The 53,959-nt window shown below is 64.7% G+C and carries 58 protein-coding genes, 1 pseudogene and 1 riboswitch (1 of these 60 cut by a window edge); of the genes and pseudogenes, 55 read left to right on the top strand and 4 right to left on the bottom strand.

What is annotated here, in order from left to right; translation table 11 throughout:
* The 43 genes from citC to flhB form a co-directional block, all read left to right on the top strand.
* Window positions 1-97, top strand: the final stretch of a protein-coding gene (gene citC / locus KOM00_RS17755) for a [citrate (pro-3S)-lyase] ligase (RefSeq protein WP_216500280.1). It extends 905 nt beyond the left edge of the window; 97 of the gene's 1,002 nt are visible here — the last part of the coding sequence; its start codon lies off the left edge, out of view; it ends in the stop codon at window positions 95-97.
* Window positions 94-357, top strand: coding sequence for a citrate lyase acyl carrier protein (gene citD / locus KOM00_RS17760; protein WP_216500281.1), 264 nt, complete (start codon window positions 94-96; stop codon window positions 355-357). The genes citC and citD overlap by 4 nt, the downstream gene beginning before the upstream one ends.
* Window positions 358-834: a PPC domain-containing DNA-binding protein gene (locus KOM00_RS17765; protein WP_216500282.1), complete on the top strand. Its 477-nt coding sequence runs from the start codon at window positions 358-360 to the stop codon at window positions 832-834.
* Entirely contained in the window at window positions 834-1,754 is a 921-nt protein-coding gene (locus KOM00_RS17770) for an HpcH/HpaI aldolase/citrate lyase family protein (RefSeq protein WP_216500283.1), read from the top strand. The genes KOM00_RS17765 and KOM00_RS17770 overlap by 1 nt, the downstream gene beginning before the upstream one ends.
* Window positions 1,741-3,279: a citrate lyase subunit alpha gene (gene citF, locus KOM00_RS17775; RefSeq protein ID WP_216500284.1), complete on the top strand. Its 1,539-nt coding sequence runs from the start codon at window positions 1,741-1,743 to the stop codon at window positions 3,277-3,279. The genes KOM00_RS17770 and citF overlap by 14 nt, the downstream gene beginning before the upstream one ends.
* Window positions 3,254-3,748 carry a citrate lyase holo-[acyl-carrier protein] synthase gene (locus KOM00_RS17780; RefSeq protein WP_216500286.1) on the top strand — a complete coding sequence of 165 codons (495 nt, stop codon included), beginning with the start codon at window positions 3,254-3,256 and terminating at the stop codon, window positions 3,746-3,748. Before citF ends, KOM00_RS17780 begins: the two co-directional genes overlap by 26 nt.
* Complete coding sequence (locus KOM00_RS17785) at window positions 3,738-4,553, top strand: triphosphoribosyl-dephospho-CoA synthase (RefSeq protein ID WP_216500287.1); 816 nt, start codon at window positions 3,738-3,740, stop codon at window positions 4,551-4,553. Before KOM00_RS17780 ends, KOM00_RS17785 begins: the two co-directional genes overlap by 11 nt.
* A 48-nt stretch (window positions 4,554-4,601) precedes the next feature.
* Entirely contained in the window at window positions 4,602-4,850 is a 249-nt protein-coding gene (locus tag KOM00_RS17790) for a hypothetical protein (protein WP_216500289.1), read from the top strand.
* A gap of 2 nt (window positions 4,851-4,852) precedes the next feature.
* On the top strand, window positions 4,853-5,590 hold the full coding sequence (locus tag KOM00_RS17795; RefSeq protein WP_216500291.1) for a class I SAM-dependent methyltransferase: 738 nt from the start codon (window positions 4,853-4,855) through the stop codon (window positions 5,588-5,590).
* Window positions 5,591-5,729: 139 nt separating this feature from the next.
* Complete coding sequence (locus tag KOM00_RS17800; RefSeq protein ID WP_216500292.1) at window positions 5,730-6,623, top strand: ATP-binding protein; 894 nt, start codon at window positions 5,730-5,732, stop codon at window positions 6,621-6,623.
* A 239-nt stretch (window positions 6,624-6,862) separates the two neighbouring features.
* Window positions 6,863-8,206 carry a TolC family protein gene (locus KOM00_RS17805; protein WP_216500294.1) on the top strand — a complete coding sequence of 448 codons (1,344 nt, stop codon included), beginning with the start codon at window positions 6,863-6,865 and terminating at the stop codon, window positions 8,204-8,206.
* Complete coding sequence (locus tag KOM00_RS17810) at window positions 8,203-9,300, top strand: efflux RND transporter periplasmic adaptor subunit (RefSeq protein ID WP_216500296.1); 1,098 nt, start codon at window positions 8,203-8,205, stop codon at window positions 9,298-9,300. Before KOM00_RS17805 ends, KOM00_RS17810 begins: the two co-directional genes overlap by 4 nt.
* 145 nt (window positions 9,301-9,445) lie before the next feature.
* A complete protein-coding gene (locus KOM00_RS17815) occupies window positions 9,446-12,661 on the top strand; it encodes an efflux RND transporter permease subunit (protein ID WP_216500298.1) in 3,216 nt (1,071 codons plus the stop codon).
* Between the two features lie 93 nt (window positions 12,662-12,754).
* Window positions 12,755-13,183: a C-GCAxxG-C-C family protein gene (locus tag KOM00_RS17820; RefSeq protein ID WP_216500300.1), complete on the top strand. Its 429-nt coding sequence runs from the start codon at window positions 12,755-12,757 to the stop codon at window positions 13,181-13,183.
* Between the two features lie 14 nt (window positions 13,184-13,197).
* Window positions 13,198-13,410 carry a YgaP family membrane protein gene (locus KOM00_RS17825; RefSeq protein ID WP_216500301.1) on the top strand — a complete coding sequence of 71 codons (213 nt, stop codon included), beginning with the start codon at window positions 13,198-13,200 and terminating at the stop codon, window positions 13,408-13,410.
* Entirely contained in the window at window positions 13,407-14,237 is an 831-nt protein-coding gene (locus KOM00_RS17830) for an MBL fold metallo-hydrolase (protein WP_216500302.1), read from the top strand. Before KOM00_RS17825 ends, KOM00_RS17830 begins: the two co-directional genes overlap by 4 nt.
* A gap of 28 nt (window positions 14,238-14,265) precedes the next feature.
* Window positions 14,266-14,649: a rhodanese-like domain-containing protein gene (locus tag KOM00_RS17835; RefSeq protein ID WP_216500303.1), complete on the top strand. Its 384-nt coding sequence runs from the start codon at window positions 14,266-14,268 to the stop codon at window positions 14,647-14,649.
* Window positions 14,650-14,928: 279 nt separating this feature from the next.
* The gene (locus tag KOM00_RS17840; protein WP_216500304.1) at window positions 14,929-15,960 is read left to right on the top strand and encodes a sensor histidine kinase; all 1,032 of its coding nucleotides are present in this window, start codon (window positions 14,929-14,931) and stop codon (window positions 15,958-15,960) included.
* 129 nt (window positions 15,961-16,089) lie between these two features.
* Window positions 16,090-16,452 (top strand): response regulator, encoded by a 363-nt coding sequence (locus tag KOM00_RS17845; protein WP_199395781.1) that lies wholly within the window; start codon window positions 16,090-16,092, stop codon window positions 16,450-16,452.
* Window positions 16,449-16,958 (top strand): chemotaxis protein CheX, encoded by a 510-nt coding sequence (locus KOM00_RS17850; protein ID WP_407931696.1) that lies wholly within the window; start codon window positions 16,449-16,451, stop codon window positions 16,956-16,958. The genes KOM00_RS17845 and KOM00_RS17850 overlap by 4 nt, the downstream gene beginning before the upstream one ends.
* An 11-nt stretch (window positions 16,959-16,969) precedes the next feature.
* A complete protein-coding gene (locus KOM00_RS17855; RefSeq protein ID WP_216500305.1) occupies window positions 16,970-17,974 on the top strand; it encodes a response regulator in 1,005 nt (334 codons plus the stop codon).
* A 175-nt stretch (window positions 17,975-18,149) separates the two neighbouring features.
* Complete coding sequence (locus KOM00_RS17860; protein ID WP_216500307.1) at window positions 18,150-20,237, top strand: tetratricopeptide repeat protein; 2,088 nt, start codon at window positions 18,150-18,152, stop codon at window positions 20,235-20,237.
* Window positions 20,238-20,349: 112 nt separating this feature from the next.
* A complete protein-coding gene (gene flgB, locus KOM00_RS17865) occupies window positions 20,350-20,772 on the top strand; it encodes a flagellar basal body rod protein FlgB (protein ID WP_216500309.1) in 423 nt (140 codons plus the stop codon).
* Window positions 20,772-21,209, top strand: a complete 438-nt coding sequence (gene flgC / locus KOM00_RS17870) for a flagellar basal body rod protein FlgC (RefSeq protein ID WP_216500310.1) — start codon at window positions 20,772-20,774, stop codon at window positions 21,207-21,209. Before flgB ends, flgC begins: the two co-directional genes overlap by 1 nt.
* 16 nt (window positions 21,210-21,225) lie before the next feature.
* Window positions 21,226-21,531 carry a flagellar hook-basal body complex protein FliE gene (fliE, locus tag KOM00_RS17875; RefSeq protein ID WP_216500311.1) on the top strand — a complete coding sequence of 102 codons (306 nt, stop codon included), beginning with the start codon at window positions 21,226-21,228 and terminating at the stop codon, window positions 21,529-21,531.
* 154 nt (window positions 21,532-21,685) lie between these two features.
* The gene (gene fliF, locus KOM00_RS17880) at window positions 21,686-23,257 is read left to right on the top strand and encodes a flagellar basal-body MS-ring/collar protein FliF (protein WP_216500313.1); all 1,572 of its coding nucleotides are present in this window, start codon (window positions 21,686-21,688) and stop codon (window positions 23,255-23,257) included.
* 29 nt (window positions 23,258-23,286) lie between these two features.
* Entirely contained in the window at window positions 23,287-24,279 is a 993-nt protein-coding gene (gene fliG, locus KOM00_RS17885; protein ID WP_199395774.1) for a flagellar motor switch protein FliG, read from the top strand.
* Window positions 24,266-24,979, top strand: a complete 714-nt coding sequence (locus tag KOM00_RS17890) for a FliH/SctL family protein (RefSeq protein WP_216500315.1) — start codon at window positions 24,266-24,268, stop codon at window positions 24,977-24,979. Before fliG ends, KOM00_RS17890 begins: the two co-directional genes overlap by 14 nt.
* Window positions 24,969-26,294 carry a flagellar protein export ATPase FliI gene (gene fliI / locus KOM00_RS17895; RefSeq protein ID WP_216500317.1) on the top strand — a complete coding sequence of 442 codons (1,326 nt, stop codon included), beginning with the start codon at window positions 24,969-24,971 and terminating at the stop codon, window positions 26,292-26,294. The genes KOM00_RS17890 and fliI overlap by 11 nt, the downstream gene beginning before the upstream one ends.
* Before the next feature lie 84 nt (window positions 26,295-26,378).
* Window positions 26,379-26,819, top strand: a complete 441-nt coding sequence (gene fliJ, locus KOM00_RS17900) for a flagellar export protein FliJ (protein ID WP_216500318.1) — start codon at window positions 26,379-26,381, stop codon at window positions 26,817-26,819.
* Window positions 26,816-27,313 (top strand): MotE family protein, encoded by a 498-nt coding sequence (locus KOM00_RS17905; RefSeq protein WP_216500319.1) that lies wholly within the window; start codon window positions 26,816-26,818, stop codon window positions 27,311-27,313. Before fliJ ends, KOM00_RS17905 begins: the two co-directional genes overlap by 4 nt.
* Before the next feature lie 96 nt (window positions 27,314-27,409).
* Window positions 27,410-29,473, top strand: a complete 2,064-nt coding sequence (locus KOM00_RS17910) for a flagellar hook-length control protein FliK (RefSeq protein ID WP_216500320.1) — start codon at window positions 27,410-27,412, stop codon at window positions 29,471-29,473.
* A 13-nt stretch (window positions 29,474-29,486) separates the two neighbouring features.
* Window positions 29,487-30,152: a flagellar hook assembly protein FlgD gene (locus KOM00_RS17915; protein WP_216500321.1), complete on the top strand. Its 666-nt coding sequence runs from the start codon at window positions 29,487-29,489 to the stop codon at window positions 30,150-30,152.
* Window position 30,153: 1 nt separating this feature from the next.
* The gene (locus KOM00_RS17920) at window positions 30,154-30,546 is read left to right on the top strand and encodes a TIGR02530 family flagellar biosynthesis protein (protein WP_216500322.1); all 393 of its coding nucleotides are present in this window, start codon (window positions 30,154-30,156) and stop codon (window positions 30,544-30,546) included.
* 103 nt (window positions 30,547-30,649) lie between these two features.
* On the top strand, window positions 30,650-31,534 hold the full coding sequence (locus tag KOM00_RS17925) for a flagellar hook-basal body protein (RefSeq protein WP_216500323.1): 885 nt from the start codon (window positions 30,650-30,652) through the stop codon (window positions 31,532-31,534).
* Between the two features lie 480 nt (window positions 31,535-32,014).
* Window positions 32,015-32,542, top strand: coding sequence for a flagellar basal body-associated FliL family protein (locus tag KOM00_RS17930; protein ID WP_216500324.1), 528 nt, complete (start codon window positions 32,015-32,017; stop codon window positions 32,540-32,542).
* Window positions 32,543-32,554: 12 nt separating this feature from the next.
* Window positions 32,555-33,532, top strand: coding sequence for a flagellar motor switch protein FliM (gene fliM / locus KOM00_RS17935; RefSeq protein ID WP_216500326.1), 978 nt, complete (start codon window positions 32,555-32,557; stop codon window positions 33,530-33,532).
* Entirely contained in the window at window positions 33,529-33,834 is a 306-nt protein-coding gene (gene fliN / locus KOM00_RS17940; RefSeq protein WP_183350141.1) for a flagellar motor switch protein FliN, read from the top strand. The genes fliM and fliN overlap by 4 nt, the downstream gene beginning before the upstream one ends.
* The gene (fliO, locus tag KOM00_RS17945; protein WP_216500329.1) at window positions 33,831-34,301 is read left to right on the top strand and encodes a flagellar biosynthetic protein FliO; all 471 of its coding nucleotides are present in this window, start codon (window positions 33,831-33,833) and stop codon (window positions 34,299-34,301) included. Before fliN ends, fliO begins: the two co-directional genes overlap by 4 nt.
* Window positions 34,302-34,312: 11 nt before the next feature.
* A complete protein-coding gene (gene fliP, locus KOM00_RS17950) occupies window positions 34,313-35,056 on the top strand; it encodes a flagellar type III secretion system pore protein FliP (RefSeq protein WP_216500352.1) in 744 nt (247 codons plus the stop codon).
* 108 nt (window positions 35,057-35,164) lie between these two features.
* On the top strand, window positions 35,165-35,434 hold the full coding sequence (fliQ, locus tag KOM00_RS17955; RefSeq protein WP_216500330.1) for a flagellar biosynthesis protein FliQ: 270 nt from the start codon (window positions 35,165-35,167) through the stop codon (window positions 35,432-35,434).
* Window positions 35,435-36,220 (top strand): flagellar biosynthetic protein FliR, encoded by a 786-nt coding sequence (gene fliR / locus KOM00_RS17960; RefSeq protein WP_216500332.1) that lies wholly within the window; start codon window positions 35,435-35,437, stop codon window positions 36,218-36,220.
* Window positions 36,221-36,229: 9 nt separating this feature from the next.
* Window positions 36,230-37,288 carry a flagellar biosynthesis protein FlhB gene (gene flhB / locus KOM00_RS17965; protein ID WP_216500334.1) on the top strand — a complete coding sequence of 353 codons (1,059 nt, stop codon included), beginning with the start codon at window positions 36,230-36,232 and terminating at the stop codon, window positions 37,286-37,288.
* A 25-nt stretch (window positions 37,289-37,313) separates the two neighbouring features.
* Here flhB and glgP read toward each other — a convergent pair whose 3' ends face one another.
* Genes glgP through KOM00_RS17980 form a run of 3 tightly spaced genes read right to left on the bottom strand, consistent with a single transcriptional unit; the run spans window position 37,314 to window position 42,754 of the window.
* On the bottom strand, window positions 37,314-39,866 hold the full coding sequence (glgP, locus tag KOM00_RS17970) for an alpha-glucan family phosphorylase (RefSeq protein ID WP_216500336.1): 2,553 nt from the start codon (window positions 39,864-39,866) through the stop codon (window positions 37,314-37,316).
* A 16-nt stretch (window positions 39,867-39,882) separates the two neighbouring features.
* Window positions 39,883-41,250: a sigma-54-dependent transcriptional regulator gene (locus KOM00_RS17975; protein WP_216500338.1), complete on the bottom strand. Its 1,368-nt coding sequence runs from the start codon at window positions 41,248-41,250 to the stop codon at window positions 39,883-39,885.
* A 16-nt stretch (window positions 41,251-41,266) separates the two neighbouring features.
* Entirely contained in the window at window positions 41,267-42,754 is a 1,488-nt protein-coding gene (locus KOM00_RS17980) for a sensor histidine kinase (protein ID WP_236027053.1), read from the bottom strand.
* 182 nt (window positions 42,755-42,936) lie between these two features.
* Between KOM00_RS17980 and KOM00_RS17985 the strand changes: the two genes are divergently transcribed.
* Window positions 42,937-43,119, top strand: a complete 183-nt coding sequence (locus KOM00_RS17985; RefSeq protein WP_216500339.1) for a hypothetical protein — start codon at window positions 42,937-42,939, stop codon at window positions 43,117-43,119.
* 3 nt (window positions 43,120-43,122) lie between these two features.
* Here KOM00_RS17985 and KOM00_RS17990 read toward each other — a convergent pair whose 3' ends face one another.
* Complete coding sequence (locus KOM00_RS17990) at window positions 43,123-43,974, bottom strand: HDOD domain-containing protein (protein ID WP_216500340.1); 852 nt, start codon at window positions 43,972-43,974, stop codon at window positions 43,123-43,125.
* A 148-nt stretch (window positions 43,975-44,122) separates the two neighbouring features.
* Between KOM00_RS17990 and yihA the strand changes: the two genes are divergently transcribed.
* The 11 genes and pseudogenes from yihA (at window position 44,123) to KOM00_RS18045 (ending at window position 53,732) form a co-directional block, all read left to right on the top strand.
* Window positions 44,123-44,758, top strand: a complete 636-nt coding sequence (gene yihA, locus KOM00_RS17995) for a ribosome biogenesis GTP-binding protein YihA/YsxC (RefSeq protein WP_216500341.1) — start codon at window positions 44,123-44,125, stop codon at window positions 44,756-44,758.
* A gap of 43 nt (window positions 44,759-44,801) precedes the next feature.
* Window positions 44,802-44,982, top strand: a riboswitch (cobalamin riboswitch).
* Window positions 44,983-45,071: 89 nt separating this feature from the next.
* Complete coding sequence (gene cobU / locus KOM00_RS18000) at window positions 45,072-45,593, top strand: bifunctional adenosylcobinamide kinase/adenosylcobinamide-phosphate guanylyltransferase (RefSeq protein ID WP_216500342.1); 522 nt, start codon at window positions 45,072-45,074, stop codon at window positions 45,591-45,593.
* A 45-nt stretch (window positions 45,594-45,638) separates the two neighbouring features.
* A complete protein-coding gene (gene cobT / locus KOM00_RS18005) occupies window positions 45,639-46,691 on the top strand; it encodes a nicotinate-nucleotide--dimethylbenzimidazole phosphoribosyltransferase (protein WP_216500343.1) in 1,053 nt (350 codons plus the stop codon).
* A 22-nt stretch (window positions 46,692-46,713) separates the two neighbouring features.
* The gene (gene cobS, locus KOM00_RS18010; protein WP_216500345.1) at window positions 46,714-47,460 is read left to right on the top strand and encodes an adenosylcobinamide-GDP ribazoletransferase; all 747 of its coding nucleotides are present in this window, start codon (window positions 46,714-46,716) and stop codon (window positions 47,458-47,460) included.
* A gap of 55 nt (window positions 47,461-47,515) precedes the next feature.
* The gene (locus KOM00_RS18015; protein WP_216500346.1) at window positions 47,516-48,112 is read left to right on the top strand and encodes a histidine phosphatase family protein; all 597 of its coding nucleotides are present in this window, start codon (window positions 47,516-47,518) and stop codon (window positions 48,110-48,112) included.
* 17 nt (window positions 48,113-48,129) lie between these two features.
* Window positions 48,130-49,518, top strand: a complete 1,389-nt coding sequence (locus KOM00_RS18020; RefSeq protein ID WP_216500353.1) for a cobyrinate a,c-diamide synthase — start codon at window positions 48,130-48,132, stop codon at window positions 49,516-49,518.
* The gene (gene thiC / locus KOM00_RS18025; RefSeq protein WP_216500348.1) at window positions 49,515-50,822 is read left to right on the top strand and encodes a phosphomethylpyrimidine synthase ThiC; all 1,308 of its coding nucleotides are present in this window, start codon (window positions 49,515-49,517) and stop codon (window positions 50,820-50,822) included. The genes KOM00_RS18020 and thiC overlap by 4 nt, the downstream gene beginning before the upstream one ends.
* Before the next feature lie 320 nt (window positions 50,823-51,142).
* The gene (locus tag KOM00_RS18030) at window positions 51,143-51,826 is read left to right on the top strand and encodes an energy-coupling factor ABC transporter permease (protein WP_217300721.1); all 684 of its coding nucleotides are present in this window, start codon (window positions 51,143-51,145) and stop codon (window positions 51,824-51,826) included.
* Between the two features lie 97 nt (window positions 51,827-51,923).
* A pseudogene (locus KOM00_RS21080) lies at window positions 51,924-52,112 on the top strand (cobalt ABC transporter permease); the annotation flags it as partial.
* A complete protein-coding gene (gene cbiQ, locus KOM00_RS18040) occupies window positions 52,112-52,870 on the top strand; it encodes a cobalt ECF transporter T component CbiQ (protein WP_216500350.1) in 759 nt (252 codons plus the stop codon). The pseudogene KOM00_RS21080 and the gene cbiQ, both read left to right, overlap by 1 nt.
* 25 nt (window positions 52,871-52,895) lie before the next feature.
* Entirely contained in the window at window positions 52,896-53,732 is an 837-nt protein-coding gene (locus tag KOM00_RS18045) for an energy-coupling factor ABC transporter ATP-binding protein (protein WP_216500356.1), read from the top strand.
* Window positions 53,733-53,959: the final 227 nt, after the last annotated feature.

Below are 53,959 nucleotides of genomic sequence, written 5' to 3' on the forward strand. Positions count from 1 at the left end.
GCTGGACGGGATCGCGGAGCTGGTGCCGGTCAGCACCCTGGACTTCCTCCTCTCCAGCGAGGGGATCAAGATCTGGGACAAGGGAGGAGCTAGATGAAGATCGTGAAGAAGGCGCAGGCCGGGACCATGCAGTCCAGCGACCTGATGGTGTTCCTGGAACCGGCCGAGACGCTGAACGTGACCATAGAGTCGACGGTTTTGAAGCAGTTCGGGGCGCTGATCCGGGGCAAGGTGGACGAGGTGCTGGCAAAGCACGGCATCGACGCGGGAGAGGTGCGCATCACCGACCGCGGCGCCCTGGACTACGCCATCGAGGCGCGCCTGGAGACGGCGATCATGCGGGCGACGGAGGGGTAAATGGAAGGTCTCTGGTACAAGGAGTGCAGTAACGGCAGGCGCTTCATCATCAAGATCACGCCCGGGGAGAGCCTCACCACCCGGCTTTTGCAGTTCGCGCACCTGACCGACGTGCGCTACGCCATGATCGTCTCGGCGCTCGGGAGCGTGAAGAACGTGCGCCTGAGGGGGATCAAGACCGGCGCGAAACTCCCCATCACCGCGCCGCGGGTCACCATCCACGACATCGAGGGGCCCTGCGAGCTTCTGGGGCTGCAGGGGAACATCGTTCCCGGCGAGCAGGACCTCCTCGACTGCCACTTCCACATCATGATGTCCAAGTCCTCCGGCGAGGTGGTCGGCGGTCACCTCTACGACGCGGAGGTCTTCGCCACCTGCGAGATCGTCCTCACCGAGCTCGACGTCTCCGGCGTCGAGCGCCACGTTTCCAAGGTCGGGGGGATCCCCACCATCTACATCGACGAGGAGGCGCCCTGATGGCCGGCTTCAAGCTGAGACGCTCCCTTTTGTACGTCCCGGGCAACATGCCCTCCATGCTCCAGAACATCCCGATCTTCAACTGCGATAGCGTCATCATCGACCTCGAGGATGCCGTCCCCCTCTCAGAGAAGGACGCGGCGCGCCACCTGGTCAAGCGGTTCCTGTTGAACTACACCGACCGCAACAAGGAGCTCCTGGTCCGCATCAACCCGCTAGACACCAGGTGGGGCTACGAGGACCTGAAGGTGGTGCTCCCGGCCATGCCGGACGGGATCCGGCTCCCCAAGGCGGACACACCCGAGATCGTGGAGCGGCTGGACACGCTTTTGACCGAGTTCGAGGAGGAGCTCGAGGTGGAGATCGGCCGCTTCGGCATCCTCCCCTCCCTGGAGAGCGCCCTGGGCGTCATCAACGCGGTGGGGATCGCCAACAGCTCCGAGCGCATCTTCGCACTCGCCTTCGGCGCCGAGGACTACACCGCCAGCATGGAGATCGAGAGAAGCCGCGGCGGCGAGGAGCTCTTCAACGCCCGCACCCGCGTGCTCTGGGCGGCCAAGGCGAAGGGGATCCAGGCGGTCGACACCATCTTCGCCGACGTCTCGGACATGGAGGGGCTCCGGGCCGAGACCGAGCTCGCCAAGAGGCTCGGCTACACCGGCAAGTGCCTGGTCAACCCGCGCCAGATCGAGGTGGTGCACGACGTCTTCGCCCCCAAGCAGCACGAGGTCGAGTACGCCCTGCAGGTCATCGAGGCGATCCAGAGGGCGCGCCAACTCGGTACCGGCGTCATCGCCCTCGGCGGCAAGATGGTGGACGCCCCGGTGGTTAAGCGCGCCGCCCGCGTGCTGCGCACCGCCTACGCCCACGGCATGGTGGATACCCTGATCGACGAGGAGGCGATACATGGCGCTCAATAGCCTGGGACGGGAGATCCCGGAAAGCTACGCGGGGAGACCGCTCATCCCTTACGGCGACCCGTACGCCATCCGGCCGCAGGGGAGCGTCGCGGCCCGCCCCCTGAAGCGGGTGAACCCGGGGGAGAAGAAGCTCCTTTCCTCGCTTAGGGAGGCGATCGAGGCGAGCGGGCTCAAAGACGGCATGACCATCGCCACCCACCACAGCCTCAGAAACGGCGACTTCCTTTTGAACCGGATCGTGGCGGAGATCGCGCAGCTGGGGCTCAGGGGGATCTGGATCGCCTCCTCCTCGGTGCACCCGGTGCACGCCGAGATCATCCCGCACATAAAGAGCGGCGTCATCGCCGGCTTCCAGTGCGGCGTGAACGGCCTGATCGGGGAGATGGCCACCCGCGGCGAGATCTCCTGCCCCATCGTGGTGAGGACCCACGGCGGCCGGGCCCGCTCGGTCCTCGAGGGGAGCGTGCACATAGACGTCGCCTTCATCGCGGCTCCCTGCTGCGACGAGTACGGCAACATGAACGGCTATTACGGCCCCTCGGCCTGCGGCAGCCTGGGCTACGCCCAGATCGACGCCACCTACGCCTCCTGCGTGGTCGCGGTGACCGACAACCTGGTCCCCTTCCCGGTGGTCCCGGTCAGCATCCCGCAGACCCTGGTGGATTTCGTGGTGGTCGTGGACCGGCTCGGGGACCCGGCGAAGATCGTCTCCACCACCACCCGCGTCACCACCGATCCGGTCGGGCTGCAGATCGCAAGCTACGCCTCGCAGGTGATCGAGGCCTCGGGGCTTTTGCGGGACGGCTTCTCCTTTCAGACCGGCTCGGGCGGCATCTCGCTCGCCGTGGCCGAAAAGGTGCGCAACGCCATGCGCAAGGGCTCCATAAAGGGGAGCTTCGGCTGCGGCGGCATCACCGGCTACTTCGTGGAGATGCTGGAGGAGGGGCTCTTCTCCGCGCTCATGGACGTGCAGTGCTTCGACCAGGAGGCGGTGCAGTCGATCGGCAGAAACCGCGCCCACCAGGAGATCAGCGCCGACATGTACGCGAACCCCTTCAACGCCGGGGCGGTGGTGAACCGGCTCGACTGCGTCATCCTCGGGGCCACCGAGGTCGACACGGCCTTCAACGTCAACGTGAACACCGAGTCCAACGGCTACCTCCTGCACAACACCGGCGGGCATTCGGACACCGCTGCCGGCGCAAAGCTCTCCATCATCGTGGCACCCTCGATCCGCGGGCGCCTCCCCATCGTCAGGGACCGGGTCACCACCGTCACCACCCCGGGGGAGACCATAGGCGTCGTGGTGACCGAGCGCGGCATCGCGGTGAACGACCGGCACGCCGAGCTCAAGGAAGAGCTGATCAGAAGGAAGCTGCCGGTGAAGGAGATCGCCGACCTGCAGCGCGAGATCTGCCGGGTCACCGGCACCCCGCGCCCTCTGGAGTTCGAGGACGAGGTGGTCGCGGTGGTCGAGTACCGGGACGGGAGCATCATCGATGTCGTCAGACGCGTTAAGGAATAGCCTGCTCGCGGCCCGGGACCGCCGCCAGGCGCTTTTGGACGGCCTGTTCCCGACCCCTTTCCCGGCGACGGTCATGCTGTCGCTGAACCTGCCGGGGCCTGAGAAGAGCGGGGCGCGTGCGGAGCGGCTCTTCGCCTGGGGGGAAGAGGCGCTCTTCGCTACCCTGAAGGTGACCCCGGTGCTGCGCGGTTCCGATGCCCTGGGGCCCTTCGCCCTCTACCACACCCGGCTCGCTGCGACCCAGGTGAAGCGTCTGGGGATCGCGCTGGAGACCAGGCACCCGGCCGGGCGGCTCCTGGATCTGGACATCTACGACCACTCCGGCAAGCAGGTCGGGCGCGCCGAGCTCGACATCGCCCCCCGGAGCTGCCTGATCTGCTGCGAGCCCGCGCTCGCCTGCATCCACGCCAAGCGCCACAGTACCGAGGAGCTGGTGCTGAAGACGAGGGCGGTGATCGATGCGCTCTGAGCTCGCGCGGCTGGCGCGGAACCTGGTGCGCGGAGCCTTCCTGGAGCTCTACCTGACCCCCAAGCCGGGGCTCGTCGACATGAACGATCCCGGCTCCCACCACGATCTGTCCCTGGAGCGCATGGAAGCATCCCTGGAGGTGGTCTCCGGCTACCTCTGCCGGCTGGCCGAGTCACTGTCGTGCGGCGAGGAACTGGCGAAGCAGGTGCGCCTGGGGATCGAGGCCGAGCAGGCCATGCGGGAGCGTGCCGGCACCAACTGCCACAAGGGGTACATCTTCCTGAGCGGCCTCCTGTTGGCGGCGGCGGCCCAGGCGCCCGGGGGAGGGGAGCAGGCGCTCAGCGAGGCGGTGGCCGGCATCGCCAGCCGCCTATTTGCGCAGCCGCCGCAGGGGCAGAGTAACGGCAGCCGCGTCTGCGACAGCTACGGCGCCCGGGGGATCCGGGGGGAGGCGCTCGAGGGGCTCCCGGCGCTCTTCCGGGAGGCGCTCCCCGCCTATCGTCGCGAGCTGGCCGCCGGCAACAGGGGGAGCGCGGTGTACGCCATGCTCGGACGCCTGATGGCGACGGTCGAGGATACCACCGCGCTGCACCGCTGCGGCAGGGAAGGGCTGGGGACGGTGCAGGAGGACGGCCGGGCGCTGGAGCTTATGGTGGCCCGGCGCCACGACTTCCTGGAGTTTCTGTCCCGGCGCAACGAGCACTACGTGAGCCGCAACCTGACCATGGGGGGGGTGGCCGACCTGCTGGCACTTTCCTTCGCCTGGCTGTGTCACACCGGCGAGCTGGAGCCTCTCCCGCAATAGTGGCGGCCCGGTTTGACAAGGCTTGGTTAATGATATTTAATTTCGCCTATGGCTCATTACACCGCGACCCATAGCGCGATCGCCCTCCTGCTTCTTCTCTGCAGCGCCGCACCTGCGGCGGCCGGTGCCGCCATCGGCCTTGTTTCAGGATTCCTGCTCCCCCGCCTGCTGCACTACGACCATCTCGACACGCCCGAAACCCGACAGCGGAGCGGCGGTGCCGTCATCAAGGGATTCTCCTTGCGCCCGCTCCTTTCAGCCGGCAGCGCAGGCGTCGCCTGCGACATGAGGTACTAGCCATGGACGCTACCAAGAGGGACGACCGCCCCACCAGGCACCCCTGGGAGAGGGCGCGGGCCGGGGCGCTGGCGGCCCTGTTGGGTAACACGCTGCACGAGGGGGTGAAGGTGCTCGGGGTCGGCTGCGGCGACTATCTCTGCCGCACCGTCTTCGGCGGGCTGGAGCACAAGGAGGTGGCGGCCGTCGAGATCGAGCCTCCCGAGGCGCGCCTGGAGGAACGGGAGCCCGAGCCGGGCATCAGCTACCGCCGCGAGCTTCCCCCGGGGAGAAACCGCTACGACCTCGCCTTGATCCTCGACGTGTTGGAACGGGTCGAGGATGACCGGGGGTACCTGAAGCGGGTGGTGCGGCAGCACGTTGCCGCAAGGGGGAGGGTCCTGGTCGCCGTCCCCGCCTTTCAGGCGCTCTACAGCGGGCATGACTGGTTTCGCGGTCACTACCGGCGCTACCGGCTGAGGCAGGTGGAGCAGCTCGCCTGGAGCGCCGGGCTGGTCGTGGTGAGTTCCGGCTACCTGTTCGGCTCGCTGCTCATCCCGAGGTTCCTGTCATCCCGGCTCTATCATTGGGGGAGGGTGCGAGACCCAGGCCCCTGGCGGGGTGGGCGGCTGTCGGCCTCGCTGCTCGGCAGGCTGCTGGAGTGGGACAACATGGTGATGATCGCGCTGGCGCGGGCCGGCATCCTCCTGCCGGGTGCAACCGCCTGGGCGTTGTGCGAGAACCGGCGCGGCGGCAATTGACACATTGTTTTAATTTGACAGTGGGCTCTCCGATAACGTATACAGATTTAACAAAATTACCGGGGGTTACTTGAGCATGGTTGTTTCATCAGAACAAACTGCCGGTTCGGAGCCCACCACACAGAGGACGGAAAAGTACATGTTGAATCTGAAACCGGAGGTAGTAGCCCAGCTCGAGCGAGTGCTCAGCTCTGTCGAAATGTTGCTCCCCAGGGCGGTCAAGGCCGTCAACTGGGCCACCTGCCACGCCGCCAACTGGCGCCGTCACTCCTTCTCGGGATACCTGGAGGCGGTGAAGGTCACCGACCAGACCAGGCTCGACGACCTCCTGGGTTGCGAGAAGCAGAAAGAGATCATGGTCTACAACACGCGCCAGTTCCTTAAGGGGCTCCCGGCCAACAACGCGCTCCTCTGGGGGTCGCGCGGCACCGGCAAGTCCTCCATGGTGAAGGCGCTCCTGAACGAGTACGCCCACGAGGGGCTGCGGGTGATCCAGGTGGAGAAGGAAGACCTCATCTACCTCTCCGAGATCTTCAGCGCCGTCGAGGACCAGCCCTACCGCTTCATCCTTTTGTGCGACGACCTCACCTTCGAGATCGGCGAGCTCTCCTACAAGATGCTGAAGAGCGCCCTCGACGGTTCGGTGTACTCGGCCCCGGAGAACGTGCTCATCTACGTCACCTCGAACCGGCGCCACCTGCTGCCGCAGTACAACACCGACCTCTTGGGCGGCAAGTACGTGAACGGCGAACTCCAGGAGAGCGAGGCGATGGAGGAGAAGGTTTCCCTCTCCGACCGCTTCGGCCTATGGGTCGCCTTCCACGTCTTCACCCAGGACCGCTACCTCGACGCGGTGCGCCAGTGCGTGGAGCGGGAGGCCAAAAACCGCAACGTCAGCATCTCCTGGAGCAAGGAGCTGGAGCTGGACGCCATCCAGTGGTCGCACGACAAGACCAAGCGCTGTGGCCGCACCGCGCTGCAGTTCTCCAAACACTGGGTTGGACGCTACCTGCTGGACCAGGCCTCGGCCTGACTTCGCTGCCACGCCGTTTGACCAAAACGAGGCGCGCTCCTTCCGGGAGCGCGCTTTTTTTTTCATGTGTACCGGGAGCCTTCGTTTCTAAGTGTTAAAATTCCAGGGCCGTCCCGCAAAGTCCACTAGAGTGATGCTTATACAGTTATTACCTTGACAATTATCAGGTCAACATATATATAGGAATTCGAATATATCTCGATTCGATATTTTGACTGTACCGGCAAGGAGGTTTCCGGGTGAATCACAGGTTTCTACCGCTCATCGCTCTGCTGATGGCAAGCTGTGCGGCGCCGGCCTTCGGCGAGGTGGTCACGCTGCCGGAGGCCGTCAAGCGCGCCCTGGAGAGTAACCACCTGCTCAAGGCGGCCTCGCTGGAGCGCGGCGCGGCGGAGCAGGACGTGGCGGCCAGCAGGAGCCGCTATCTGCCCCGCGTGGCGCTGGAGAGCGGAGCGGTCCTCTCCAACACGCCGAGCGCGGTGTTCATGATGAAGCTGGACGAGGGGCGCATCAACCCCGGCAAGGACTTCGCCGCCGACACCCTCAACAACCCCTCGCCGCGCGGCGACTTCAAGACGGCGCTGACGCTCGAGCAGCCGCTGATCGATTTCGGCATCTCCACGGGGGTGGCCCTGGCCGGGAAGGGTTCCGAGGCGGCCGCGCTCTCCGAGGAGGCCAGGCGCGAGGAGATCACATTCCGCGTCTACCTCGCCTACCTGGGGGTGCGCAAGGCGCAGGCCTACCGCGAGGTGGCCGACCAGGCGCTTTTGAACGCGCGGGAGCATGACCGCCTGGCGGCGGTGCGCGAGAAGGACGGCATCGGCCTCAAATCGGACCGGCTGCGCACGGCGACCTCGGTGGCCGAGGCGGAGCAGCGCGCGATCTCGGCGAAGAACGACCTGCTGCTCGCGCGCCTGAGGCTCAACCTGGTGGTCGGCGGAGCCCAGGGAGAGCCTCTGGACGTGGGGGAGCTCCCCAGCCTGGCGGAGCCCGCGCAGGAACTTGAGCAACTCATTGCCCTGGCGAGGCTAAACCGCCCGGACCTGAAGCTTGCGGAGAATTCGGAGCAGCGCGGCGAGCTGGCGGTCCGGCAGGCCAGGAACGCCTATCTCCCGACCCTGTACGCGCGGGGGAGCTACCAGATCAACGACCGTGACCTTCCCCTGGGGACCGACAAGGATTCCTGGACCGTGGGGGTGAACCTGCGCTGGGACCTCTTCGACGGCGGCAGGCGGTCCCACGAGAAGGAGAAGGCGGAGCTGATCCGCAAGAGCGCGGCCGAACTGCTGGAAAACGAGCGGAGGGAGGTGGCGCTGCAGGTGACCGAGAGCGTGTTGCACCGCCAGGAGGCGCGCCTGAAACTGGCGAGCGCACAGTCCGCGGTGCGGGATGCCGAGGAAAGCCGGCGCCTGGTGACGCTGCGCTTTGGCAACGGCCTTTCGTCCCTGGTGGAGGTGATGGACGCGGAAAACGCGCTCACCCAGGCCCGCGCCAACCTGGTGGAGGTCGATAACGGCTTCCATGCCGCGACGGGGGAGATCTACTTCCGTGCCGGCGTATTCGTGAAGGAGGTTCTGCAATGAGAACATACCGGGCGGCGTTGGTTGCCCTAGTGATAGCGAGCGGCTTCGGCTGCGGCAAGAAGGAAGGGCACACTGTCGCTCCGGCCGCGCCGCCGGTGGTGACGGGCGCGACGGTGCAGACCCTCGCGGCAGAGGACCTGCCCGATGTCCAGGAGGCGGTGGGCACGGTGCGGGCACGCAACAGCGCGCAGATCGCGGCCCGTATTCCCGGCAGCGTGAGCCGGGTCTTCGTGCGAGAAGGCGACCGGGTCGGGCGCGGGAAACTGCTCGTTTCCATCGAGGCGGTGGAAAGCGGCGCCGCTGCGGCCGGGGCTGTGTCCGGCGTCGAGGAGGCGGCACGGGCACTCTCCGAGGCGCAGGCGCAGAAGAAGCTGGCAGAGGTCACCTTCGACCGCTACTCCCGGCTCTTCGCGGAGCAGGCGGTCACCCGCCAGGAGTATGACACCAGGAAGACCGCGCAGGAAGTGGCGGCTCAGGGGGTAGCCCGGGCCGAGGCGCGCCTGGCCCAGGCACAGCACGGCGCCCAGGCGGCCGGCGCCGTCGCCGGGTACGGCAGGGTGGTTTCCCCAATCTCCGGCGTGGTGGTGGCCAAGCAGGTCGAGGCGGGGCAGACCGTCTTTCCGGGGACCCCGCTTCTGACCGTCGAGGGGGATGACGGGTTCCGGCTGGAAGTGGCCGCCCCCGAGACGCTTCTGGGCAAGGTAAGGGGAGGCGACCAGATCGGCATCGCCGTCGAGGGCGCGCCGGAAACGGGGCGGGTCTCCGAGGTGGTCCCGGTGGTGGACCCCGCCACCCGCACCTTCACCGTGAAGGTCGATCTCCCCTCCGGCAGGCTCCGTTCCGGCAGTTACGGCAAGGCCTTCTTCAAGACCGGCTCCCGCAAGGGGATCGCGGTCCCGGCAGCCGCGGTGGTGCAGCGCTCCTCGCTCACCTCGGTCTGGGTGGTGTCGCCCGAAGGGCTGGCCCGTCTGCGCCTGGTGAAACCGGGGCGTGCCCAGGGGGGACGCGTGGAGATCCTCTCCGGTCTTTCCCCGGGAGAGAAGGTGGTCACGGCCGGCATCGACAAGATGGTGGACGGCGCCAAGGTGCAGTAGTCGTGGGAGATTGACTGGGTGCATTGCCTGACGCAGCTTCCCCCACCCCCCAAACCCCTCACCCCTTCGCGTGCTGAAGTGCTACGCGGCGCACGCCCGCAAGGGGAGGGGGGGCGATAAAGCTCCCGTCATCATTGGAGAACGCATGAACAACCTGGGCTTCGCGGGCAAGATCGCCCGCGCCTTCATAGATTCCAAGCTGACGCCGCTCATCGTGGTGGCCTCGCTTTTGATCGGGCTCTACTCGGTCATCGCGACGCCGCGCGAGGAGGAGCCGCAGATCGTGGTCCCCATGGTGGACATCTACCTCCCCATGCCCGGCTCTTCCCCGAAGGAGGTCGAGGAGCGGGTGGTCACCACCTTCGAGAAGAAGATCTGGGAGATTAACGGGGTCGAGTACATCTACTCCGCCAGCCGCCAGGGGATGGGGATCATCACGGTCCGCTTCCTGGTGGGGGAGAGCATGGAAGACTCCCTCGTCAAGCTCTACAACAAGGTGATGAGCAACCGCAACCTCCTCCCCCCGGGGGCGGGGGAGCCGCTGGTGGTCTCCAAGTCCATCGATGACGTCCCCATCGTCTCGCTCACGCTCTGGTCCGACCGCTACGACCACAACGCCCTGCGCCGGGTGGCGCGGGAACTGTGCGACGACCTGCAGAAGGTGCAGAACGTCGCCCACTCAGAGATCAAGGGGGGGGTGTCGCGCGAGCTGAAGGTGCAGCTCGACCCGGCCAAACTTTCCTCCTACGGCCTGACCCCGCTCGCGGTGATGGGGGCGCTGGAGAAGGCTAACGTGTCGCAGCGCGCCGGTTCCTTCGCCTCGGGAAACCGGGAGTACAGCCTGGAAGTCGGCGGCTTCATAGCCGATCCGGCCGACGCCGGCCGCCTGGTGGTGAGCGTCAAGGACGGCCGCCCGGTCTACCTCTCCGACGTCGCCACGGTCACCGACGGGGTCCAGGAACCCAAGGACTACGTCTTTTTCGGCCTAGGCCCCGCTGCCGCGCACAAGGGTCTGAAGGGGGGCGCCGCGGACTACCCGGCGGTCACCATCGCCATCGCCAAGAGGAAGGGTGCCAACGCGACCTGGGTGGCCGAAGACCTCCTGAAGCGGGTCGAGTTCCAGAAGGGGAAACTGATCCCATCGGAGATGCAGGTCACCGTCACCAGGAACTACGGCGAAACCGCCAAGGACAAGAACGACGAGCTCCTGTTCCACATGTTCCTGGCGGCCATCTCGGTCACCATCCTGATCGCGGTCTTCATGGGGTGGCGCGCCGGCGCTGTCGCGGCCATCGCGATACCCGTGACGCTCGCGCTCACCATGTTCATCTTCAACCGGATCGGCTACACGCTGAACCGGATCACGCTGTTCGCACTGATCTTCTCCATCGGCATCCTGGTGGACGACGCCATCGTGGTGGTGGAGAACATCCACCGCTACTTCACCACGACCAAGTTCAAGCCGCTTGAGGCGGCGATCCGGGCGGTGGACGAGATCGGCAACCCTACCATGCTGGCTACCCTGGCGGTGATCGCCTCCATCCTCCCCATGGGGTTCGTGGGGGGGCTCATGGGGCCGTACATGCGTCCCATTCCGGTGGGTGCCTCCATGGCCATGGTCTTCTCGCTCCTGATCGCGCTGACCGTGACCCCCTACTTCGCCTACCGCTTCATGAAGGGTGAGTCCCACTACGGCACCGAGGCGGCTCCCGAAGAGACCTGGATGACCCGTTTCTACCGGCGCATGATGGGGAGGCTTTTGCACGACAAGAAGGTGCGCTACGGCTTCCTGGCCATGGTGGTGGTCCTGCTCATCCTCTCCTGCTCGCTGATCTACTTCAAGGCCGTCACGGTCAAGATGCTCCCGTTCGACAACAAGAGCGAGCTGCAGCTGATCGTGGACGCGCCGGAGGGGACGACGCTGGAGGACAACGCCCGCATGGTGGCCGAGCTCGGGGAAGCGCTCAGGAAGGTCCCCGAGGTGACCGACTTCCAGAGTTACGTCGGCACCAGCTCTCCCTTCAACTTCAACGGCCTGGTGCGCCACTACTACCTGCGCCAGGGGCCGAGCGTGGCGGAGATCCAGGTCAACCTCGAGAGCAAGGACGAAAGAAGCGCCCAGTCGCACGACATCGCGAAAAGGATCCGCCCCGCCCTGAAGGCGATCACCGACCGTTACGGCGCCCGGCTCAAGGTCGCCGAGATCCCCCCCGGCCCCCCGGTCCTTTCCACGCTGGTGGCCGAGGTTTACGGCCCCGACCAGCAAAGCCGGGTGGAGATCGCCAGAAAGATACGGGACATCTTCAAGAAGACCCCGGGGGTGGTCGACGTCGACTGGTACCAGGAGGACGATCACCCCACCATGCGCTTCGAGGTGGATCGCGAAAAGGCAGCACTCTCGGGCGTCGACGCGGCCCAAGTGGTGCAGACCCTGAAGCTCGCGGTAGGGGGGACCGACGTGGGGCTCATGCACGTGCCGCAGGAGAAGGAGCCGATCCGGATCAACCTGCGCCTGCCGGTAGGCTCCCGAAGCGACGTCTCCTCGCTCTCCTCCATCTACGTGGCGGGGAACAAGGGGAACGTGCCGCTTTCCGAGCTGGTGCGCGTGGTGCGCGGGGTGGAGGAAAAATCCCTCTACCGGAAGAACATGAAGAGCGTGGTGTACGTGATCGGGGACGTCGCCGGGGTGATCGAGGCGCCGGTCTACGCCATCCTGAAGATGCAGAAGGATATCGACAACATACCGCTCCCCGGCGGCTACCACATCGAGCAGCGCGCCGCTTCCCAGCCCTGGAGCGAGGAGCGCCCGGGCATCAAGTGGGACGGCGAATGGCACATCACCTACGAGGTGTTCCGCGACCTTGGTGCCGCCTTCGCGGCGGTGATGGTGCTCATCTACGTGCTGGTGGTGGCCTGGTTCCGCGACTTCACCACGCCGCTGGTGATCATGGCGCCCATCCCGCTCACCCTGATCGGCATCCTGCCGGGTCATGCCGTCATGGGGGCTTTCTTCACGGCCACCAGTATGATAGGCTTCATCGCCCTGGCGGGGATCATCGTCCGTAACTCCATCATTCTGATCGACTTCGCCGAGCTGCGGCGACGGGAGGGGATGGCGCTGGACGAGGCCATCATCGACGCCGGCGCGGTCCGCTTCCGCCCCATGCTGCTCACCGCGGCGGCCGTCGTGGTGGGGAGTTTCGTGATCCTGTTCGACCCGATCTTCCAGGGGCTCGCGCTCGCCATGATGTGCGGCGAGATCGCCTCCACCACGCTTTCCAGGATCACCATCCCGATCCTGTATTTCATGGTGCAGTCCTGGAAGGAAAAACATAAAAAGCAGGTCGAGGTTGAGGTTTAGGTTGAGAATAAGCTAGCATGTGTGCGACGGGTAAGGTCGGTAGAGGTCTTCTTAACCTAAACCTCAGCCTTAACCTGCCTTTAGGAGGTTTTAGTGTTCTGGTTGAGAAAGAATGTGGCTGAAAACGTGAACGGCGAGTCGCAGGCCGAGAAGGTGGCCAACGAGGCGGAGGGGTTCTACCGCTCCGGCAAGATGCACTGCGCTGAGGCGGTGCTCGCCGCGGTGAAAAACGAGTTTCTGCCCGAGGCGGGGGACGAACTGGTCCATCTCGCTTCCGGTTTCGGGGGCGGATCCGGTGCCGGCTGCATCTGCGGCGCGGTGGCCGGCGGAACCATGGCGATCGGCCTCGTGGTCAAGGATCGCAAGGCGTCCGCCGCGCTGACCAAGGAGCTGCACCACTGGTTCAAGGAGCAATACCGCGTCACCTGCTGCAAGGCGCTCACTGCCAACGGCAAGAAGCGCTGCGTGGAGTTCACGGCCAACACGGCCGGCAAGGTGGCGGAACTGCTGCAGAAGAAGTAAGAGAAGGAGGTCACATGTACATCGACAGACTGTTGCGACTCATCGCCGGCACGTTCACCCTCATCTCCCTGGCGCTGGCCCACTACCACGATCCGCGCTGGCTCTGGTTCACCGCCTTCATCGGCTTGAACCTGCTCCAGTCCGGCTTCACCAACTGGTGCCCGATGATGACCATACTGGACAAGCTGGGGGTGCCCAAGCTTCCGCCGCAGGGATGCGGCAAATGATCTGCCGCATCAAGGTCCTCTGCGACAACAGCGCGGGGGCGATCTCCGGTACCCTGGGCGAGCACGGCTTTGCCGCCCTGGTGCAGGCGGGGGACCAGTCGCTGCTCTTCGACACCGGTGGAGGGCACACCCTGCTGCACAACGCCCAGCGCATGAACGTGGACCTGAAGAGCGTGGACCAGGTGGTACTCTCCCACGGCCACTACGACCACGCCGGGGGGCTCTGGCCGTTGTTGCAGGCGGCGGGGCCCAAGCGGATACTGGCCCACCCCGAGATCTTCACCCGGCGCTACGTGCTCCGCGAGGGAAGCGCCCGCTCCGTCGGGGTTCCCTACTCCGAGGAGTTTCTCACCGGGCTCGGGGCGAGCTTCTCCTACAACGATGCCTTCCGGGAGGTCGTCCCCGGCGTCTTCCTGACCGGCGAAGTGCCGCGCCGCACCAGCTACGAGGAGGGGGACGCGGGCCTTTTTTGCGACGAGGCCGGCTGCCACAGGGACCGGGTCACGGACGACCAATCCCTGGTGATCGTGACCGAGAAGGGGCTTTTGCTGCTCCTGGGGTGCTGTCACGCCGGGGTGGTGAACACCTTGGAGCTCGCGCGGGAGAAAACCGGCGTGGAGCAGGTCTACGGGGTCATGGGAGGATGCCACCTCGCCTTCTCGTCCCAGCCCCAGATCGACGCAACCATCAAGGCCCTGAAGCGTTACGGGCTGAAGAAGATCTGTCCCGGCCATTGCACCGGTTTCCATGCCGCCGCGCGCCTCGCCGCCGCGTTCCCGGGCGGGTTCAAGCCGATGCAGGTGGGGTACGTACTCGAAGTCGACTAGCTCATACCGCAAAGAGAGAGGTTCATTGATGAGATTTATCGCCGTACTGTTTTCCGTTTTGATGCTGACCGCTTCCCTTTCCCAGGCCGTGGGACCCGCCAACGTCACCTCCAAGCAGGCCCAGGCGTTGCTGGCCAAGAACGCCAGGATGGTGCTTCTGGACGTGCGCACCCCCGACGAGTACCGCCAGGCGCACCTGAAGGGGGCGCAGCTGATCCCGCTGGGCGAGCTGAACCGCCGGGTGCAGGAGATCCCGCGCGACAGGCCGGTGCTGGTCTACTGCGCCGTAGGCGCCCGTTCCTCCACCGCCGCGAGTTTCCTCTCCTCCAGGGGGTACCGCGAGATTTACAACATGACCGACGGCATCGTCGGCTGGTACAACAACGGCTTGCCGCTGCAGTTGGGACGCTAGCTCACCCCTCCCCCTCCCTCCCCCTCCGGGGGAGGGAGCCCAAACCACCGTTTCGCCCGCCAACCCCAAAACGCAGCTAAAGCCCCCCCGGCGCCCAGCCGCCAGCCTCCTGGCCCCTAGCCCCTGAGTAATCCCTAGTCCCTGGCCGCACCTCCCCCTCTTGCCCTGTTCCAACGTGCTTCCCGCAAAATCTGGTAAACTTTTGCAGTTCTTTTGGCTCAAGCTATGCAGACAGGTTCCGATAAGCCAAAACAGGGCTTGCTTGAAGGTGGAGGTAGCATGCAGGAGGAACGTGAAAACCTAGCGGCGCGTCTGCTGGAGGAGGTCGACTGCGGGACGGTCTACCTCGACGCCGGCGGCAAGGTGCTTTTCGTCAATCGCAGGGCCGAGGAGATCCTGCACGTCGAGCGCGCCAAGGTCCTCGGGAAGCGGGTGGACATGCTGCCCCTCAGGACGCCGATCTACCGCGTGCTGAGCGAGAACGCGCAGGACGAGCCGGTGGAGGTCAGCATCGACGGTTCGGTGATCCAGGTCCGTTCCAGTGCGCTGGGAACCGCGGAAGGGGAGCTCTTCCAGTTGCGCGACATCAGCAGCGACAAGAAGGAAAAGCGCCAGCGCGAGGAGTTCGTCGCCATGATGACCCACGACCTCAAGTCGCCGCTTACCGTGATCATGGGTTACATGCAGGCACTGATGGGTGAGATGCCCTCGAAGATGGACCCCTCGCTGCACCTCTTCGTGAAGGAGATGGACAAGAGCGCGGTGAAGATGCTCTCCATGATCGACGACGTGCTGGACGCCTACCGGCTGGAGGCGGGGCTGCTGCAGATCGACCGCCAGCCCTGCGACGCGCGCGCCCTCCTGGAAGGGTGCTGCCGCGACGGCGAGCAGGAGGCGGCGGTGCACGGCTCCTATTTCCTGAGCGATATCTGCGACGGGATCCCGACACTCGACCTGGACGAGAAGCAGATCACCCGGGTCTTCGCCAACCTGATCGGCAACGCGGTGAAGTTCACCCCGAGGCGCGGCACCATCAGCGTAACCGGCACGATCGAGGACGATTGCCTGCTGGTCCGGGTCAGCGATACCGGCATCGGCATCCCCGAGGGCGAGCTGCCGCGCATCTTTAACAAGTACTTCCGCGCCTCGGGCGCCCAGGGGTTCAAGGGTACCGGGCTCGGGCTCACCATAAGCAAGGCGATAGTCGAGGCACACGGCGGGAGCATCCGCGTCGAGAGCAGCGCCGGCAAGGGGAGCTGCTTCTCGGTCCTTTTGCCGCTGGCCAAGGAAAGGTGCAGCTTCAAGTCCTAATTTAAGGGTTAAAGTTCCCGCCGTCCGGCGCCGATTAGGCTCTCATCGGGCTCGCCCGACCGGGAGCGCCCCGCAGAGAAAAATAAAGCCGCCCTGTGCGCGCATAGAACAGCCAAGGAGGAGAACAGCATGGGCAACGTATTGATAGTGGACGATTCCTCGACCATGAGAAAGATCATTTCCCGCAGCCTGCGCCAGGCGGGGCTCGCCATCGACGACATCTACGAGGCCGGCGACGGCATCGAGGCCCTCTCCGCCATGGAGGGCAAAACCATCGACCTGATCCTCTCGGACATCAACATGCCCAACATGGACGGTCTGGAGTTCATCAAGTGCGTCCGGGGCAAGGGGGTCAATACCCCGATCGTGATGATCACCACCGAAGGGGGCGAGGACATCCTCAAGGAGGCGATCAACAACGGCGCAAGCGACAGCATCAAGAAGCCGTTCACGCCCGACCAGTTGAACGAGAAGCTCGGAGGACTTTTATGATGTCCCTGAACCAGGATATCGCAGCCGCGACACACCTCGAGGAGGCGGATCTGGCGACCTACGTCATCAACGCTACCAAGGAGGTGTTCGAAACCATGGTGATGATGGCCCTCGAGGACAGCTACCCCCTCAAGGAGCCGGTCACCTCCTTCCACTGCTCGGTCACCGGCATGGTCGGCCTGGCGGGGACCTACACCGGCATCCTCTCCATCCACTGCCCCCAGCACCTGGCGCTGAGGATCACCTCCAACATGCTGGGGATGGACGTGGAAGAGGTGGGGGAAGACGTCAACGATGCCCTGGGCGAGATCGCCAACATGCTCGGCGGGTACGTGAAGCAGATCCTCTCCAAGGGGGGGCTGGACATCAACCTCTCCATCCCGACCGTCATCTCCGGCGAGGATTACACGGTCAACTCGATGGCCGACAGCGACTGCGTCATCATTCCCTTCACCAACGAGGGTGATCGCTTCCTGGTCGGGCTGAAGCTCAGGAAGGAAGTCTAGGCGGTACCGTAATGGCTGCATTCGAAAAGTTACAATCCATGCTGGACGCCGCCATGAAGCAGGCCGGGGAGGAGAGCAGCATGCTCCTGGGCCAGAGCATGTCCGTGGCCGCCTCCGACGTCCTCAACACCAACCGCAAGAGCTACCTCGGGGACGAGGACAACCCCATCTACGTGGTGGGGGTGGAGTCGCGCGAGGCGTACCCCGGCTTCTTCTATCTCCTCTTCTCGCTGGGCGACACCATCGTGATGAGCTCGATCCTCCTGGGCATCCCGGGGCCGAGGATCCAGGAGAAGCGCCGGCTTTCCATCCAGGAACCGGACGACGTGGACGCCTTCGGCGAGATCGCCAACCAGATCATCGGCTCCTTCAACTCCGTGTTCCAGCCCAACCTGCCGGACAAGGTGCATCTGAAGCTCCTCCCGCCGCAGAAGTACGTTCCCGGAACCGACCCGCTCACCGACGAAGTTCCCTTCCCGGACGGCGAGTACCTGATGTACCGTGCCCCCCTGCAGATCGAGGGGCACGAGATGAGCATGGTGGACATCCTGATCCCGCACCCGCTGGCCAACCTCTTCGACCCGCAGCCGGAGGAGGCTGCGGTCGAGGCCGAGCCCGAGGTCGAGGCGGCGGCGGAAGAAAGCGCCGGGGCGCTCCCCTCCATCCTGGTCCTCGGGGACGACCAGGGGCGCCAGGAGCTGGTGCAGGGGCTGGCCGACAGCGGTCTCAACCTGATCGACGCGCCCTTGGGCGCAGACCTCCCCGGGCTCTTCGCCCAGGGTGACGTCCGGGCCGCCTTCATCTTCCTGAAGCAGACCTCCGACCGCGACCTCGCCATCTGCAAGCGGGTGGTCCCGATGGTGGACCGCAGCGGCGGGGCCGTGCTCCTCTCCGCGCCGGAGTGGACCCGGACCGCGGTGCTGAAGGCGCTCAAGGCGGGGGTCAAGGGGGTGGTCATGCCCCCTTATGCTCCGCACGAGCTCGCCGACAAGCTGGAGAAGATCCTGCATCACTGACAGGCGAGTCAAAAAAACATCCCTGCGCTCCGTTTTTTTGACTGGCCGGCCGTCTCCGGCGCCCAGCGGGCGCGACGTAAAATTCCCCCACAGATAAAATGCCGTAGTCCCAGCGGGTTAGCGTGCCGATGCTTCGCCGCATCCCTACGGCATGGCTTTTGCCTTGAACTCCCCCATGACCTTTACGCTGCGCATACCCGCCCCGGCACTTTTGCTGGGGCTCGTCACGATACTGCTCGCCTGCGCCCTCCCGCAAAGCGCCCTGGCTCAGCAGGAAAACCGCCTGCTGCGCATGGCGGTGCACCCGCACCAGGGCTTCACCAGGGTCAACCTCTTCTTCCAGTCCCCCCCCGACTACACGCTCCGGGTCCTCTCCGGGCGGGTCCGGCTCGAGGTGCGCGGGGCGGATTCCCCCAGCTTCAAGAAACTACGCGTCCTAAACGACAAGCAGCTCGCCGGCGTCACCACCGCGGAGCTGCGCGGCGCGCTCAGCGTCTCCGTTGCTGTGCGTGACGCCGATCCCGGGGTCCAGGTGGTCTCCTGCGCCAACCCCAGCGTGCTGTCGCTGGATATCGGGCCGGGAGTGAAACGGGTGGCGCGGGTGGATATCGCCCCCGGGCGCGAGCCGATCCTCTCCGGCACCGAGCGTTTCGTGCGGGATTTCGACGCAGATCCCGGCGGCGTTCCCTTTGCCCCCACCGACGGGAAGGTCCTGAAGGGGCTCCTCCCCGAGGGGGAAGCGCTCCTGTTCCAGCAGGGTGAAAGCCTTTTGTACCGGGACCGGGCCGAGGAGGCGGTCAACGTCTTCTCCATGTTCCTGAACAAGGCCCCTGGCCCCAAGGCCCTGGCCTGCTACCGGCTCGGGGAAGCCCTGGAGCGGCTGGGACGGCACCAGGACGCCCTTTCCTATTTCCGGCAGGGGGAGGGGCTCTGGCCCCGGTACCTGGAGCAGGCCCCGGAGCTCCTGCAGCCCTACTCGGATGCGCTGGCGAGGACCGGCAACTTCGCCGCCGCCCGCGCCATGCTGCTCCGCCTCATGGAGCGGTACCTGGGGACCCCCTACCAGGCGGAGCTCCTGAACCGCCTGGCCGACCTCATCGAGCGCAACGGCCAGAAGGAGGCGGCCCTGGCCATGTACCGCAGCGTGGTGGTCTACTCGGCCGGGAGCCCCGCGGCAGGCAGGGCGCGCCTGAAGCTCGCCGACCGCGAGCTCTTCACCCTCTCCCGCGACCGCTACCGGCAACTTCTGGCCAAGTACCAGGCGATCTACCAGGAGCCGGGCGATCCCGCCTCGCGCGACGAGGCGCTCTTCAAGATGACGCTGCTCCTCTCGCTCTACGCCTCCCCCAAGGAGGCCCTTGATACCGTGGTCACCTACGACCGGCGCTACCCGCGCGGCATCTTCAGCACCATCGTCAAGAAGATGCGGGAGGAGATCCTCTTCCCGGTGTACCAGGAGACCGCCGCCGCCGGCAACGACCAGGGGCTGGTCCAGCTCGCCCTGGACAACCGGGAATATCTGGCCCGCTGCTTCGGCGACCCGGGCTTCGCCCCCAGGGTGTCGCAGGCCTTCGAGAAGACCGGTGCCACCGCGAAGGAGCTGGAGCTCTTCGGGTACCTCGGGCAGAAGAACTGGGTCGCCGGCAGTGCCCCGTTCCTCTTGTCCCGCATCGTCGATGACGCCGTCGCCTTCGGCAACGTGCCGCTGGTCGAGGCGACCGCCCGCGATTTCCTGGCCCGCTTCCCGCGCGACCCCCACCTGGGGCGGGTGCGCGAGCAGCTGGGGCGGCTCGCCTTCGAGCGGGGGGACCTGCCCGGTGCGGCGGCGCAGCTCTCCTTCCTGGGCGCGAAGGGGGCGCAGGCGCAGCTGCCGGAGAGCGAATACTACCTGGGCAAGGCGCTCGAGGCGGCCAAGGACTACCGCGGCGCGGTGCGCAGCCTGGCCCGCTTCACCTCCGCCGTCAAACCGGGGCACCCGTTCCTCCCGGACGGCTACTTCACCCTGGCCACGGCCCTCGCCGCCGGCAAGGACTACCAGCGGGCCCTGGCGGCCTGCCAGGTGGGGGAGAGCGTCGCCTCCGGCGAGATGAGCGGCCAGTTCCTCTACAAGAGCGGGGAGCTGCAGCTGCAGCTGGGCGAGGTGCGCCAGGCCAAGGCGAGTTGGGAGAAGGCGGCCGGGCTCGGGGGTACCTGGGGGAGGCTCGCCTCCGAGGCGCTCAACGACCTGAACTGGCGCATGAAGATCGCCGGACAGCTCCCCTGACTGTCAAAAAGATGACCCCGTCGCCGCCCGGTGGCGTAACCTGCCGATTACATTGAATCGCCGCAGGTGGTACGCCTTTTGCTGATGCTGCTTGGCGACCAAGGAGGATGAGATGCCAGTACAAGGAATTTTCGGAACCACCGTCGAACTGCTGGGGAAGACCCTGGACTTGAGGGCCAAGCGGCAGACGATGATCTCGGCCAACCTTGCCAACGTGGAGACCCCGGGCTATACGGCCAGCGACCTCTCCTTCGAGGGGCAGCTGAAGAGCGCCCTCAAGGGGGGACCCAAAGCCGGCGCACTCACCAACCCGCGCCACATCCCGCTCAAGGGGGCCTCCGCGGCCTCCCTGGAGAAGGTGCAGGGTGACGTGGTCGAGCTGAATTCCGGCAACATGGGGCCCGACGGCAACAGCGTTGAGATGGAGAGCGAGATGGGGCGTCTGGCTGAGAACCAGATCATGTACAACGCCAGCGTGCAGATCCTCACCAAGAAGTTCGAGGAGCTGAAGCAGGCCATAAGGGGTACCTTATAATGGACTTTTTCACTTCCATGGACATCAGCGCCTCGGCACTCGCCGCCGAGCGCACCAGGATGAACCTGATCTCGTCCAACCTGGCCAACGTCAATTCCACGAGGACCGCGGAGGGGGGACCCTACCGGCGCAAGGACGCGGTGTTCACCGCGACCCCGGTCAAGGAGGGGAATTCCTTCGGCGCCGCTCTTTCCCGCGCCAACGAAGCCAGGAGCGTCCAGGTCACCCAGATCAACGAGGACCAGCGCCCCCCGCGGCTGCAGTACGAGCCGGGGCACCCGGATGCGGACGCCAACGGCTACGTGGCATACCCCAACATCAACGTGGTCGAGGAGATGGCCGACATGATCACGGCCAGCCGCAGCTACGAGGCGAACATCACGGCCACCCAGGCAGCCAAGAGCATGGCGCTCAAGACGCTCGACCTGCTGCGCTAGGTAACGGAGGTACTACATGGAAATATCGGCACTCACCAAGGTAGGCGGACTCTCCCAGGCTTTTCCCGCCCAAGAGGTGCAGGGGACGCAGGGCAACCCGACCGTCGGCTTCGGCAAGTTTCTGGAGGAGATGGTCTCCAAAGTGAACCAGCAGCAAGGCGCCGCGGACCAATCCATCCAGGCGCTGGCCACCGGCGAGACCAAGGGGCTACACGAGGTGATGCTCGCGGTGGAAAAGGCCAGCATCTCCTTTCAGATGCTGACCCAGGTACGCAACAAGGCGGTCGAGGCGTACCAGGAGATCATGAGGATGCCGGTTTAAAGGCAGGTTAAGGTCGAGGTTAAGGTTGAGGAGAGCTTTACTCAACCCCCAACCTTGCCGCGTTTTAGTCATGAAGTGCAGCTGGCTGTAGCTGAGGGAAACAAGAGGTTTTCTCAACCTCAACCTTAACCTCAACCTTGTTTTTGGAGATCCCATGCCGGAAGGGCTTAAAAAACTTTTGGAACCTTTTCTCGCTCTGTCGACCGGGAAGCGTCTGGTCGTCGCGGGGGTCGCGCTCGGGTCGCTGCTCGCCTTCGCGGCGCTGATCACCGTGGCGAACAAGACCGACTACCGCCCGCTGTTCGCCAACCTGAACAGCGACGACGCCGGCGAGATTGTCAAAAAATTGAAAGAACAGAAGGTGCCCTACCAGATCGCCGCCGACGGCAAGGCGATCATGGTCCCGTCGGACAAGGTGTACGACCTGAGGCTCTCCCTGGCCAGCGACGGGCTGCCCCAGGGTGGGGGCGTCGGCTACGAGATCTTCGACCGCAAGAACTTCGGCATGACCGAGTTCGTGCAGAAACTGAACTACCAGCGCGCCCTGCAGGGGGAGCTTTCCCGCACCATCTCGCAGATCGCCGGGGTCGAGTCGGCCCGGGTGCACCTGGCCATCCCGGAGAAGACCCTGTTCAAGGAGGCCGAGAAGCCGGCGACCGCCTCGGTCGTGCTCAAGATGAAATCGAGCCGGATGCTCAGGGACTCCGAGGTGCAGGGGATCGTGCACCTGATCGCCGCCTCCATCGAGGGGATGGACCCCGAGCAGGTGACCGTCCTCGACAGCCGGGGCAAGATGCTCTCCGGCAACACCAGCTCCGACCCGGCCAGCAAGTTGACCGGCTCCCGCCAGGAGACCCAGCGCAACTTCGAGAAGACCCAGGAGGACAAGCTGCAGTCGCTCCTGGACCGCGTGGTCGGCTCCGGCAAGTGCGTGGCCCGGGTCACCGCCAACTTCGACTTCAAGCAGGTTGAGAAGTACGAGGAGCGCTACGACCCCGAGTCCGCCGCGGTGAGAAGCGAGCAGAGAAGCGAGGAGAAGGGGGGGGCCACGACCACCGCCTCCGGCGTTCCGGGCGCGCAGACCAACCTCGGGCGCACCCCCCCGGGACCGGGCGGGCAGAGCGGCGGCGGCTCGAAGACCGACGAGACCTTGAACTACGAGGTGAGCCGTTCCACCGCCCGCATCATCGAACCGGTTGGGGCGCTTTCCAAGGTGTCGGTGGCGGTCCTCGTGGACGGCAAGTACGATCTCCCCGTGGGGGCGAAGCCGGGCGCGCAGCCCAAGTACCAGCCCCGGACCCCGGACGAGATGCAGAAGATCGAGGCGCTGGTGAAGAGCGCGGTCGGCTTCAACGCCGAGCGCGGCGACCAGGTGACCGTGGCCAACATCCCCTTCCAGGAGACCGGCGAAACCGGCGGCGAGGGGCCCAAGTGGTACGACGCCCCCATCGTGCAGACCCTGATCAAGAACGGCCTGATCGGCCTGGGCTTCCTGGCCCTGATCCTGTTCGTGATCCGGCCGCTGCTTAAGACGCTGAAGAGCGAGAAGCCCGCCACCTCCTTCCTCCCGATCCAGGACGAGGTCGAGAACGCCCACATGCTCGAGATGCAGAAGATCGCCCAGGAGAAGATGCGGGTGACCCAGATCGAGCTGGTGGAGAAGGTGAAACAGGATCCCTACCAGGCCGCCCAGATTCTTCAGAACTGGCTGACGCGCAAGGACTAGATGAGATACGTGATTTATAGAGGTGCAGCATGACCGGAGCCGAGAAGGCCGCCATACTCCTTTTGTACCTGGGCCCCGAGGCGACCGCCAAGGTCTTCGGGCACATGGACGACGGCGACATCAAGCGGATCAGCCAGAGCATGTCCAAGCTCGGCCACGTCCCGCGCGAGGAGATCGCCTCGGTGGTGGAGGAGTTCACCGACATCACCAACCCGGAAACCGGCTTCTTCTCCCAGGGGGAGGAGTTCGTCAAGAAGATCCTGGAGAAGGCGCTGGGTCCGTTGCGGGCCGAGACCCTCCTGCAGGAGATCCGCACCTCCGGTATCGGCGACATGGCCGACATCCTCTCCACCATGGATCCCCGCACCATCGCCAACTTCTTCTCCCAGGAGCACCCGCAGACCATCGCCGTGGTACTGGCCAAGCTGAAGCCCAAGCAGACCAGCGAGATCATCGCGCTCCTGCCGCAGGAGCTTCAGGCCGAGGTGGTGATCCGCATCGCGGAGGTGGACCAGGTCTCCCCCGAGATCCTCGCCGAGATCGATGAGGTGATCCGGGTGGAGCTGACCGCCCTGGGGGGGGTGCAGCGCTTCAAGGTCGGCGGCGTGGAGAAGGTGGTGGACATGTTCGCGCACCTCGACCGAAGCCGCGAGAAGAAGATCCTCGACAAGCTCGACACCATGAACCCGCCGCTGGCCGAGGTGATCAGGAAGCACCTGTTCACCTTCGAGGACATCTTCAAGCTGGACGACCGCGCCATCCAGTCCATCATGAGGGAGGTCTCCAACGACACGCTGACCCTGGCCATGAAGACCTCGGTGGACGAGGTCAAGGACAAGATCTTCCGCAACATCTCCAGCCGCGCGGCCGAGATGATCAAGGAGGACCTGGAGGTCATGGGGCCGGTGCGCCTCTCCGACGTGGAGAAGGCTCAGAGCGAGATCATCAAGATCGTCCGGAAGATGGAAGAGGAAGGGAAGGTGGTCATCGCGGGACGCGGGGCGGAAGATGTTCTCGTCTAAGATCATCAGGAAGGGGGTCGACTCCGAGGCCTACACGCTGGAGCCGCTTGGGGGCGAACTGGCCCCGACGGCGGGGCAGGAGGTGTTCCGCCCCATCCAGCTGGGTGAGGAGGAGCCCGCTCTGGTCGAGGAGGAGCGGGAGCCCGAAATCCCTCCCAGCGTGATCGCCGAGGAAGAGGCGCTCAGACGGATCCAGCAGGCGCACGCCGAAGGGGTCAAGAAGGGAAGGCAGCAGGCCGAGGAGGACCTCGCCAAGGTGAGCGAGGCGCTGGCCCAGGCGCTCCTCTCCACGGGCGCGTTGCGGTCCCAGCTCATGCACGACGCCGAGGAGGACCTTTTGAAGCTCTCGGTGCTGATAGCGCGCAAGGTGATGATGCGGGAGCTCTCCCTCGACCCGGGGCTGATCGCGGGGCTGGTGCACGGGGCGGTCGAGCTGGCAGCGGACGAAGGGGAGATCGTGGTGCGGTTGAACCCGGAGGAGTACCAGGTGGTGGCGTACTCGCCGCAGTTCCAGGCGCTTTCCCGGGACAGGAAGAAGATAACGCTGCGCGAGGACCCGGCGCTGGGGCCGGCGAGCTGCCTGGTGGAGACGGTGCGGGGCAACATCGACGCCGGCCTCGACGCCCAGCTCGAGGAGATCATGCGCCGGCTCTCCGAGGAGAGGAACGCGCGGCGGGAGGAAGAACAAAGTGGGGATTGATCTGGCGCGCTACCTGCCGGTGGTCGATGCGGCCAAGCCGGTCCGTTTTCACGGCAAGGTGACCCAGGTGGTAGGCCTGGTCATCGAGGGGTACTGCCCCGAGACCGCGGTGGGGAGCGTTTGCGAGGTGCACTCCGAGGGGCATCCCCCGATCCCCGCCGAGGTGGTCGGTTTCCGCGAGAACAAGACCCTGTTGATGCCGCTTGGGGAACTGCGCGGCGTGGGACTCGGGAGCGTGATCTCGGTCCGGCGCGAGAAGGCGGCCCTGGGGGTCGGCCCCGCGCTCCTCGGACGGGTCATCGACGGGCTGGGGGAGCCGATCGACGACAAGGGGCCCATCGAGGTGGCGGACGAGTATCCCATCTACGCCCTGCCGGTGAACCCCATGAAAAGGCGTCCGATCCGGAAGCCCCTGAACCTCGGCATCCGCGCCATCAACGGTCTTTTGACCTGCGGCGAGGGGCAGAGGGTCGGCATCATGGCCGGCTCGGGGGTGGGGAAGTCGACCCTTCTGGGGATGATCGCCCGCTACACCGAGGCCGACGTCAACGTGATCGCTCTGATCGGCGAGCGCGGCCGGGAACTGCGGGAGTTCATCGAGAAGGACCTGCAGGCCGAGGGGCTCAGGAAGTCGGTGGTGGTGGTGGCGACCAGCGACCAGCCCCCGCTGGTCCGGATGCGCGGCGCCTACATAGCGACCACCATCGCCGAGTACTTCCAGGCCCAGGGGAAGAAGGTGCTCCTCATGATGGACTCCGCCACCCGTTTCGCCATGGCGATGCGCGAGGTGGGGCTGGCCATCGGCGAGCCCCCCACCACCAAGGGGTACACCCCGAGCGTTTTCGCGGCGCTCCCGAGGCTTTTGGAGCGGACCGGCAACTTCCAGGGGGGGAGCATCACCGGGCTGTACACGGTGCTGGTCGAGGGGGACGACTTCAACGAGCCGATCTCCGACGCCATGCGCAGCATCCTCGACGGGCACATCATCCTGACCCGTGAGCTGGCGGCCAGGAACATCTATCCCCCCATCGACCTGTTGAACAGCGCGAGCCGCGTCATGAGCGACGTGACCAGCAGGGAGCACCGGGCGCTGGCCGGGCAGTTCAAGGAGACCCTGGCCGCCTACCGGCAGGCCGAGGACATGATCAACATCGGCGCCTACAAGGCGGGCAGTAATCCGAAGATCGACCTGGCCATAGCGCGGATGGACCAGATGGTCGCCTACCTGAAGCAGGACGTGGCGGACCAGGTGACATTCGAGGAATCGATAGAGGCCCTGGCCCGGATCTTTGGAACAGGCAGTCTGAACGATTAGCGCGTCAAAAGATGCGGAGTTTATTTTGCGGTGTGGCAAGGGGCTTGCCCACCGTAGCTTTAGCGAAGGTGGGAGGAGCAGGCCATGGCAGGACAGGAATTCAGGCTCGAACAGGTGCTCAAGTTCCGCAAGGAAGTGGAGAAGATGCACCAGCTGGAACTCGCGGCGGCCAAGCAGCAGCACGAGAGTGCCAGGGAGCGGCTGAAGAACGAGAAGGCCATGATGGAGCAGCTGGAGCAGGAATGCGCCCAGCGGCAGATGACCGGCATCCAGGCCAAGGACCTGCAGCTCTACGGTGACTTCTCGCGCAGAAAGGCCCAGGAGATCCAGCAGTTGAGGGATAGCCTGGTTATGCTGGAGAAGGCTGTCCAGGAAAAGCGCGAGGCGCTTTTGGCCGCGGCCAAGGAGAAGAAGGCGCTGGAGGTCTTCAAGGAGAAGAAGATGCGGGACCTGAGAATGGAGCAGTTGAACCGCGAACGGGCCTTCCTGGACGAGATAGCCGTCCAGGGGAGGGGGCATAAGTGAAAAAGCTGATAGGCGTGCTGGTGCTGCTCCTCATGGCACTGCCGCTGTTATGGAACGAACGCCAGGTCTTCACGGCGCAGGCGGCCGAGGTGAAGAACCCGCCGCGAAGCATGCCCGGCGAAGCCGCAGCCCTCGAGGCGAAGCGGCAGCAGCTGGCGCAGAAGGAGGCGGCGCTCGCCGCCAAGGAAGCGGCCCTGAACCAGCTCTCCGCCAAGCTGGACGCCCGGGTGGCGGAGTTGAACGCGGCCAAGAAGGGTATCGAGGAGTCGCTCACCGCCAAGAAGAAGCAGGACGACGACCGCTACAAGAAGATGATCAAGATCTACAAGGGGCTGAAGCCTGATGAGGCGGGGACACTGCTCAACAAGCTGGACGAGAAGATGGTGATCCAGATGCTGAACCAGATGGACCAGAAGACCGCCGTGAAACTCATCCCCTTCATCAACCAGCCACGGGTCCTGGAGTGGACCAGGCTGAACCTCGCCGGGAAGTGACCGGCTGAAACCTGTTCGAACCGCCGCGAGAACGGCGGATTTCAACCGGCGGCGCATGGACGCAGCCGTAATTCAAACAAAAGGAGGTGACAGCACATGATGGTTCAAAACGCAGCATTCATTCCAGACGCCATCCCGGCCCCGGCAGTATCGACCGGGATGGCAACGGCAGCGGCGGCCTCCGGTGCAGGGGCATTCCAACAGCTGCTGCAGGGGAGGCAGGCCCCGGCGAAACCTGCGGAGACGCCCTCCCGGCCGACACCGGAGCAGCCCCACAAGGCGACTTCCCGTTCCGCCAGGGGCGAGGAGAAGGCGCAACCGGCCAAGGCACAGAAAACCGACTCCTCGCAAGACGACAAGCCGGCCGAAGCGGCTCGGAAACCGGCCGCTGAAAAGGGGGCGGTTTCCGGCAAGCAGCAGGGGCGTAAGGCGGATTCGGAAGAGGAAACGGCAGCGGAAGGCGCTGCCGGGACGGTGGCGCAAAACGGGGGGGCGGAACAGGCGCTCTCCTCGACGCCGGAAACCGCGGTTTCCAGTCAGGCCGCAGAGGCGGCAACCGGGACGGTCCCGGAAATGAAGCCGGACCCGAACCCGGGGCTGGTCGTGGCCACGGCCGCGATCGAGTCGAACCTCGCGGCAAGAAGCGAGGATGCCAACGCGGCGGCAGGCACCACCGCGCTGGAAAGGCTCCAGGCCCTGCAGCAGCGCACGCAGCAGGGAGCGGCACCGGAAACGGCACCGAAAACGGCGGCCGGCGCAGGCCCGGTACCATCGGAGCTGCCGCAACAGGCAGCGCAACCGCAGAACCAGCAGCAAAAGACCACCGCCGGCACGGCCGGCATCGAACTCGGCCAGAAGGCGGAGTCGGTAGAACTCCCCCGCGGGGAGCGGAAAGCCCAGGTGGTCCCTTCGACGGGCGCGACAGAAGGAGCGCAGGTTGAGAAGCCCCAGGCGCAGACGGGGCAGGTGGCGCAGGTGGCGCAGGGGGGGGCGGAGCGGCAGGAAGGTCCGGTACTCCCGGATGCCGCAAAAACCGCCGTTGCCGCCGACCAGACGGTGGCGGCCGCCCATCTGGCGGCGAAAGAAACCGGTGCGGGGCGCTTCGTCGCCATGCCGGTCAGGAAGCAGGCCGAGCCCGCAACGGCAGGCGACCCTGCCGCGACCACGGCAGCGGCCGGGCAGGAGCACGCGCCGGTGCAGCAGGGCACAGCAACAAGGGAGGACGCAAGCGGGCAGGCGCAGGCGATCACCCCGGATGCAGCCGGCGCCGCAGCCGCAGGCACCACCGGCGCAACGGTCCGGGAGACCAAGCCCGAGGTGGGGGCGGCCCAGGTGAAGGTGCAGCTGGAAAAGCAGGGGGAACCGGCAACGGTCTCCCAGGAAAAAACGGCCCAGGCGGAGCAGGCTCCGCAGTCGCAGCGAAAGGACGCCCACCAGGGCGAAGCCGTTACCGGGAAGCAGGTACGGGAAGCGGTGCAGGCCCAGCAGGCGAACGTCTCCAAACCTTCGGGAGAGGACGTTTCCGGCACCAAGAATGCAACTACGGCAACTGCCAGCTCACTCTCCGAGTCGGTGGGGGTGCGGGACGCGTCGGGCGCTCAGGGTGAGCAGGGACAGTCGCAACAGAAAGGGGAGGACGGCCTGAACGGCCAGATGCTCGGCGCGGGATTGACGGCGCAGGGAACCCCGGCGGAAGCGGTGCAGGGTGAAGCCAAGCTTTCCGGCGGCAAGACCTTCCTGCACGAAAGCATCCTTTCCCAGGTAAGGGAAGGGGTGGTGACCCACGACGGCAAGGGGAACGGCCAGATGAGCATCAGGCTGAACCCGGGCGAGCTGGGGGAGCTGAAGATCGAGCTCCGCATGGACAACAACCGGCTCAACGTGGAGGTTCACGCGGACAACCGCATGGTCAAGGACCTCTTGATGAGCAACCTCGACTCGCTCCGCGAGGCCCTTTCCGGCAAGAACCTCACCATGGAAGGGTTCAGCGTATCCACCGGCGGTGGCGGGTTCAACGCTCCCCTCAACGAGGAGAGGGGGAACCAGCGGCAGCAACAGCCCCCCAGGTTCGCCAGGGGCGCAGGGTACGACGGTCAGGATGCACCCCGGGTCAATTATCTGACGGCCGAGGTCAACAGCCTGCTCGACGTGCGATTCTAGAAAGGAGGTAGGGATGATAACCGACGCAACATCCGCAGCAACCACGGCCTCGGCCGCGGCAGCGATGAAGAAGTCGACGGGCATGAACAAGGACGACTTCCTGAAGCTGTTCGTGACCCAGCTGCAGAACCAGGATCCCCTGAATCCGCAGGACGGCACCCAGTTCATCGCACAGCTCGCCCAGCTGACCCAGGTCGAGCAGGCCTACAACACCAACACCAACCTGCAGAACCTGCTAAGCCAGGGGAGCAACGCGGGGACGATGGCGGCGATCTCGCTGATCGGCAAGCAGGTGGAAGCCTCCGGTTCCCAGGTGGAACTGAGCTCCGGGAGCAGCGCCACCATCAACTACAATCTCGGCAGGAGCGCACAGACGGTGGCCGTTTCCGTGCTCGATGCCAACGGCAAGGTGGTCAAGACCATCACCGGCGGCGCCCAGAACTCGGGGAGCAACAGCGTGAGCTGGGATGGAACCGACAACTCCGGGGCGCAACTCACCCCCGGCGCCTACAGCTTCAGCGTCTCCGCAAAGGACGCCGCCGGCACCGCCGTCACCGCCACCGGGCTGGTGCGGGGGAAGGTGAACGGCGTCGACATGTCTGGCAGCAGCCCGGTGCTCTCGATAGGGGCGCTGAAACTCAACCTGACCGATGTCACCTCGGTGACCGAGGGGGCCTAAGATGATCGACAACAGCATCTTGTTTCCCCAACCGATCCAGGCGCCGGCCAAGCCGAACCAGAACGGCACCAAGCCGGCCGCGAAGAACACGGGGAGCAGCACCCCCTTCGCCCAGGTCCTGGACCAGAAGCTCCCGGGGCAGCCGGTCAAGCTCTCCCAGCACGCCCAGGAGCGGCTCAAGTCCCGCGGCATCACCCTCTCCGACGCCGACATGAAGCAGCTGGAAGGGGCGGTGGACAGCGTGGCGCAAAAGGGAGGCCGGGAATCGCTGATCCTTATGGGGGACGCGGCGCTCGTGGTGAGCGTCAAAAACCGGACAGTGGTGACCGCCATGGATCGTCAGGGGATGAAAGGGAACGTTTTCACCAACATCGACTCGGCAGTATTTTTCTAAAACGCAAAAACGACAATCGAAACGGGCTGGCCCTCCAGAAGGAAAGCCCGCGGGACACCGACCGACTGAGGAGTCCCACAACCAAGCCTAAGGAGGCAAAAAAATGAGTGTTACTTCCGCATTGTTTACCGGCGTTACCGGCCTGATCCAAAACGGCGAAGCGATGAACGTCATCGGCAACAACATCTCCAACGTCAACACGGTAGGTTTCAAGGGGGCCAGAACCCTCTTTTCTGACATGTTGTCCCAGAACATCGGCGGCGGTTCCCAGATCGGCAAGGGCGTGCAGATGCAGGCGGTGCAGAACGTGTTCAGCCAGGGCTCGACCCAGAGCTCGGAGAACGTGACCGACCTCGCCATACAAGGGACCAGCTTCTTCGCCCTTAAGCCGCCGACCGCGGCCTCCCCGGTGGCGACCCAGAATTCCGCCTTCCTCTCCCGCGCCGGCGCCTTCCAGGTAGACAACAACCTGACCCTGGTGAACCCGGACGGCTACCAGGTGCTCGACACCCAGGGTAACCCGATCAAGTTCGTGAACAGCGGCGCGGCGCCGACCACCGACTTCGGCAAGATCATCAGCATCGACAACTCCGGCCTGATCACCTACCTCGCCACCGACGGCATCACCCAGAACTACTACAACACCTCCGGCGCCGTGGGCGTAGCGGCCACCCCCGCCAACGCCGCTACCGTGCAGCGCCTGGCCGTGATCACCGCATCCGACCCTACCGCGCTCAGCAAGATGGGGGGCTCCCTGTACCAGGCGACCGCGGATGCCGGCGTCTCCGGGGCCGCCTTCTCCCTGGCCGCAAACAAGCCCAACGGCGTCAGCGAGAAGATCCTCTCCAACACCCTCGAGCAGAGTAACGTCGACATGGCGAGCGAGTTCGTGAAGATGATCATCACCCAGCGCGCCTACTCCGCCAACTCCAAGACCATCACCACCACGGACCAGATGACGCAGGAAGTCCTGCAGCTGATCCGCTAGGGAAGCGAAAGGGGAGCAAAGGGGGCGCGGCATCTGCCGCGCCCCCATACCCTTGTGTCAAAGCTCCCCCCGGCGTCGAAGCTCTGACACCGACCCTTCGGGCCGGATCTCTGACGCGACGCGGGCGCAAACCCTGCGCTTCCCGCCGCCAGGGCACCCGTGCGCCCATTTTCCCCCTGTTCCATCCTCCCCGAGCCGTCGCGCCTCTCCGCCGAGCCGTGCGACGGGCACCGACATCCCTCACGCTGCGGGTCAAAAAGTTGACCCGTGCCCCTTTCGCCCCCGCACCCCCGCTCCGGGCAACCGGCCCCCTCGAAGCTGCAACCTTTCGTAACATAAGGCTTTGCCGTCCCCCGCCGCGTCGCCGGCACCGGCCTCTCCGGGCATATCTGGCGCGGATTCGCAGATCTGGCACTTGGGTTGCAAGGGTGTTCAATTCGAATACACCAGCTTGAGCTGTTTCAAAAAGGAGAACCCAGCATGGCCGAACCGGCGAAGCCGCAAGAGACCCCGGAAAAGAACAACAAGAAGCTCTTCATCATCATCGGCGCCGTGGTAGCGGTCCTTGCCATCGGAGGGGCGGCAGCCTTCTTCATGGGGGGGAGTAAGAAAGAGAAGGCGCCCGAAGGTGCCAAGGTCGAGGCCAAGGCCGAAGGGGGCGGGGAACACGGCGCGCCCGCCAAGGGAGGAGAGGGCGCAGCCGGCGGCGGCACCGTCTATCCCCTGGAGCCTTTCATCGTCAACATCTACGACGGCCAGGAGCTCCGTTACCTGAAGATCAAGGTCGAGTTCGAGATGGCCAACCCGCAGGCGAAGGCGGAGCTCGACGCGAAGCTCGCCCCGCTGCGCGACGCCATCCTGATCCTTTTGACCACCAAGACCATGCAGGAGATCCAGGACCTGCAGGGGAAAAACCAGCTGCGCGAGCAGATTCTGGCGGCGGTCTCCAAGGTGGTCCCCCCCAGCAAGGTAACCAAGGTTTATTTCACCGATTTCGTGGTGCAGTAAAAGGTGCCATCGATGGAAAAATTCCTTACCAAGGAAGAGATCGACGCCCTGGTGGCGGCCGTTTTCGACGGGAGTCTGATCCCGGATAACGAGCTGGCCAAGGAAGGGCCTCAGGCGCAGCAGTTCGACCTGCTCGACATCGAGGCCCACCGCGCCATCCCGAACCTGGACATCGTCTACGACGGTTTCATCCGCTACAACCGGGTCACCATGTCGAACCGGCTGGGGCGGATGGTGGACATCAAGAAGGAGGAGGCGGTTCCCTACAAGTTCGGGGACTTCCTGAGTGTGCTCCCTTCGCCGGTCTGTATGGCGATCTACAAGATGGACCCGTTGAAGGGGGCGGCTCTCATCGCCTTCGACAGCACCCTGGTGTTCACCATCGTGGACAGCATCCTGGGGGGCTCGGGGGTGCCGTCCGGGCAGGGGATGAACCGGCTCTTCACCTCCATCGAGCTCCGCCTCGTGGAGAAGATCGTGAAGGACGCCCTGGCCGACCTGGAGCGTGCCTGGGCGCCGCTCTGCCCGGCCAGCATGAACCTTTTGCGCCTGGAGATGAACCCGCGCCTGGTCAACATCGTCCCCCCCGAGTACCAGGTGGTCACCATGAGCATGAAGATCCAGATCGAGGAGACCGTGGGCAACATGATCCTGGCCATCCCGTTTCTGACCATCGAGCCGATCCGCGACAAGCTGAAGCGCGGCGTGCAGATGGACATGATGGTGGTGGACCCGCTCTGGTCCTACCGTCTCTCCGAGGAGCTCATGGGTGCGCCCATGGACATGTCGGTGGAGATGGGGGGAGCGACCATATCGCTGGCGGACCTGCTGGGGCTCACCCCCGGGGACGTGATCATGCTCGACTCAAGCGGCAAGGACGAACTGGTGGTCAAGGTGGGCGGAACGAAGAAGTTTATGGGCATTGCCGGGGTAAGCGGCGGAAACAAGGCGGTACAGATCACCCGCTCCCTGACTGGAGGTGAAGATTGAGCGAAAAACTCGCTTTGGACGAACAGAAGGAAGTTCCGCAGCCGAAGAACCTGGACTTCATCATGGACATCCCGCTGCAGCTCACGGTCGAGCTGGGGAGGACCAAGCTCCTGGTGCGGGACGTCTTGCAGCTGAACCAGGGGTCGGTGGTGGAGCTGACCAAGCTCGCGGGCGAGCCGTTGGATGTCTTCGTGAACTCCAAACTGGTGGCGCGCGGCGAGGCGGTGGTGGTGAACGACAAGTTCGGCATCAGGCTCCTGGACATCGTGAGCCCCAATGAAAGGGTGGACAAGGTGCTATGAGAAAGCTCGCGGCGGTGACAACGGCGACGCTGCTCCTCCCGGCGGCGGCGCATGCCGATACCGGCGGCCCCGACCTCCTGGGGAGCCTGGCGCAGATGGTCGGCTCGCTGATCCTCGTGATCGGCATCATCCTGATCCTCTACTACCTGGCCGGCCGGCTCATGAAGATGCCGCAGGGGAACTCCGCGGGGTACATCCGGGTGGTGGAGACCAAGCACCTGGCCCCCAAGAAATCGCTGATGCTGGTCGAGGTGGGGGGCGAGTACCTGCTCCTCTCCAACAGCGGCGAAGGGGTGAGCCTGATAAAGCAGGTGGAGATGCTGGAGGAGATCGAGGTGGTCGAGGAAAAAGGTGCGGCGGCCCTGATACCTACCCGGCTCAAGAAGAAGCTGGAGGCCCTGGCCGGTGGCCTCCCCCGTAAGGAGGCGCCGCTTGGGCAGCTCGGCAAAAGCGGTGGGTTTGCGTGAAACATAAAAAGATGCTGGGGGCGCTGCTCCTGGTGGCTCTATCCCTGATACTGGCGGCGACCGCGGGCGCGGAGCCGCTCTCCCTGCCCACGGTGAGCTTGGGGGTCGGCAAGGTGAGCAAGCCGGCCGACGTCTCCGTGGTGCTGCAGATCTTCTTCGTGATGACCATCATCTCGCTGGCGCCCAGCCTCCTGATGATGACCACCTCCTTCACCCGCATCGTCGTGGTGCTCTCCTTCCTCCGGTCGGCGCTGGGGACCCAGCAGGCCCCGTCGAACCAGATCGTGGTGGGGCTGTCGCTGTTCCTTACCTTCTTCATCATGGCGCCGGTATGGCAGCAGGTGAACACCCAGGCGCTGCAGCCGTACAAGGCGCAGACCATCTCCCAGGAGGAGGCCCTGAAGCGCGGCGTGGCCCCCTTGCGCAAGTTCATGCTCTCGCAGGTGCGCGAGAAGGACCTGGCCCTCTTCATCAACCTCTCCAAGCTCCCAAGGCCGCGCAACGCCGACGACATCCCGACCATGACGCTGATCCCGGCCTACATGGTGAGCGAACTGAAGACCGCCTTCCAGATCGGCTTTTTGATCTTCATCCCGTTCCTCGTGCTGGACATGGTGGTCGCCTCGGTGCTCATGTCGATGGGTATGATGATGCTGCCGCCGGTGATGATCTCGCTTCCCTTCAAGATCCTCCTCTTCGTGCTGGTGGACGGCTGGGGGCTGGTGATCGGCTCGCTGGTGAAGAGCTTCGGGTAAAAGCAGGTTGAGGTTAAGGTTGAGGTTGAGCAAAGGCAAAACCGACCTTACCTCGCCCCCTTTCCCATGGGAGCTATTCTCTCTTAACCTCAACCTGGAGTCTCAGATATGACCCCCGAAATGGTAGTCCAACTCGGCAGACGGAGCTTCGAGGCGGTGATCCTCCTCTCGGCTCCCTTGCTCATCTGCGCCCTGGTGGTGGGCCTTCTGGTCAGCATCTTCCAGGCGGTCACCTCGATCAACGAGGCGACCCTCGCCTTCGCGCCCAAGATCATCGCGGTGATGGTGGCCATGGTCATCTTCTTCCCCTGGATGATGATGTACATGAGCGACTTCACCCACGAGATCTACGGCATGATCGCCAACATGAGGCACTAGGTGCTCGACTCCCTCCCGCTCAAGGCCCTGGCCGACCTGATCCCCTTCGCCCTGGTCCTGGCCCGGGTCGCGGGACTGTTCATGGCCATCCCGATGTTCGGCGCCCGCCTGGTTCCCAACCGCGTCAAGGTGGTGCTCATCTTCGCCATGGCGTTGCTCATCTTCCCCGTGATCCGGCTGAAGGGGGTCCCCGCCGCGGACGACTCCCTCTCCCTGATGCTCCTGGTGCTGCGCGAGACGCTGATCGGGCTCACCCTGGGGGCGATCTCGCAGTTCGTGTTCGCCGCCGTCGAGTTCAGCGGCCAGCTGGTGGGGACCCAGATGGGGATCTCCATCGCTGCCCAGTTCGACCCCACCACCCAGAACAACGTCCCCACCATGGCGATCTTCGAGGGGGTGCTGGCCACCCTCATCTTCCTCGCGCTCGACGTGCACCATTTCTTCATCAAGGGGATCGTGGAGAGCTACCAGGTGATACCCTTGGGGGCCTGGCACGTAAGCGGCGGCCTCCTGAAGTTCCTGGTGCAGAGCAGCACCGGCATGTTCGTCATCGCGCTCAAGCTGGCGGCGCCGGTCTCGGTGGCCCTTCTGGCCACCACCGTGGCGCTGGGGATCGTGGCACGCAGCTTCCCGGCCATGAACGTCTTCATGGTCAGCATGCCGCTCAACATCGGCATCGGCTTCCTGATCCTGGGGATCTCGCTGCCGGTGTTCATGCGCGTCCTCAACGGGAGCTTCGGCGGCTTCGTGGAGCAGATGCACTCCCTGTTCAAGCTGCTCGCCTAGGGCCTCGCCATGTCCGACGACAAACATTCCAAAACAGAAAAACCTACCGGAAAAAAGATCTCCGATGCCAAGAGCAAGGGGAACGTACCGCGCAGCCGCGAGATGACCTCGGCGGTCACCCTGATCGCGGCCATGGTGGCGCTCTACGCCAGTTCCGGGATCATGTTGAAGACCCTGCAGGGGACCATGAAGGACATCTTCGGGGGGCTCGCCACCATCGAGATCACCCCCGCCGGCGTGCACCAACTGATGATCAAGGAATTCGCCAACCTGGCCATCATGCTGACGCCGTTTCTCCTGGTCTGCCTGATCGCGGGCCTTGGGGTCGAGATCAGCCAGGGAGGGGTGAACCTTAGTTCGGAGAAGCTCAAGTTCGACCTGGGACGACTCAACCCCGTGCAGGGGGTGGGGAGGCTCTTCAACAAGGACTCGCTCTTCGAGGTCACCAAGTCCTTCCTGAAGATGGGAATCGTCGGGTACATGGCCTACAAGATCCTGACCGAGGAGATGGAGGGGATCATCTTCCTGGTGGACCAGGACCTGCAGGGCATCCTGCAGTTCATCGGCCACATCGCCTTCAAGATCGTTTTGCACACCTGCGGGGTTTTGATCATCCTGGCGGTGCTCGACCTTGCCTTCGTCAAGTGGCGCTTCCTGGACAACCTGAAGATGACCAAGCAGGAGGTGAAGGACGAGAACAAGAACAGCGAGGGGGACCCGGCCATCAAGGGGAAGCAGCGCCAGAAGGCCTTCCAGATGGCGCGCCGGCGCATGCGGCAGATCATCCCCACCGCGGACGTGGTGGTCACCAACCCGACCCACTACGCCGTGGCGCTCAAGTACGACCGCTTCAAGATGTCGGCGCCGGTGGTGCTCTTCAAGGGGGTGGACCAGATGGCGCTGCAGATGAAGATCGTGGCGCGGGAAAACAACGTGACCCTGGTGGAGAACCGCTTCCTGGCCCGAGAGCTCTACGCCCAGGTGGAGGAGGGGTACGAGATCCCGGAAGGGCTTTTCGCCGCCGTCGCCGAGATCCTCGCCTACGTGTACAGCCTGAAGAGGAGGTGAGGCGCGCGCCTCACCCCCCACAGGATCAGCCCCACAGGATCAGCCCGGGGTCGTACACGGTCCCCAGTTCCGGGTGCCGCGGCATGACCCTCAGCAAAAAGCCGTGCCGCCCGCAGAAGCGGCATTCCAGCTCGCCGCCGAAGTGGCCCACCTTGTCCGGATCAGGGGCGGGGGCAAGCGGCACCACCTCCCCGCCCATGATGGCACCGCGCGAATCCAGCACCCCGAAATAGACCTCGACCGCGATCTCGGAGAGCGGCACCTCGCCCGGCGTGATCTGCACCGTGATGGGGAGCTTCTGCCCCACCGTCACCTCCCGCTCGCACTCGGCCTGGACCGCAACGATGGCAAGTCCCCCCCACACGCCGTGCAGCCGCTCCTTCCAGCGCGCCAGTTCCACGGCGAGCCTCAGGTCGTCGCGGTTCAGCCGCTCCCAGTTCTCGAAGGCGGGGAGGTAGCAGCGCCGGGCGTACTCCTGCACCATCCGGTCCGTGGAAAAGACCGGGCAGAGGGTCTGCATCGACGCCTTCATGAAGGCGGTCCACCCCCGCGGCACGCCGTCGCTGCCGCGGTTGTAGAACAGGGGGACGATCTCCTTCTCCAAAAGGTCGTAGATGGCCCTGCTCTCCACCTCGTTCTGGTAGGCGAGGTCGTCGTACACCTCGCCCCTGCCGATGGCCCAGCCGTTGTTCCCCCGGTACCCCTCGCACCACCAGCCGTCCAGGATGCTCAGGTTGAGCCCGCCGTTGAATGCGACCTTCATGCCGCTGGTGCCGCTTGCCTCCTGGGGCCTGAGCGGGGTGTTCAGCCACACGTCCACCCCCTGCACCAGGCGGCGCGCCACCGAGATGTCGTAGTCCTCCAGGAACACGATGCGGCGCCGGAACTTCTCCTGCTGCGCGAGCTGCACGATCTGGCGGATCAGCTCCTTCCCCTGGTGGTCGGCGGGGTGCGCCTTGCCGGCGAAAACGATCTGCACGGGGTGCTCCGGGTGGTTAAGGATCCGCTCCAGCCGCTCCTTGTCGTGCAACAGGAGCGTGCCGCGCTTGTAGGTGGCGAAGCGGCGCGCGAAACCGATGGTGAGCATCTCCGGGTCGAGCACGTCGCCGGCACGGTCGATCTCCTTGGTCCCCGCGTCCAGCTTCTGCAGCTGCGCCCTGAGGCTTGTCCGGGCGTAGTCCACCAGGCGCTCGGTGCCGCGGCGGTGTGTGCGCCAAAGCTCGGCGTCCGGGATGCGGGAGACCTTGCGCCAGAGCGCGTCGTCGCTCTGCTCGAGCCAGCGCGTGCCGAGGTACCTGATCAAGAGGCCGCTCATCTCCTCGGAGAGCCAGCTCTTCTGGTGCACGCCGTTGGTGACGTAGGTGAGGGGGAGTTGTTCTTCGGGAAGGTCGGGCCAGACGTCGGCCCACATGCGGCGCGATACCATGCCGTGCAGCTCGCTCACGCCGTTTGAGTGCAGCGAGAGCTTCATGGCCAGGACCGCCATGCAGAAGTTCTCGTTGCTGCGGCCGTGGTTCTGCATCCCCAGGGCGAGAAACTGGTCGCGGGACAGCCCGAGGTGGCGGTAGTAGTACCCCAGGTAGCGCTCCAGGAGATCGGCGGGGAAGTGGTCGATGCCCGCCTCGACCGGGGTGTGGGTGGTGAAGACGTTGCCGCCGCGGACCGCCTCCATGGCCTCGCGGAAACTGAGCGAGCGCTCCTCCATGAGGATCCGGATCCGTTCCAGGGCGAGGAAGGCGGCGTGCCCCTCGTTCATGTGGCAGACGTTGGGCTCGATCCCCAGAAGCCGCAGCGCGCGGATGCCGCCTATCCCCAGGACGATCTCCTGCCTGATGCGCATCTCCTGGTCGCCGCCGTAGAGCCTCGTGGTGATCTCGCGGTCTACCGGTGCGTTCTCCTCGAGGTTGCTGTCCAAAAGGTAGAGTCGCACCCGCCCCACCTGGACCCGCCAGATCTGCACCCGGACGTTCCTGCCGGGAAACTCCAGCTCCAGGGTTAGCGGGTTCCCCTCGACGTCCCGCTCCAGGTTGAGCGGCAGGTTGTAGAAATCGTTCTCCGGGTAGATCTCCTGCTGCCACCCCTCGAAGTTCAGGTGCTGCCGGAAGTACCCCTGGCGGTACAAAAGCCCCACCCCGACCAGCGGCAGCCCGAGGTCGCTGGCCGACTTCAGGTGGTCGCCGGCCAGGATGCCGAGCCCTCCCGAGTAGATGGGGAGCGACTCGTGCAGCCCGAACTCCATGGAGAAGTAGGCGATGCGCGCCCGGGGGGTGCCGTGCCGCTCGTACCAGGTGCGCGAGGCAAGGTACTCGTCCAGCCTCTCCTCCACCTGGGCCAGGTGCGACATGAACCCCTCGTCCAGCATGAGGCTGTCGTAGGTTGCCTGCTGCAGGCACCCCAGCATCTCCAGGGGGTTGTGGCGCGTCGCCCGCCACAGTTCCGGGTCGAGGCGTTTGAAAAGTCCGATGGCCTCCGGCTCCCAGGTCCACCAGAGGTTGTATGCGATCCGTTGCAGCCCGGAGAGCTCCTTGGGGAGCGAGGGGACAACGGTGAAGCGGTGCAGCGTCGAGAAGAGGTTCATACCGCCTCCTCGCTACTTACTCCGGCCTCCCTATACCGAACTTCTCCAGCCGGTATTGTAGCGTCTTGTAGCTCATGCCGAGAAGTGGTGCCGCTTTGGCGATGACCCAGTCGGCCCTTTGCATCGCCTTGGTGATGAGGTCGCGTTCCAGGTTGTCGATGGAGATCCCCTCGGCGGGGAAGTCGAAGGGGAGGGAGCCGGTCAAAGAGGCGTCGTGGTGCACCTCGGCCGGCAGGTCCTCGGGCTGAATGTACTCGCTTTCCGCCATGAGCACGCCGCGCTCGATCACCGATTCGAGCTGGCGCACGTTGCCGGGCCAGCCGTAGTCCAGGAGGATCTTGAGCGCCGGCTTGCCGATACCCTTGACCGAGATGCCGGAGGCCTGGCTGTACTTCTTCAGGAAGAAGTTGGCCAGGGTGACGATGTCGTTGCCCCGCTCCCGAAGCGGCGGCAGGGTGATGCGGATCACGTTCAGCCGGTAGAAGAGGTCCTCGCGGAAGTTCCCCCGCTTGGTTTCCTGCTCCAGGTCCTTGTTGGTGGCGGAGATGATCCTCACATCCACCGGGATGTTCATCTTCCCCCCGACCCGGCGGATCTCCTTCTCCTGGATGGCGCGCAACAGCTTCGCCTGCATGGAGACGTTCATCTCGCCGACCTCGTCCAGGAAGACCGTTCCCCCGTCCGCCGCCTCGAAGATGCCGATCTCCCGGCTTCCCGCGCCGGTGAAGGACCCCTTCTCGTGCCCGAAGAGCTCGCTCTCGATGAGGGCATCGGGGATGGCGGCGCAGTTGATGGCGAAGAAGGCCTTGTCCCTGCGCGGGCTGCCGTCGTGGATGGCGCGGGCCACCAGCTCCTTGCCGGTGCCGGATTCCCCGTAGATGAGCACCGTGGTGGAGGTCGGGGCGATCTTGTGGATGATGCGCGCCACCTCCATCATCTTCGGGTGCTCCCCGATCATGTTGGGGAGCGTCCTGGTCTCGGCCAGCTTCTTGTGCAGCACCCGGTTTTCCTTGAGGAGCATGATGCGCTCGAAGGCGCGCTGCACGGTGAGGATCAGGTCCTCCCGCTCCAGCGGCTTCTCCAGGTAGTCGAAGGCCCCCTTCTTCATCGCCTCGACCGCGGAATCGATGGTGCCGTGGGCGGTCATCATGACCACGCACTGGGACGGGTTGTCGCCCAGCACCCGCTCCATCAGCTCCATCCCGGAGATACCCTGCATCTTCAGGTCGGTGAGCAGGAGGTCGTACTCGGCACGCTCCAGTTCCTGGAGCGCCTCCTCGCCGCTGGGGACGGAGGTGATCCGGTACCCCTTCTTGGACAGGATGGCGGTCAGGATGTCGCGCTGCCCTTTCTCGTCGTCTACTATCAGGATGCTGCCGCTCATTGCCACTCCAAATCTCCTAGTTTTCCGCTGCCTGGTTCGGGCCTGCCGCTGCGAGCGACGCCTGCCGCCCGTGTTGTTCGCTGCGAGCCGGGGCCAGCGCCCCCGCGGGAAGGATCACCGTGAAGGTGGTGCCTTCCCCCTTGCGGCTTTGCACCGTGATGCGCCCGCCGTGCTCCTTGACGATCCGTTCGGTGATGGCCAGCCCCAGGCCGATCCCCGCTTCCCGGGTGGTGAAGTAGGGCTGGAACACCTTCTCCAGGTCCTGCTCCTCGATGCCCACGCCGTTGTCGCTGAAGCTCAGCCGGCATTCCCCGGTTTCCGGGTCCACGGAGGCGCCCAGGGTGATGGTGCCGCCGTCGGTCATGGCCTGCATGCTGTTGCTTATGAAGTTGCACAGGCAGTTACGCATCAGCTCCGGGTCGATCTGCATGGCCGGCAGGTCCTCGGGGATCTCTCGCACCACCTGCATGTTCCTTTCGGTGAGCCGGTCCTGCATGATGTGGATCGCCTTGTCGGCCAGGTCGGGGTAGCTCACCCGCTGCAGCTTGAGCTTGAGCGGCCGGCCGTAGTTCATGAAGTTGAGCACCATGTAGTTGGCCTTGCGCACCTCTTCCTTGATGTTGTCCGCGATGGCCACGAGCTCGCCCCCCTTCTCCGGGCAGGTGGGGAGCAGCTCGCTTTTCAGGTGGTCGATGGCGAGGCTTATGTAGTTGAGCGGGTTCCTGATCTCGTGGGCGATCCCCGCCGCCAGCTGTCCCACCTTGGAGAGGTGCTCCGCCTCGTAGAGCCGCTTCTCCAACTGCTCCTTCTCCTTGAGCTTCTTCACCATCTCGTTCAGGTTCTCGGCAAGCTCGCCTATCTCGTCGCCGCTTTCCGCCTCGAAGGTGACGCTCAGGTCGCCGGCGGAGACGTTGTTGACCCCGGTAGCCAGGCGGTGGATCGGGCTGGTGTAGCGGCGCGCCAGGAAGATGATCAGTATCATGCCACCCATGAAGACCAGGACCGTCGCGGAAAGGCGCCGGACGAAGTTGGCGTGCTGGATGTCGCGGATATTGTCCAAAAGAAGGTTGATCTGCACGTAGCCCAACTGCTCGTCGCCCACGATGACCGGTACCACCAGGTCGTAGTGCTTGAGCGAGCTGCTGCTGCCCCCCCCGCCGCGGCGCGACGCCTTGAGCCCCTTCTCGAGCTTCTTGATCTCACGCTTCTTGCCGACCTGGGCCGGGTCGGAGGAGTTGATGATCTCCCCTTCGTTGTTGATGATGTTGATCTCGTTGACGCCCTTGTTTTTGGCCTGGCTGAGGTACTCCGAAAGGCGGGTCGATTCCTCTTCCGAGGTCAGGTCCTCCACGCTCAGCTGAATGGCCTTGGAAACCACGGTGGAGCTCTCCTGGATCTCCTGAACCAGGTCATTCTGGCTGAACTGGTTCAGGACGAAGAGGATCAGCGTGGCGACTACCAGCATGGTGAGCATGATCATCACCAGCTTCGTGTTCAGTTTCATGATGTTCTTTCCGTTCTATGAGTTTTCACTAAGCTTGCAAGTATACAGCAGCGCCCCTGGCTAGACAAGGCAGATCTAACGGGGCGCCGGTTTGTTGAATTAATTGTCTTCCATTAACTTGAGCTTGCTGCTAAGATGCCGGTCGTTGATATGCGCCATGACCAGCAGCGATGGGAGGAGGCATGAGCTACAGCGTCGACAGGATTTCGGGGGGGCTCAGGGTCGACCCGGACGCCGGGGGGCAGGAACATCAGCGCAGGCGCGGCAAGTCGGCCCAGAAGTCGGAGCCGGTCGACAGCGTCAGTATATCCGAAGAGGCCAAGAAGCTGCTCGAAAAAGCCGAAGCCGAGGGTGCCTCCGAATAGCCGCTAGCTGGTGAAAAGGGCCTTGTCCTCGGCGAAGGCCTTGTCGAAGACCTCCAGCATCTCGGCCGCGTTCTCTTCCGTGATCTTCAGCATCTGGCCCGCCTTGGAGGCGGCGATGTCCATGTCTTCCCGGGGTTCCCTGACCCCTATGCCGAGCTTGAGGCAGAACTGGTCGGCCAGCGAGGTCACCGCGGTCAGGTTGACCAGTGCGGGGTCGTCCAGATCGCTGAAGTCCAACTGGTGGTGCTGCAGGATCGCCGTGGTCAGGATCTCGGGGAAGTTCCACTTCTTGATCACGTACGCTCCCACCTCGTCATGGGTGAAGGGGTAGACCCCCTTCTCCGCCTGCCCGAAGGTAATCCCCTCGTTGTAACAGTGCTGCATCACCTCCTGGAACTTGTCCCGGTCCAGGGTGTTCATGATGATCTTGCCGATGTCGTGGAACAGCCCGGCTAGGAAGGCTTCCTCCTCGTTGGCGGCGCGGGTGCGTCTGGCGATGATCCTGGCGGCGAGCCCGGCTGCGAAGGAGTGCTCCCAGAGCATCTTCTCGGTCAGGCCGTAGGGCTTGTAGACCTGCTTCACCGATGCGGCCACCACGAGGCTTCTCAGGGTGCTGAAACCGAGGACGACGATGGCGCTGGAGAGGGTCTGGATCTGTCTACGGCAGCCGTAAAAGGAGGAGTTTGATATTTTGAGGACCCGCGCCGCGACGGCCGGGTCGGACGAGACGATCTTGGCGAGTTCTTCGGCCGTGGCGTTCTCGCTTTCGATGAGCTCCATCACCTTGATGGCAACGATGGGAATGGTGGGCAGGTCCGCTGCGGTCATGATCGCAGTCTCGAGTTCTTTATTCATGCCTTTGATCCTTCCGTTGGTGAGGGGCGGTTTAGGTCAGGTTCAAAAATATACCAAAACGTTTCCTTTAGGCAAGCTCGGATTTAATGATTGAAAGGGGGCGCCGTGCGGTCTATACTGCCCGGAAAAAAAGGAATAAGGTTTCACTTTGATCGTAAAGAACACGGAATTCATTAAAAGCGCGACCCGTCCGGCGCACTACCCTGAGGGGAACCTCCCCGAGATCGCCTTCGCCGGGCGCTCGAACGTCGGCAAGTCTTCATTGGTCAACGTGCTGGTGAACCGGAAGAACCTGGTGCGCACCAGTTCCACCCCCGGCCGCACGCAGCTGATCAACTTCTTCCAGGTAAACGACGACTTCATGCTGGTCGACCTCCCCGGTTACGGCTACGCCAAGGTGCCGCTGGCGGTGAAGAAGGACTGGCGCCCCATGATGGAGACCTACCTCGCCAAGAGGAAGAACCTGCGCGGGGTGGTGCTGATCCTGGATATCCGCCGGGTCCCCAACGACGACGACCTGCAGATGCTCGCCTGGCTGCGTGCCTATTCCATCGCCCCCATCATCGTGGTCACCAAGTGCGACAAGCTCTCCAAGAACGAGCGCGCCCGGCAGACCGCCGTGATCTGCGCCACCCTGGCCGTCGACAAGCAGGACCTCACCTTTTTCTCCGCCCTCAACAAGGAAGGAAAGGACGCCGTCTGGGCCCGCATCGACGCGGCCCTCGCCCCCGCGGAGGGGGAAAGCGGCGAATTTGCGGAGGAAGCGGCGCCCGTTAGGGATTGACTTTCACCGCGGCGTCTGTTAGTAAACACGTCGCTGTAAAAAATACATAGACGTTCGTCTTGGTGCCCCGAGAGGGGTTAAAAGGGAAGAGGGTGTGAATCCCTCGCTGTCCCGCAACTGTGAACGGAGATGAAAGCCGCAACAACGCCACTGATCGCATCGGGAAGGCGCGGCGAGTAAGACGACCCGTGAGTCAGGAAACCTGCCAGGATGAGAAGCTTGTTGGAACCTCCGTGGCAGAGGGGCTAAAGCCGGAACCGCACCTGTAGTGCGTTTTTGACCCGCCTTCCGTCATGGGAAGGGGGGTTTTTTTATGTCCAAAGTGGTCCTGGTCACCGGTGGTGCCCGCAGCGGTAAGAGCCGTTTCGCCGAGGGGCTGGCCGAGGCATACGCCCCGCTGCGGGGCTACCTCGCCACCGGCGAGCCTGGCGACGCCGAGATGGCGGACCGCATCGCCCGGCACCAGGGGCGGCGCGGCCCGGAGTGGCAGACCGTCGAGGAACCGCTCGAGGTGGCGGAGGCGATCCGCAGCCACGAGGGGCGCTTTAACGTGATGCTGCTCGACTGCGTCACCCTCTGGATCTCCAACCTCCTCTTCCGGTGTCCGGGCGGGGCCGGCGAGGCCCTGGCCCAAGTGGCAAGCTTCGCCGGGAGCTTCGCCTCGCTCCAAACCCCGCTCATCATCGTCACCAACGAGGTCGGGATGGGGATCGTCCCCGAGCATCCTCTCTCCCGCAGCTTCCGGGATCTCGCCGGCGAAGCCAACGAGTTGATCGCCGCCGCCGCCGACGAGGTCTACGTCACCATTTCAGGATTGCCGCTCAGGCTGAAGTGATAATGCCATGACATGTGAAATGCCATGAAATTCAAGGAGGAACCGATGCAACTTCTGGAAACAACCCTCGCCAAGATCCAGCCCGTGGACGAGGCGATGCTCGCCAAGGCCCAGGCCAAACTCGATAACAAGACCAAGCCGCTCGGCTCGCTGGGACGCCTGGAGGAGGTCGGCCGCCGCTTCGCTGCCATCACCGGCGACCTCGCCCCCGACACCGCCAAGAAGGTCATCTTCACCTTCGCCGGCGACCACGGCATCGTCGAGGAAGGTGTCTCCCTGTTCCCCAAGGAAGTCACCCCGCAGATGGTGCTCAACTTCCTGCGCGGCGGCGCCGGGGTCAACGTGCTCGCCCGCCACAGCGGCGCCGAGGTGCGCGTGGTCGACGTGGGCGTCGACTACGACTTCGAGCCGGCGCCGGGACTCATCATCCGCAAGGTGGCCAAGGGAACCCGCAACTTCGCCAAGGGTAGCGCCATGACCCGCGAGGAGGCGGTGGCAGCCATCGAGGTCGGCATCGCGCTCGCCGATGAGGCCAAAAAGGAAGGGATCGCCATGGTCGGCACCGGCGAGATGGGGATCGGCAACACCAGCCCCTCCTCCGCCATCATCGCCGCCATCGCCGGCTGCACCGTCCGGGAGGTCACCCACCGCGGCACCGGCATCGGCGACGAGGCCCTCGAGAACAAGATCAAGGTGATCCAGGCCGGCCTCGACTTGAACCGTCCCGAGCCGCAGGACCCGCTGGACGTGCTCACCAAGGTGGGCGGGCTGGAGATCGCCGGCATCGCCGGACTGGTGCTGGGCGCCGCCGCCAACCGCATTCCGGTGGTGGTAGACGGCTTCATCTCCACCGCGGGCGCGCTGATCGCCTCCGAGATACATCCCTCCGTGCGCGACTACATCTTCACCGCGCACACCTCGGTGGAGATCGGGCACCAGATGATGCTGGAGCGCATCGGCGTCAAGCCGCTGCTCGACCTGCAGCTGCGCCTGGGGGAGGGGACCGGCGCCGCGCTCGCCATGGGACTCATCGAGGCAGGCGTCAAGATCCTCAAGGAGATGGCTACCTTCGAAGAGGCCGGGGTGGCCTCCTCCTGATGGGTGGGGGCGAGGTAACCGCATGAGGCTTTTCATCATCGCCTTCCAGTTCCTGACCATCGTGCCGCTACCGGTCTCGGTGCGCTGCGAGGAGAAGGACCTGGGGCGCTCCATGGCCCTGTTCCCGCTGGTGGGGCTCGCCATCGGGGCGCTCCTGGCGGGGACCGACTTCCTGCTGGCGCCGCTTCTGCCCCGCTCCGTGGCCGACCTGGTGCTGGTTACCCTCTTGAGCGTGGTCACCGGCGCGCTGCACCTGGACGGCCTCTCGGATGTCTGCGACGGGCTGGCCGCGCGCGGCTCCCGCGAACGCTTCCTGGAGATCATGAAGGATTCCAGGGTTGGGGCCGTGGGGGCGGTGGGCCTCGTGCTGGGGCTGCTCCTCAAGTACCAGGCGCTGCTCGCGCTCCCTGACGCGTACAAGCGGGAAGCGCTCCTCTTCTTCCCGATGGCCGCGCGTTTCGCCCAGGTGCAGATGACGGTCGGTTCTCAGCGCGCCCGCAAGGACGGGCTGGGGCACGCCTTCGTCGGCGGGGGGGGGACGCTGCAACTGGTCCTTGCCGGCGCCTGCACCGTTGCGGTTGCGGGGGTGTTGCTCCACCTTGCCGGCCTGGTCGCCCTGTTGCTCCTGTTCTTCCTCACCCTTGGCATCAAGGGGTGGGCGCACAGAAGGCTTGGTGGCGTGACCGGCGACGTGATCGGCTTTGCCAGCGAAATGAACGAGATATTCTGCCTGTTGTTCCTGCTGGCGCTCTTGCGCCGGATGGGATGAGGGGATCGGCTCCGCAGGTGCCTGTCCCCCTGGCGCAGGTTGTACAGGAGAAGCCATGATCGAAAGAACGAGGATACACCTGATCCGCCACGGCGAGGTGGAGCGCTCCTACTGCTACAACGGCCACTACGACGTCCGCCTCACCCCTCGCGGCGAGGAGATGTACCACCAGCTGAAACCGCGCCTGAACCCGGACCGGATCAGTGCCGTCTACACCAGCGACCTGCAAAGGACCGTGCGCGGCGGCGAGATACTGGGCCCCTACCTCGGGGTGGAGCCGGTGACGGTCCCCGCCCTGCGCGAACTCAATTGCGGCGTCTGGGAGGGGCTCTCCGTGTCCCAGATCCAGGAGCAACGCCCGGACGAGTGGGCGGCGCGCATGGCGGACCTGGAAAACTTCTGCGCGCCCGGTGGCGAGAGCCTGGGGGAACTGGCGGGGCGCGTACTCCCGGCCCTGAGGGAGATCGTGGAGCGGCACCGGGGCGAGGAGGTCCTGGTGGTGGCGCACGGCGGGGTGAACCGCATCATCCTGCTGGATGCGATCAAGGCGCCGTTGGGCTCCTTCTTCAGTATCGACCAGCAGTACTGTGCCATGAACATCATCGACTACTGGGCCGATGGCAACAACGTGGTCCAGCTGGTCAACGGTTGACGGAGACACCTTTGAGCATGAAGCGCCTGGTCATCACAGCGCCGCACAGCGGCTCGGGAAAAACCACCGTGACCCTCGGGATCATGGCGGCTCTTCTGCGCCGCGGCCTCAAGGTGGCGCCGTTCAAGGTCGGGCCGGACTTTATCGATCCCGGCTACCACCGGCTGGTGACCGGCGTCCCCTCCGTGAACCTGGATGGCTGGATGTGCGCCCCCACGTTTCTTCGGGAGACCTTCGCGTTGCACGCGGCGTCGGCAGATGTCGCCGTGATCGAGGGGGTGATGGGACTCTTCGACGGTATCGACGGTGTCTCCGATGCCGGGAGTACGGCCCAGGTCGCCAAGGAGCTGGCGGCTCCGGTCGTCCTGGTGGTGGACGCTAAAAGTCAGGCCCGCAGCGCGGCCGCCCTGGTGGGCGGATTTGCCGGCTTCGATCCCGCCGTGCGCGTTGCGGCGGTCATCTTCAACAACGTGGCGAGCGCGAACCACGAGCGGATTCTGCGCGAGGCGCTCGGGGCGCACCTGCCCGAGGTCCCAGTAGTGGGCTGCCTCCCCAGGGACGGGGCGCTCGCCATCCCGTCGCGCCACCTGGGGCTCATTACGGCCGAGGACAACCCGCTCTCGCCGGAGTTTCTGGACCACCTGGTCGAGGTCATCGAGCGGCATCTCGATCTCGAGCTTCTCCTGGAAATGGAGCAGCAGGAGCTTCCAGCGTTGCCGCAACCGTTATTCGCACAGGCCGTGGCGGGTGATGCCCCGGAGCCGGTGCGGATCGCCGTGGCCAGCGATGCCGCATTTTGCTTCGCCTATCCGGACAACCTGCGGTTGCTTCAAGAAAGCGGCTCCGAAATCTGCCGTTTCTCCCCCCTGGAGGACGCGGGGTTGCCCGATGGAATCGGCGGCATCTACCTTCCGGGAGGCTATCCGGAGCTTTTCGCAGGGAAGCTCGCGGCCAACGAGCCGATGAAGCAGGCGCTCCTGCAGGCGGTCGAATCCGGCATGCCGGTCTACGCCGAGTGCGGCGGCTTCATCTACCTGACCCAAGGGGTAGCCGGGGACGAGGGTACAATCCCGTTCGTCGATATTTTTCCGGTCCGGACCCGGATGCTGCCGCGCCGCAAGGCGCTGGGCTACCGGGAGGTCGAGCTGGTCTCCAGGGGGATCATCGGCGGGGAGGGAACCGTCGCGCGCGGGCATGAATTTCATTATTCCGAGATGGAGGAGATGCCGGAGGGGGTTGAGCGGCTCTATCGGGTCAGCAGGAAAGGTGCCTACCTGGGGATGGAAGGGTACCGCTACCGGAACTGCCTGGCCTCCTACATCCATTTACACTTCGGCAGCTCGCCGGGTATCGCACGGGACTTCGTGGGACACTGCAGGGCATACCGGACAAGGAGTCTCACATGAAGACGCAGATCGAATCGGCGCGCGCGGGGATCGTCACCCCGCAGATGGCCCAGGTGGCTTTTGACGAACAGGTAACGCCGGAGTACGTCCGGGACAAGGTGGCTGCGGGGCAGATCGTCATCCCCTGGAACCACGTCAGGAAGCCGAAGGTGGCCGGCATCGGCACCGGGTTGCGCACCAAGGTGAACGCCTCTATCGGCACCTCGTCGGACATCATCGACTACGAGGCCGAAGTGCGCAAGGCGCAGGTGGCGCAGCAGGCGGGCGCCGACACCCTGATGGAGCTCTCCGTGGGTGGCGACCTGGACCGGGTGCGGCGCGAAGTGATCGCCGCTGTCGATCTGCCGGTGGGGAACGTACCGCTGTACCAGGCCTTCTGCGAGGCGGCCCGGAAGTACGGAGACCCCAACAAGCTCGACGAGGAGATGCTTTTCGACATCATCGAGCGCCAGTGCGCCGACGGCATGGCCTTCATGGCGGTCCACTGCGGCATCAACCTCTACACCCTGGAGCGCCTGAGGAAGCAGGGGTACCGCTACGGCGGCCTGGTGTCCAAGGGGGGGGTCAGCATGGCCGCCTGGATGATCGCCAACAACCGCGAGAACCCGCTCTATGAGAAGTTCGATCGCGTGGTGGAGATCCTGAAGCGCTACGACACCGTGCTCTCGCTCGGTAACGGTCTCAGGGCCGGTGCCATCCACGACTCCAGCGACCGCGCCCAGATCCAGGAACTCCTGATCAACTGCGAGCTCTCCGAGATCGGCCGCGACATGGGTTGCCAGATGCTGGTGGAAGGTCCGGGCCACGTGCCGCTGGACGAGGTGGAGGGTAACATCAAGCTGCAAAAAAGGATGAGCGGCGGCGCCCCTTATTACATGCTCGGCCCCATCTCCACCGACGTGGCGCCCGGTTTCGACCACATTACCGCCGCCATCGGCGCCGCCCAGTCATCGCGCTACGGCGCGGACCTGATCTGCTACATCACCCCGGCCGAGCACCTGGCCCTTCCCAACGAGGAGGACGTGCAGATGGGTGTGAAGGCTGCCAAGATCGCCGCCTACATCGGCGATATGAATAAATACCCCGAGCGGGGACGCGAGCGCGACAAGGAGATGAGCAAGGCGCGCCGCGACCTGGACTGGCAGCGCCAGTTCGAGCTCGCCCTCTTTCCCGAGGATGCCGCGGCCATCAGGAAAAGCCGCGTCCCCGAGGACGAGCAGACCTGCACCATGTGCGGCGACTTCTGCGCCTCCCGCGGCGCCGGCAAGATCTTCGCCGAAGACCTGCGCGGGGACAAGATTTGATACGGGTTCACCATCGAACTACCAATTTACGGGTGCAGTTCCGGGCCGACATTGCATCAGTGTCCAGACCCGCTCCGGACCGGAAATCCCCTCTCCCTCCGGGAGAGGGTGGCCGAAGACCGGGTGAGGGAGATGTCACGGAGGAAGAACCCTGCCATGGCGGAGCCCTCACCCCGACCCTTTCCCGGAGGGAGAGGGGGACTATCCGGTCGTCTGGCGCTCGTGACAGCTTCTCTCACAGCTGGGGAGGATTTAGGGCCGGTTCGCTGTTCGCGCTGGTGCTGGCCTTTTCCCTGTTGGGCGCTGCCCCGGCCCATGCCATGCACATCTCGGAGGGGATCCTTCCCTTCCCGTGGGCGCTTGCATGGTTCCTGGTGCTGGTGCCGTTTCTGGCCCTCGGCATCAGGCGGCTGAACGCCCTGGCGCGGGAGGACCTCTCCATGAAGCCGCTGGTCGGTCTGCTCACCGCCGTGGTCTTCATCATCTCCTGCATGCCGATCCCGGTGCCTACCGCCGGAACCTGCTCGCACCCCTGCGGCACGGGGGTGTCGGCCATACTGGTGGGCCCGCTGGTCAGCGTGATTATTGCAGCTGTGTCGCTGTTGATCCAGGCGCTGTTCCTGGCCCACGGCGGCCTCTCCACCCTGGGCGCCAACACCCTCTCCATGGGGGTGGTCGGCTCCTTCGCCGGGTGGTTCACCTTCCGGGCCCTGCGCAGGGTCGGCGGAAGCCTCGCCGTGGCTGGATTTATCGCCGGGCTTGTGGCAGACTGGGCCACCTACGCCACCACGTCGCTCCTCCTTGCCCTCGGTATCCGGGGTGAGTCGCCGCTGTGGCCGCTGTTCGCCAAAGTGGTGCTGGCGTTCCTTCCTACCCAGTTGCCCCTGGGTATCCTTGAGGGTGTGATCACGGCGGGGATGGTGACGCTGTTGTACCGCAAACGTCCGGACCTGCTCTTGAAGATGAGGGTCATCACGGAAAAGGAGGTTCCCGGCAATGCCTGATAGAAAACGCAGGTGGAAAATACTTATGCTGCACACCGTCATGCTGCCGACGCTGCTGTTCGCCTTCTACTTCTTTTCGCTCGCCCCCAAATCCTACCAAGGGGTGGACGAGGCCGTGGTGGAGAAGATCGCCAAGGAGCATGGGCGGGAGGCCAAGGCGCCGCTTATCGATCCCGGCTCCGGCGACCTGCTCCTGTTCGCCTTCCTGGGGGCGGGGGTCGTGGGCGGGTTCGCTGCCGGCTACTACTGGCGGCAGTTGACCGGTAAGGACAAGAAGGAAGGTTGATGCACCATCACTTCAATGCATATCGCCACCACGCGGCCCATCCTCTCGCTTCGGTCGATGCGCGGGTGAAGCTCGTGAGCGCCCTGGCCCTGCTGGTCATGGTGCTGAGCTCGCAGGGAATCGCCTTCCCGTTGGTGGTGGCCGCGTCCGGACTTGCCCTCTGCCTGCAACTGGGCACGCCGGTGCGCATCCTCGTGCTGCGCTTCTCCGAACCGCTCTTCATCGCCCTCATGGTGTTGGCGCTGAAGACCTTTTTTTCCGGATCGGTCCCCCTTTTCAGCGCCGGGGTAGCCGGTTGGGAGCTGGTGGCGCACCGCGACGGGCTGTCCGCCGGGCTCCTCATCGCCGGCCGGATCCTGGGCGGTGTGTCCCTTCTGGCCGTGGTCGGCTTTTCCACCCCCTTCACGGAACTGATGGCCGCGCTCTCCTGGCTCAAGGTGCCACAGGTGCTGGTGGACGTGGCGCTCTTCGCCTGGCGCTACCTGTTCCTGCTCCTCGAGGACGCCCAGGTGGTCTACAACGCCCAGAAGAATCGCCTCGGATACGTGGGGTGCCGGCGCGCCCTTTCCTCCCTGGGAACCCTGGCAGGCGTGCTGGTGATCAAGGCCTTCGACAACAGCCAGAGCATCACCACCGCGATGGTGCAGCGCGGCTATGACGGCGCCATGCCCGCGTCCGTGCATCGGCCGCTGCGGGCGGTCGAGGTCGGCTCGGCACTCCTGTTCGTCAGCGCCATGGCCCTCTTCAGGTTTGTATAAAAATAAAGGAACGCCTGTGGACCCGATCAGAATATCCGTCAACCTCGAAAGTTATAAATATCCCGACGGCACCGTGGCCCTGTCGGATCTGCAGCTCCAGATCGCTCGCGGCGAGTTTGCCGGCATCCTCGGCTCCAACGGTTCCGGAAAGACCACGCTGCTGAAGGTCATGGACGGGCTGATCAAGGGGTACCGAGGCGAGGTGCTGCTGGACGGGGAAAACGTGCTCCGCCTGCACCCGCGCGACATCTACCGCAAGGTGGGGCTCGTGTTCCAGAACCCGGACGACCAGCTCTTCGCCAGCAACGTCTTCGAGGACGCCGCCTTCGGACCGCGCAACATGGGGTGCGCCGAGGCAGAGGTGAAAAGCCGCGTCGAGGCCGCCCTGGCGAGCGTCGACATGTCCGACTTCGCCGGTAAAGGGATTCACAACCTGAGCTACGGCCAGAAGAAGCGGGTCTGCATCGCCGGACTCCTGGCCATGGGGCATGAGATCCTGCTCCTGGACGAGCCGACCGCCGGGCTCGATCCCATGGGCGAGTACCGGATGATGGAGCTTTTGACTCGGTTGAACCGTGACCAGGGGGTGACCATCGTCATGGCGACCCACAGCGTCGACTTGGTGCCCATTTTCCTGCACCAGCTCCACATCCTGAGCAAAGGGCGGCTGGTCCGTGGTGGCGCTCCCGAAGAGGTCTTCACCGCACCCGAGGAGTTGGCCAACGTAAAGCTGCGTCTCCCCCACATCGCGGAGCTGATCTACCAGCTAAAGCACGAGGAAGGGCTCCCCTTCACTCGCCTCCCCTTGACCATCGGCGAAGCGCGCCGGGAGATGGTGGAGGCGATGTCCCGAAAACGATGATTGCTGCAGCGCACTTCCTCACAGGGCGACCCCACACCGGTCGCCCTTTCTTATGTGGCCATTAGTCAAGTTTCTTTTCAAAGATCGAGAGGTGATAACCTTCTCGTAGGGCATCTTTCAACGGAGGATGCCTTTTCTTATTCGCGCCAGACTCACGCCGAGTACCGATCCGGTACCTAGAGAAGGTTCGCCATTTTTCGTCCGCCACCTCAGTGTGGCAAAGGGCC

This window comes from Geomonas diazotrophica, assembly GCF_018919385.1.
Classification (GTDB): domain Bacteria; phylum Desulfobacterota; class Desulfuromonadia; order Geobacterales; family Geobacteraceae; genus Geomonas; species Geomonas diazotrophica.

What these genes read in the sequence shown, in the direction of transcription:
- fliM (WP_216500326.1), top strand. Translation starts at nt 32,555, where the DNA reads ATGGAAAAATTCCTTACCAAGGAAGAGATCGACGCCCTGGTGGCGGCC.
- glgP (WP_216500336.1), bottom strand. Translation starts at nt 39,866, where the DNA reads ATGAACCTCTTCTCGACGCTGCACCGCTTCACCGTTGTCCCCTCGCTC.
- KOM00_RS17990 (WP_216500340.1), bottom strand. Translation starts at nt 43,974, where the DNA reads ATGAATAAAGAACTCGAGACTGCGATCATGACCGCAGCGGACCTGCCC.
- KOM00_RS17850 (WP_407931696.1), top strand. Translation starts at nt 16,449, where the DNA reads ATGATGTCCCTGAACCAGGATATCGCAGCCGCGACACACCTCGAGGAG.
- KOM00_RS17890 (WP_216500315.1), top strand. Translation starts at nt 24,266, where the DNA reads ATGTTCTCGTCTAAGATCATCAGGAAGGGGGTCGACTCCGAGGCCTAC.
- KOM00_RS17855 (WP_216500305.1), top strand. Translation starts at nt 16,970, where the DNA reads ATGGCTGCATTCGAAAAGTTACAATCCATGCTGGACGCCGCCATGAAG.
- flhB (WP_216500334.1), top strand. Translation starts at nt 36,230, where the DNA reads ATGTCCGACGACAAACATTCCAAAACAGAAAAACCTACCGGAAAAAAG.
- fliJ (WP_216500318.1), top strand. Translation starts at nt 26,379, where the DNA reads ATGGCAGGACAGGAATTCAGGCTCGAACAGGTGCTCAAGTTCCGCAAG.
- KOM00_RS17845 (WP_199395781.1), top strand. Translation starts at nt 16,090, where the DNA reads ATGGGCAACGTATTGATAGTGGACGATTCCTCGACCATGAGAAAGATC.
- cobU (WP_216500342.1), top strand. Translation starts at nt 45,072, where the DNA reads ATGTCCAAAGTGGTCCTGGTCACCGGTGGTGCCCGCAGCGGTAAGAGC.
- KOM00_RS17840 (WP_216500304.1), top strand. Translation starts at nt 14,929, where the DNA reads ATGCAGGAGGAACGTGAAAACCTAGCGGCGCGTCTGCTGGAGGAGGTC.
- KOM00_RS17765 (WP_216500282.1), top strand. Translation starts at nt 358, where the DNA reads ATGGAAGGTCTCTGGTACAAGGAGTGCAGTAACGGCAGGCGCTTCATC.
- flgC (WP_216500310.1), top strand. Translation starts at nt 20,772, where the DNA reads ATGGACTTTTTCACTTCCATGGACATCAGCGCCTCGGCACTCGCCGCC.
- KOM00_RS17860 (WP_216500307.1), top strand. Translation starts at nt 18,150, where the DNA reads ATGACCTTTACGCTGCGCATACCCGCCCCGGCACTTTTGCTGGGGCTC.
- KOM00_RS17930 (WP_216500324.1), top strand. Translation starts at nt 32,015, where the DNA reads ATGGCCGAACCGGCGAAGCCGCAAGAGACCCCGGAAAAGAACAACAAG.
- KOM00_RS17770 (WP_216500283.1), top strand. Translation starts at nt 834, where the DNA reads ATGGCCGGCTTCAAGCTGAGACGCTCCCTTTTGTACGTCCCGGGCAAC.
- fliG (WP_199395774.1), top strand. Translation starts at nt 23,287, where the DNA reads ATGACCGGAGCCGAGAAGGCCGCCATACTCCTTTTGTACCTGGGCCCC.
- KOM00_RS17800 (WP_216500292.1), top strand. Translation starts at nt 5,730, where the DNA reads ATGTTGAATCTGAAACCGGAGGTAGTAGCCCAGCTCGAGCGAGTGCTC.
- KOM00_RS17825 (WP_216500301.1), top strand. Translation starts at nt 13,198, where the DNA reads ATGTACATCGACAGACTGTTGCGACTCATCGCCGGCACGTTCACCCTC.
- fliQ (WP_216500330.1), top strand. Translation starts at nt 35,165, where the DNA reads ATGACCCCCGAAATGGTAGTCCAACTCGGCAGACGGAGCTTCGAGGCG.
- citF (WP_216500284.1), top strand. Translation starts at nt 1,741, where the DNA reads ATGGCGCTCAATAGCCTGGGACGGGAGATCCCGGAAAGCTACGCGGGG.
- KOM00_RS17795 (WP_216500291.1), top strand. Translation starts at nt 4,853, where the DNA reads ATGGACGCTACCAAGAGGGACGACCGCCCCACCAGGCACCCCTGGGAG.
- KOM00_RS17925 (WP_216500323.1), top strand. Translation starts at nt 30,650, where the DNA reads ATGAGTGTTACTTCCGCATTGTTTACCGGCGTTACCGGCCTGATCCAA.
- fliE (WP_216500311.1), top strand. Translation starts at nt 21,226, where the DNA reads ATGGAAATATCGGCACTCACCAAGGTAGGCGGACTCTCCCAGGCTTTT.
- citD (WP_216500281.1), top strand. Translation starts at nt 94, where the DNA reads ATGAAGATCGTGAAGAAGGCGCAGGCCGGGACCATGCAGTCCAGCGAC.
- KOM00_RS17975 (WP_216500338.1), bottom strand. Translation starts at nt 41,250, where the DNA reads ATGAGCGGCAGCATCCTGATAGTAGACGACGAGAAAGGGCAGCGCGAC.
- KOM00_RS17985 (WP_216500339.1), top strand. Translation starts at nt 42,937, where the DNA reads ATGAGCTACAGCGTCGACAGGATTTCGGGGGGGCTCAGGGTCGACCCG.
- KOM00_RS17810 (WP_216500296.1), top strand. Translation starts at nt 8,203, where the DNA reads ATGAGAACATACCGGGCGGCGTTGGTTGCCCTAGTGATAGCGAGCGGC.
- flgB (WP_216500309.1), top strand. Translation starts at nt 20,350, where the DNA reads ATGCCAGTACAAGGAATTTTCGGAACCACCGTCGAACTGCTGGGGAAG.
- cobT (WP_216500343.1), top strand. Translation starts at nt 45,639, where the DNA reads ATGCAACTTCTGGAAACAACCCTCGCCAAGATCCAGCCCGTGGACGAG.
- KOM00_RS17785 (WP_216500287.1), top strand. Translation starts at nt 3,738, where the DNA reads ATGCGCTCTGAGCTCGCGCGGCTGGCGCGGAACCTGGTGCGCGGAGCC.
- KOM00_RS17920 (WP_216500322.1), top strand. Translation starts at nt 30,154, where the DNA reads ATGATCGACAACAGCATCTTGTTTCCCCAACCGATCCAGGCGCCGGCC.
- fliO (WP_216500329.1), top strand. Translation starts at nt 33,831, where the DNA reads ATGAGAAAGCTCGCGGCGGTGACAACGGCGACGCTGCTCCTCCCGGCG.
- KOM00_RS17830 (WP_216500302.1), top strand. Translation starts at nt 13,407, where the DNA reads ATGATCTGCCGCATCAAGGTCCTCTGCGACAACAGCGCGGGGGCGATC.
- KOM00_RS18020 (WP_216500353.1), top strand. Translation starts at nt 48,130, where the DNA reads ATGAAGCGCCTGGTCATCACAGCGCCGCACAGCGGCTCGGGAAAAACC.
- fliF (WP_216500313.1), top strand. Translation starts at nt 21,686, where the DNA reads ATGCCGGAAGGGCTTAAAAAACTTTTGGAACCTTTTCTCGCTCTGTCG.
- KOM00_RS17915 (WP_216500321.1), top strand. Translation starts at nt 29,487, where the DNA reads ATGATAACCGACGCAACATCCGCAGCAACCACGGCCTCGGCCGCGGCA.
- KOM00_RS18015 (WP_216500346.1), top strand. Translation starts at nt 47,516, where the DNA reads ATGATCGAAAGAACGAGGATACACCTGATCCGCCACGGCGAGGTGGAG.
- KOM00_RS18030 (WP_217300721.1), top strand. Translation starts at nt 51,143, where the DNA reads ATGCACATCTCGGAGGGGATCCTTCCCTTCCCGTGGGCGCTTGCATGG.
- KOM00_RS17910 (WP_216500320.1), top strand. Translation starts at nt 27,410, where the DNA reads ATGATGGTTCAAAACGCAGCATTCATTCCAGACGCCATCCCGGCCCCG.
- KOM00_RS17980 (WP_236027053.1), bottom strand. Translation starts at nt 42,754, where the DNA reads ATGAAACTGAACACGAAGCTGGTGATGATCATGCTCACCATGCTGGTA.
- KOM00_RS17780 (WP_216500286.1), top strand. Translation starts at nt 3,254, where the DNA reads ATGTCGTCAGACGCGTTAAGGAATAGCCTGCTCGCGGCCCGGGACCGC.
- KOM00_RS17790 (WP_216500289.1), top strand. Translation starts at nt 4,602, where the DNA reads ATGGCTCATTACACCGCGACCCATAGCGCGATCGCCCTCCTGCTTCTT.
- fliP (WP_216500352.1), top strand. Translation starts at nt 34,313, where the DNA reads ATGCTGGGGGCGCTGCTCCTGGTGGCTCTATCCCTGATACTGGCGGCG.
- cobS (WP_216500345.1), top strand. Translation starts at nt 46,714, where the DNA reads ATGAGGCTTTTCATCATCGCCTTCCAGTTCCTGACCATCGTGCCGCTA.
- thiC (WP_216500348.1), top strand. Translation starts at nt 49,515, where the DNA reads ATGAAGACGCAGATCGAATCGGCGCGCGCGGGGATCGTCACCCCGCAG.
- cbiQ (WP_216500350.1), top strand. Translation starts at nt 52,112, where the DNA reads ATGCACCATCACTTCAATGCATATCGCCACCACGCGGCCCATCCTCTC.
- KOM00_RS17835 (WP_216500303.1), top strand. Translation starts at nt 14,266, where the DNA reads ATGAGATTTATCGCCGTACTGTTTTCCGTTTTGATGCTGACCGCTTCC.
- KOM00_RS17815 (WP_216500298.1), top strand. Translation starts at nt 9,446, where the DNA reads ATGAACAACCTGGGCTTCGCGGGCAAGATCGCCCGCGCCTTCATAGAT.